The 57,671-nt window shown below is 55.4% G+C and carries 43 protein-coding genes (1 of these 43 running past the window's edge); 15 read left to right on the top strand and 28 right to left on the bottom strand.

The genetic code is table 11. From position 1 onward, the window contains the following. The 3 genes in view from Q0903_RS13320 to Q0903_RS13310 are tightly spaced (at most 12 nt apart) and all read left to right on the top strand, a layout consistent with a single transcriptional unit that may run on beyond the window. Nucleotides 1-1,791 carry the 3' end of a hypothetical protein gene (locus Q0903_RS13320; protein ID WP_299416195.1) on the top strand. Its footprint begins 2,748 nt before the window's first position, so 1,791 of the gene's 4,539 nt are visible here — the last part of the coding sequence; its start codon lies beyond the left edge, outside the window; its stop codon occupies nucleotides 1,789-1,791. Between the two features lie 12 nt (nucleotides 1,792-1,803). Then, entirely contained in the window at nucleotides 1,804-3,501 is a 1,698-nt protein-coding gene (locus Q0903_RS13315) for a hypothetical protein (RefSeq protein WP_299416193.1), read from the top strand. Beyond that, nucleotides 3,498-5,198 carry a hypothetical protein gene (locus Q0903_RS13310; protein ID WP_299416190.1) on the top strand — a complete coding sequence of 567 codons (1,701 nt, stop codon included), beginning with the start codon at nucleotides 3,498-3,500 and terminating at the stop codon, nucleotides 5,196-5,198. The genes Q0903_RS13315 and Q0903_RS13310 overlap by 4 nt, the downstream gene beginning before the upstream one ends. Nucleotides 5,199-5,551: 353 nt before the next feature. Here the strand turns inward: Q0903_RS13310 and Q0903_RS13305 are convergent, their stop codons facing one another. The 4 genes from Q0903_RS13305 to Q0903_RS13290 form a co-directional block, all read right to left on the bottom strand. Further along, nucleotides 5,552-6,691, bottom strand: a complete 1,140-nt coding sequence (locus Q0903_RS13305) for a hypothetical protein (RefSeq protein WP_299416187.1) — start codon at nucleotides 6,689-6,691, stop codon at nucleotides 5,552-5,554. Between the two features lie 167 nt (nucleotides 6,692-6,858). After that, on the bottom strand, nucleotides 6,859-8,049 hold the full coding sequence (locus Q0903_RS13300; protein ID WP_299416184.1) for a hypothetical protein: 1,191 nt from the start codon (nucleotides 8,047-8,049) through the stop codon (nucleotides 6,859-6,861). 81 nt (nucleotides 8,050-8,130) lie between these two features. Continuing rightward, entirely contained in the window at nucleotides 8,131-8,523 is a 393-nt protein-coding gene (locus tag Q0903_RS13295; RefSeq protein ID WP_299416182.1) for a hypothetical protein, read from the bottom strand. Beyond that, nucleotides 8,520-9,170: a hypothetical protein gene (locus tag Q0903_RS13290; protein WP_299416179.1), complete on the bottom strand. Its 651-nt coding sequence runs from the start codon at nucleotides 9,168-9,170 to the stop codon at nucleotides 8,520-8,522. Before Q0903_RS13290 ends, Q0903_RS13295 begins: the two co-directional genes overlap by 4 nt. A gap of 186 nt (nucleotides 9,171-9,356) precedes the next feature. Between Q0903_RS13290 and Q0903_RS13285 the strand changes: the two genes are divergently transcribed. Then, entirely contained in the window at nucleotides 9,357-13,292 is a 3,936-nt protein-coding gene (locus Q0903_RS13285) for a hypothetical protein (RefSeq protein WP_299416176.1), read from the top strand. Between the two features lie 399 nt (nucleotides 13,293-13,691). Here Q0903_RS13285 and Q0903_RS13280 read toward each other — a convergent pair whose 3' ends face one another. Continuing rightward, the gene (locus Q0903_RS13280; RefSeq protein WP_299416784.1) at nucleotides 13,692-14,810 is read right to left on the bottom strand and encodes a serine protease; all 1,119 of its coding nucleotides are present in this window, start codon (nucleotides 14,808-14,810) and stop codon (nucleotides 13,692-13,694) included. A 102-nt stretch (nucleotides 14,811-14,912) separates the two neighbouring features. On the opposite strand from Q0903_RS13280, the gene Q0903_RS13275 reads away from it, so the two are divergent. Genes Q0903_RS13275 through Q0903_RS13265 form a run of 3 tightly spaced genes read left to right on the top strand, consistent with a single transcriptional unit; the run spans nucleotide 14,913 to nucleotide 18,425 of the window. Continuing rightward, nucleotides 14,913-15,956 carry a hypothetical protein gene (locus tag Q0903_RS13275; protein ID WP_299416173.1) on the top strand — a complete coding sequence of 348 codons (1,044 nt, stop codon included), beginning with the start codon at nucleotides 14,913-14,915 and terminating at the stop codon, nucleotides 15,954-15,956. A 39-nt stretch (nucleotides 15,957-15,995) separates the two neighbouring features. Further along, entirely contained in the window at nucleotides 15,996-16,943 is a 948-nt protein-coding gene (locus tag Q0903_RS13270; protein ID WP_299416170.1) for a hypothetical protein, read from the top strand. 45 nt (nucleotides 16,944-16,988) lie between these two features. Beyond that, a complete protein-coding gene (locus tag Q0903_RS13265) occupies nucleotides 16,989-18,425 on the top strand; it encodes a hypothetical protein (protein ID WP_299416168.1) in 1,437 nt (478 codons plus the stop codon). A gap of 634 nt (nucleotides 18,426-19,059) precedes the next feature. On the opposite strand, the gene Q0903_RS13260 is transcribed toward Q0903_RS13265, so the two are convergent. From Q0903_RS13260 to Q0903_RS13240, 5 genes are all read right to left on the bottom strand, one after another. Further along, entirely contained in the window at nucleotides 19,060-19,731 is a 672-nt protein-coding gene (locus tag Q0903_RS13260; RefSeq protein ID WP_299023509.1) for a hypothetical protein, read from the bottom strand. Then, nucleotides 19,732-21,132, bottom strand: coding sequence for a selenium-binding protein SBP56-related protein (locus Q0903_RS13255; RefSeq protein WP_299416165.1), 1,401 nt, complete (start codon nucleotides 21,130-21,132; stop codon nucleotides 19,732-19,734). It lies immediately after the preceding gene. Nucleotides 21,133-21,475: 343 nt separating this feature from the next. Continuing rightward, nucleotides 21,476-22,780, bottom strand: a complete 1,305-nt coding sequence (locus Q0903_RS13250; RefSeq protein WP_299416162.1) for a TRAP transporter large permease — start codon at nucleotides 22,778-22,780, stop codon at nucleotides 21,476-21,478. Then, nucleotides 22,770-23,273, bottom strand: a complete 504-nt coding sequence (locus Q0903_RS13245) for a TRAP transporter small permease (RefSeq protein ID WP_299416159.1) — start codon at nucleotides 23,271-23,273, stop codon at nucleotides 22,770-22,772. The genes Q0903_RS13250 and Q0903_RS13245 overlap by 11 nt, the downstream gene beginning before the upstream one ends. 4 nt (nucleotides 23,274-23,277) lie before the next feature. Then, nucleotides 23,278-24,294 carry a TRAP transporter substrate-binding protein gene (locus tag Q0903_RS13240; protein WP_299416156.1) on the bottom strand — a complete coding sequence of 339 codons (1,017 nt, stop codon included), beginning with the start codon at nucleotides 24,292-24,294 and terminating at the stop codon, nucleotides 23,278-23,280. A gap of 179 nt (nucleotides 24,295-24,473) precedes the next feature. Between Q0903_RS13240 and Q0903_RS13235 the strand changes: the two genes are divergently transcribed. Genes Q0903_RS13235 through Q0903_RS13225 form a run of 3 tightly spaced genes read left to right on the top strand, consistent with a single transcriptional unit; the run spans nucleotide 24,474 to nucleotide 27,561 of the window. Next, nucleotides 24,474-25,142 (top strand): TetR/AcrR family transcriptional regulator, encoded by a 669-nt coding sequence (locus Q0903_RS13235; protein ID WP_299416154.1) that lies wholly within the window; start codon nucleotides 24,474-24,476, stop codon nucleotides 25,140-25,142. A gap of 3 nt (nucleotides 25,143-25,145) precedes the next feature. Then, on the top strand, nucleotides 25,146-26,627 hold the full coding sequence (locus Q0903_RS13230) for a sulfatase-like hydrolase/transferase (RefSeq protein WP_299416151.1): 1,482 nt from the start codon (nucleotides 25,146-25,148) through the stop codon (nucleotides 26,625-26,627). Continuing rightward, nucleotides 26,614-27,561: a formylglycine-generating enzyme family protein gene (locus Q0903_RS13225; protein WP_299416148.1), complete on the top strand. Its 948-nt coding sequence runs from the start codon at nucleotides 26,614-26,616 to the stop codon at nucleotides 27,559-27,561. The genes Q0903_RS13230 and Q0903_RS13225 overlap by 14 nt, the downstream gene beginning before the upstream one ends. A gap of 634 nt (nucleotides 27,562-28,195) precedes the next feature. Here Q0903_RS13225 and Q0903_RS13220 read toward each other — a convergent pair. Next, a complete protein-coding gene (locus tag Q0903_RS13220) occupies nucleotides 28,196-29,431 on the bottom strand; it encodes a urate hydroxylase PuuD (protein ID WP_299416145.1) in 1,236 nt (411 codons plus the stop codon). A 98-nt stretch (nucleotides 29,432-29,529) separates the two neighbouring features. On the opposite strand from Q0903_RS13220, the gene Q0903_RS13215 reads away from it, so the two are divergent. Continuing rightward, nucleotides 29,530-30,465 (top strand): LysR family transcriptional regulator, encoded by a 936-nt coding sequence (locus tag Q0903_RS13215; protein WP_299023496.1) that lies wholly within the window; start codon nucleotides 29,530-29,532, stop codon nucleotides 30,463-30,465. Here Q0903_RS13215 and uraH read toward each other — a convergent pair. Beyond that, nucleotides 30,450-30,803 carry a hydroxyisourate hydrolase gene (gene uraH, locus Q0903_RS13210; RefSeq protein WP_299023494.1) on the bottom strand — a complete coding sequence of 118 codons (354 nt, stop codon included), beginning with the start codon at nucleotides 30,801-30,803 and terminating at the stop codon, nucleotides 30,450-30,452. The genes Q0903_RS13215 and uraH overlap by 16 nt on opposite strands. A 139-nt stretch (nucleotides 30,804-30,942) precedes the next feature. Here uraH and puuE point away from each other — a divergent pair, with 139 nt between their 5' ends. From puuE to Q0903_RS13195, 3 genes are all read left to right on the top strand, one after another. Then, nucleotides 30,943-32,361: an allantoinase PuuE gene (gene puuE, locus Q0903_RS13205; protein WP_299416143.1), complete on the top strand. Its 1,419-nt coding sequence runs from the start codon at nucleotides 30,943-30,945 to the stop codon at nucleotides 32,359-32,361. Then, nucleotides 32,358-32,852 carry an ureidoglycolate lyase gene (locus tag Q0903_RS13200; protein WP_299416141.1) on the top strand — a complete coding sequence of 165 codons (495 nt, stop codon included), beginning with the start codon at nucleotides 32,358-32,360 and terminating at the stop codon, nucleotides 32,850-32,852. Before puuE ends, Q0903_RS13200 begins: the two co-directional genes overlap by 4 nt. A 67-nt stretch (nucleotides 32,853-32,919) precedes the next feature. Continuing rightward, nucleotides 32,920-34,353: a nucleobase:cation symporter-2 family protein gene (locus Q0903_RS13195; protein WP_299023488.1), complete on the top strand. Its 1,434-nt coding sequence runs from the start codon at nucleotides 32,920-32,922 to the stop codon at nucleotides 34,351-34,353. Between the two features lie 68 nt (nucleotides 34,354-34,421). Here Q0903_RS13195 and Q0903_RS13190 read toward each other — a convergent pair whose 3' ends face one another. From Q0903_RS13190 to Q0903_RS13180, 3 genes are all read right to left on the bottom strand, one after another. After that, nucleotides 34,422-35,408, bottom strand: a complete 987-nt coding sequence (locus tag Q0903_RS13190) for a glyceraldehyde 3-phosphate dehydrogenase NAD-binding domain-containing protein (protein ID WP_299416139.1) — start codon at nucleotides 35,406-35,408, stop codon at nucleotides 34,422-34,424. A gap of 116 nt (nucleotides 35,409-35,524) precedes the next feature. Then, complete coding sequence (locus Q0903_RS13185) at nucleotides 35,525-36,346, bottom strand: bifunctional allantoicase/(S)-ureidoglycine aminohydrolase (protein ID WP_299023486.1); 822 nt, start codon at nucleotides 36,344-36,346, stop codon at nucleotides 35,525-35,527. A 174-nt stretch (nucleotides 36,347-36,520) separates the two neighbouring features. After that, on the bottom strand, nucleotides 36,521-38,674 hold the full coding sequence (locus Q0903_RS13180) for a malate synthase G (RefSeq protein WP_299416136.1): 2,154 nt from the start codon (nucleotides 38,672-38,674) through the stop codon (nucleotides 36,521-36,523). A gap of 255 nt (nucleotides 38,675-38,929) precedes the next feature. Here Q0903_RS13180 and Q0903_RS13175 point away from each other — a divergent pair, with 255 nt between their 5' ends. Further along, nucleotides 38,930-41,326, top strand: coding sequence for a DUF4214 domain-containing protein (locus tag Q0903_RS13175; protein ID WP_299416134.1), 2,397 nt, complete (start codon nucleotides 38,930-38,932; stop codon nucleotides 41,324-41,326). 64 nt (nucleotides 41,327-41,390) lie between these two features. On the opposite strand, the gene Q0903_RS13170 is transcribed toward Q0903_RS13175, so the two are convergent. The 13 genes from Q0903_RS13170 to Q0903_RS13110 form a co-directional block, all read right to left on the bottom strand. Then, nucleotides 41,391-44,966: a hydantoinase B/oxoprolinase family protein gene (locus Q0903_RS13170; protein WP_299416131.1), complete on the bottom strand. Its 3,576-nt coding sequence runs from the start codon at nucleotides 44,964-44,966 to the stop codon at nucleotides 41,391-41,393. Between the two features lie 70 nt (nucleotides 44,967-45,036). Next, nucleotides 45,037-46,320, bottom strand: coding sequence for a TRAP transporter large permease (locus tag Q0903_RS13165; protein WP_299416129.1), 1,284 nt, complete (start codon nucleotides 46,318-46,320; stop codon nucleotides 45,037-45,039). Nucleotides 46,321-46,324: 4 nt separating this feature from the next. Next, nucleotides 46,325-46,888, bottom strand: coding sequence for a TRAP transporter small permease (locus Q0903_RS13160; RefSeq protein WP_299023478.1), 564 nt, complete (start codon nucleotides 46,886-46,888; stop codon nucleotides 46,325-46,327). Nucleotides 46,889-46,957: 69 nt separating this feature from the next. Then, complete coding sequence (locus tag Q0903_RS13155; RefSeq protein WP_299023475.1) at nucleotides 46,958-47,995, bottom strand: TRAP transporter substrate-binding protein; 1,038 nt, start codon at nucleotides 47,993-47,995, stop codon at nucleotides 46,958-46,960. Between the two features lie 28 nt (nucleotides 47,996-48,023). After that, nucleotides 48,024-48,848, bottom strand: a complete 825-nt coding sequence (locus tag Q0903_RS13150; RefSeq protein WP_299023474.1) for a putative hydro-lyase — start codon at nucleotides 48,846-48,848, stop codon at nucleotides 48,024-48,026. Between the two features lie 94 nt (nucleotides 48,849-48,942). Next, nucleotides 48,943-49,821: a LysR family transcriptional regulator gene (locus Q0903_RS13145; RefSeq protein WP_299023472.1), complete on the bottom strand. Its 879-nt coding sequence runs from the start codon at nucleotides 49,819-49,821 to the stop codon at nucleotides 48,943-48,945. Between the two features lie 81 nt (nucleotides 49,822-49,902). Then, nucleotides 49,903-50,307: a RidA family protein gene (locus Q0903_RS13140; protein ID WP_299416124.1), complete on the bottom strand. Its 405-nt coding sequence runs from the start codon at nucleotides 50,305-50,307 to the stop codon at nucleotides 49,903-49,905. Nucleotides 50,308-50,367: 60 nt separating this feature from the next. Next, entirely contained in the window at nucleotides 50,368-51,984 is a 1,617-nt protein-coding gene (locus Q0903_RS13135) for an AMP-binding protein (RefSeq protein ID WP_299416121.1), read from the bottom strand. 19 nt (nucleotides 51,985-52,003) lie between these two features. Next, nucleotides 52,004-53,167: an acyl-CoA dehydrogenase family protein gene (locus Q0903_RS13130; protein WP_299416118.1), complete on the bottom strand. Its 1,164-nt coding sequence runs from the start codon at nucleotides 53,165-53,167 to the stop codon at nucleotides 52,004-52,006. Next, nucleotides 53,167-53,973: an enoyl-CoA hydratase family protein gene (locus tag Q0903_RS13125; protein WP_299023466.1), complete on the bottom strand. Its 807-nt coding sequence runs from the start codon at nucleotides 53,971-53,973 to the stop codon at nucleotides 53,167-53,169. The genes Q0903_RS13130 and Q0903_RS13125 overlap by 1 nt, the downstream gene beginning before the upstream one ends. After that, the gene (locus tag Q0903_RS13120; protein ID WP_299023465.1) at nucleotides 53,970-54,446 is read right to left on the bottom strand and encodes a MarR family transcriptional regulator; all 477 of its coding nucleotides are present in this window, start codon (nucleotides 54,444-54,446) and stop codon (nucleotides 53,970-53,972) included. Before Q0903_RS13120 ends, Q0903_RS13125 begins: the two co-directional genes overlap by 4 nt. Then, entirely contained in the window at nucleotides 54,443-55,183 is a 741-nt protein-coding gene (locus tag Q0903_RS13115; RefSeq protein ID WP_299416114.1) for an SDR family NAD(P)-dependent oxidoreductase, read from the bottom strand. The genes Q0903_RS13120 and Q0903_RS13115 overlap by 4 nt, the downstream gene beginning before the upstream one ends. Beyond that, nucleotides 55,180-57,474: a bifunctional salicylyl-CoA 5-hydroxylase/oxidoreductase gene (locus Q0903_RS13110; RefSeq protein ID WP_299416111.1), complete on the bottom strand. Its 2,295-nt coding sequence runs from the start codon at nucleotides 57,472-57,474 to the stop codon at nucleotides 55,180-55,182. Before Q0903_RS13110 ends, Q0903_RS13115 begins: the two co-directional genes overlap by 4 nt. Nucleotides 57,475-57,671: the final 197 nt, after the last annotated feature.

Raw genomic sequence — 57,671 nt, 5'->3', positions numbered from 1 at the left:
ATGCCGCTTCGCCAGATTGCCTTGTGTGCGACGTCTCTCGCACCTCTATTGGACCGCAACGATGCCCTTGCTTTATCAAAGCGTCTGCAAGAGGAGCACCGGCTGGACACGCTGCCAGAGAACGATGTCGGAATCGTGAAACATTTCATGACAAAGTTCGCAATGCATCAACTGACTGGCGATGAGCAACTTGAACTCCTCACCTCGAAAAGCATCGCTGGAAATTATTCCGTCGACTGCATTCCAAGCTTTAAGAGGCCGTTAGAAGCGGCTGTTATTGCAGCATTAGATGCTGCGGAGATGACCGGTGATGAAAATGCTGCCTTCGGCGCGCTGTCCCTTTTAGCCCATACCTTTGAAGGTCTGAGCACCGAACTTGAGGAAAAGGTCGCGTTGTTTATCACAAGTGAGAACAAGCTTGTGCGGGCTGCTGCCTTTGAAGTCGGGCTTAATACGAAGAACAAATTTTTGAGGCAACACCACCTGTATGGATCATGGAGCGCTTCTGAAAATACTGGGTCGAAAGGCTATGAAAATGCTTGCGGATCAGCACTTCTAATTGATGCAGTGGTATGTGGCGAGGCCGAGTTCGATGACGTTCTTCCGCGCATTGCACCAGAGTCCTGGTATCTTGCTGAGCACCAGATCGGCAATGATATTAGCCCCGCGATCATCAAGATTTTCGATACCCGCTTAAGACAAGCTGCAGATCAATCTGGTGGTTTCGTGCCATTGCCAATCAAAGCCACAATTGAGCCAAATGACCATGTCTTGCATAGTTTTCGTTCAATCGACCCCAGCATTCCTGAAACCACTAATAACGACAAACCTTCATTTTTTTCGGGAGAGGAGACTAACGAGGAATTTCGAACCCGACAAAAACGCAACCACGATCTTTTCATAAAGATGGAAGAGATGCTGGCAGAGAAAGATGCTTTGATTGTTGCCGAGCAGATTGACTTTGACAGCTTTTGTCGGATGCTCAAAAACAGAAGGGAGCTTGGCTTACAGTGGGCACACCTCCTGCAAGACTTGTCCAGCCTTCAGTTCTACTGGTTCAAAGACTTCGCGTTCATGATTGCTGCTGCAACTTTTGATGCTGATGAAAATGCTGCCATTCGGTTGTTTGATAGAGCAATTGGTGCTGAATGCTTTGTCCAGCGCATGTATCCGGACGGACTATCAATGGAACACAAAGCCGTATGGAGCTGTCCAGCCACTCCCATTATGAAAGCCCTATGGAGGAAGCGACTCGAGGATTGTGTTTCCGATGACCTTTTGGCTTTGGAAATCCTCGCCGCAGAGCGATTTGGAGCAAAAATCTTCATCATTGATTTAGCCAACGAATTGGCCAGTTCCGAACGCCCTGTTGACAATGCGCTTGGAATAACAATTGCGGGCTTTTCAAGCCAGTTTGATCATTTCGAAAAGATATTAGATCACCTCGATCCTTCCACGGGATTTGTAGGTAGAGCAATGAAAGCTGCAAAGCATGCACACGTTAGGGCACGCTGGGCAGAGCATTGGATAAAAGAAATGTGGAGCGCCCGAACCCCAGACGATTTCTGGCTGAATTTAACGCTGGCTTCCAAAGTCGTAGATGCACGAAGCGATTACGACGAAAAAATCTACCATGTCGATAATAGATGGCATGCTTTTGCGAGCTTATTCACGGGGGCGCGCAAAGACCGTATAAAGAAGTGGGGCACTAAGCGAGCAAAAACGTTATACGGCAATGATACGCCTAATCAGGTATTTTTGCCAACCAAGCCCAGCCAATTATCAGTATAAAGTAGAGCTGAGATGATAAGCGAATCTGAACCTGAACAGATTGGACGAACCGAAGGCCTGATCGCAGGTGCGAAAGCGATTGGGCGTTCCGATCGCAAAAACCATGATCTGATTGCAGCCCTTGCACGCGGCGCATCTTCGCGGAATGTCCTGCTCGCTGATGATGAGTTGAGCATGATAGCGGAAATGGAGGGCGCGGAATTCTTCGAGGTGCAGATCATTTTGCGCGAGGTAATCCCGCACCTTACGGTGACTGCTTTCGAAGTCATGCGGTTGGTTAAGGCGCTTGTTGACAAGGGCGGGGATGATCTGGCGGCAAACCAGCCGAACGCAGCGTTTCGAGAGTGGTGTGCCGCCGATGAACGTCGCTCCGACGAAGTTATTGCCGCTGCGCGTGGTGGTGATGTGCTTTCGCAGGAGCACTTGGTTTTTGCCTTGCAAGCGAAAGATGATCCCGATGAAGCGTTTCGTTCCGCGGACGCGAGCGGCGCGGAGCAGACAGCCGGGGTCCTCGCCTTGTCTCGAATGACACTCGATGCTGGGCAGTCTGCGTGCGCGGTTGAATTGATCTTGGCTGCGGCGGAAAAGGTTGGAATTGATGAGTCTGCCTCGTTGGTGAAGGCTGCCCTTGATATCGCAAGCAAGGCTCCGGAAGTCGACCGAGCTGGATTTGCATCTGCGCTGGAAAGACTTGCCGCCTCTAAGGAACCGATTGCCGTTCACCTCATCGCAACGGCGATCTATTGGCACGGCGCTAAAATGACCGACACCGAAATTTCAATCTGCCTGAAGGGCCTGCTTGACGTGGACCCCAAAAATGGCGGGACAGTCAGACAGATAAACGATGCTCTTGAGGAGCTTTGGTCATCCCGCCCGATTGAAGTGTCTGAAACACTGTTCAATCTGTTGTCGGTGACAGAAGGAGAAATCGGGAACGAAGCCTTGGGTCGTATCCTGTCTCGACAGAAAAATGCTGGCGATGATCATCGCGCTCGAATAGTCACCGCATGGCTCTTGTCGGGCGATTTTCATGCGTGCTCTGCACTGGGTTCTCACATTTCCGAAATCAATCGTAAAACGCCGTGTTTAGAGGTCTCCCCGGACGTGCTTCCTGAAGATGCAGCTGATCAGGTCTTTGTATGTCGCAAAGCGATTGGTCATTTCTTTCTTTCGCCGATGACGGCAGCATCTTGGATCGTTGCTGTTCTGCGCCGTGAAGGTGCGGCTTGTGACGATGTTGCTGAACTTCTGTTTGACCCGCTTCTGCTAAACTATGGCGGAGCATTGCAGGACTGGCTTGAACAGCAGACAGAAACGGACGCCCCGGGAAATGACGCAATACGCACCGCATTGAGTAGGGCGCAGGTGGTGTGGGACGGTTTTGATGCAGCACGCGAGGTGGTCGAACTTCAGCCGTCATCTGGCCAGCGTGGGCTTGTTCGCTTTCAGGAGGCTCAGGATGCGGAACGGATGCATGAAGCAGCGCGAGAGAATTCAATTTTCGCAGACGTTTTCACAACGCAAACTTTGCTCTATGGTGATCGTTCGAGCTTCAGCATTATGGACGATAAAGGGAAGCGCCGTCCGCAGACCGTGAACATGGCTGAAATGTCTGTCAGCAGTGAATTGCCACGAGGGCTGATTTTCGATCCAGTCGGAACAGAGTGGCTGCTTGAAGTCTTTCGTCATGAGCAGAAGGTTTCAAAATGAAGCTTCTTGTCCGCCAGCATTTACAAGAAATGAAAGAACGGGGTGGCCTCGATGTTTTGCTACCGCAGCTTCTCAGCGAGCTTGGGTATGAGGTGATCCATCATCCACGCATCGGAGGACGGCAGGCTGGTGTCGATGTAGCAGCGGTCGGCCCCGATCCGGATGCGGACGGTGAAAAATCCTTGATGTTGTTCGTCATCAAGTCCGGTGATCTTGGTCGCGCGGATTGGGACGGCACCATTCAGGCCGTCCGTCCGTCGCTGGGTGAAGTGATGGACGATTACATTCCGAATAGGGTGCCCGAGCAGTATAAAAAGTTGCCTGTCGCAATTTGTGTTTGCATGGGTGGCGAGATTCAGGAGGGTATTAGATCCGCTTGGAGTGGGTTCGTCGCCAACAATACTGCCGACATGCTTCATTTTCGAGAATGGAACGGCGACAGGATGGCAAACCTGATCCTTTCTGGGATTTTAAAACAAGAGCTGCTTGATCCGGATCACCGGCTATACTTTCAGAAAGCCGTCGCACTGGTAAGCGAGCCGGAAGACGCATACTTAAATTTCCGTGCTTTGCTGGATGTACTGACGGACGACCTGGATCGGGGGAAAAAGGGAACGACACGCCTCCGGCAAATGCTGATCTGTCTTTGGATATTGGCAAGCAATGGTTTGGATGCAGGTAATCTGGATGCACCATATCGTGCATGTGAACTGGCATTGATGCACGCTTGGGATGCGGTCCGTCGCTGTCCGAAGAAAAAGAGAAAGCGGCGTGCTGAACGGATAGAGATTTTCGACAATATCGTTTCGCTCTACCTCACGATCAGTCAGAAACTTCTGATTGAAAAGATCGGTCCCCATGCGCGACAAATGCATGCTCTTTCAGCGTCTGTTCGGTCTCGGTCTGCCTTGGATGTTAACCTTTCAGTGTTTGAAGCACTTGGTCGCATGGCTTTGCTTGGACATTGGCATCATGCGATTGGTTGCCGCGCTGATGGGGAGGAACAGACGGCACATCTTGCCAAGCGTGATGAGGCCCTCGACCTTGTGATTTCGATGATAAACAACAATCATACTCTGCTTTCCCCTGTGAAAGATGATCACCAAATCGAAATTGGAATGGTGATGCTGCTGGCGCAGGCGTGCGGGCGTTTAGCAAGCGCTGATGGCTATCTGCGGGAAGTTGCCTCTCGGATGAGCTACAGATACATCCGCTGTTCTAACTGGGTCACTTGCATAAAGGATTACCGGCATCTGGCCCAACATCTGATTGATCGCGGCGATACCTATTTCAAGAAATCGACGACAGGCAGCGTGCTTGTGCCGTTTATCCTCGTTGGACTTGAAAGGCTTGGGGCTAAAGGCGAACTTGCGGAGCTTCAGACGGTTGTTGATGAAAATCTGGCGCATATGACCCTACAGGTTTGGGTCCCACACGAGGGCACCGATGATGCGATATGGCGGACCGGCCATAGCATCGGCACTGCGGTTCCAGTTCCTTCCCTTCGGCTTGATGAAGTGAAAGGTTCCCTGTCAACTGAGATTCAAGAGATCGCAAAGGAACATGGCGAGATACTTAATTTTGATGCCATTAAACGTGGCATGTTTCCGATGTTTTTAACAGCATGCCGACATCATCGTCTGCCACTGCCACCTCACTTTTGGTTTGATCAAGTAAAGGGTGACCATAAGGAATAGAGGTCGAAAGGCGATTTCCCAAAAACAGAGGCCGCTTGCGGTCGGGTCAATCTACTGACCGCTGCGAAGCGCGCTGCATCACTCGTCTATGTTTCCAGTTTCCATTCTTACTCCCCTTTCATAGCAAACATTGCTCGAAAGAGACCGTAATGAAACCTCGACACGATCAAGACCAAGTTGCATGCGATGAGTGAAGCTATTGGTCGTCCTACTCGGTTATTCATCACTGCAGGGTAGACCAGTGACTATGCCAAAACCATGCTTAATGTTGTGCAAAACAGGATGACGTAGAAATCTGACTGAGACGAGGTGGGGTAGATGGGCTGAGGTATATCCCAGCCCATTTGTGTGTTTCACTTGATGGCGAGAGAAAATAGCTGATCTTTGCGAAGCTTTGGGCTTTGATTTACGAAGCCATCTTCTGTGCGAATACCAAGTGTGACGCCCCCACCGCCGCCTTCGCTCACTGCGAGGATCTCGATACCCTTGGCGGTGGCAGGAACAGTATACCACACCTCTTTATGGGTGAGTTCAATCCGCAAATTGATCTGGTTAGGCCCTTGCCCGATGATGACATCAATCTGGTCACCATCTTCCTGCGCCGTGTCCCAAAAGGCCACACGCATTAGCTTTCCCTTGCCCTGAGTGACCAGGTCTTGCAGTTTGCGCGCCTGTGCCCCGTCAATATTGGGAATATCATCTACCTTAGGCTTTAAACCGCCGCCTCCGAATGGCGCTGAATTCGACGTGTGCGTGGGTTGAGAGGGTTGTATAGTGCGAGGGCCCCACATTTGGATGCTTCCCTTGTCCGGCGTGCGCGGCACCTCCGGCGCATTGTCGACAATGCCAGAGATGGCGCGGATGATGCAGCGATCCGTCAACATCATATAGCTTGCCACCTTGCCGTTGTAAGCATCGATCAAGCGAAGCCAGCTGTCCTGCACACCTTCACTGTGCGACACGCTGTCATAACCTTCCGCCATGTCACAAAAGTGGAAAACCACCCCATCCGGCAATAGTTCCACACCTTCGGCACCAAAAGGACTTTGGGCCGGTTCCAGCCGTGCGTTGCCCGCATCAGGGTAGGCATTCAAGGTTGAAAAACCAGGATATCGCCCATCATAAAACTGTGCTGATCCCATGAAGATGACCGTTTCGCCGCCTTTGACGAACATACCAAGATCAGCCATCATATCAGGCAGCGCAAGCTGGCCCTGTGCGGCGCTGTCGCCGTTCGCCTGCTTGGACATGGCACCTTTGAGGTGACGCGCCAGTTCTTTGAACATCGGCATCAGCACCTCCTGCATCCGTCTCGGATAGCTGCGCAAGAATTCCGCTTCTTTACCTACTGGCATGGTGAAGCTTGCAATTTCGCGCTGGCTTGGCCCATCCAGCACGCTGAATGATCCGCCATCCGGCAACTGGATAGCCACCATCTGGACATAGCGGATAACCTCGGTGGACTGCGCCTTGTCATAGCTGTCAGAGATCACAAGCAGTGTCTTGTCCGCTGCGGCGGCAGGCGTGCCTGCCAAAAACGAGGCAAAGCAGGCGGCCAGAAAAGCGGAATTTAGGGATGATAATTTCAACATTCTCTTGGTCCTTTACAGTAGGGGTATTGGTGCCTGCTCCCCTGTGGTGAAGGGCAGGACGGGTCCATTTAGTTGAACGAATGAGCCGATTTGCCTGTCGCAGAGTGCATAGTGGCATGAGTAGAGTTTGCATCAGGCGACTTGATCGTCACCATATCGGCCACGTCTTTGCCATCGGCAAAGAAGTTGTCCGCGATAGCCTCGGCAACAACGCGCATGCGGTTATTCTTGACGCGGAAGGCAGCAATGCGCTTGCTTGACAGGCTAACGAACTCTTCGGTTTTGGCGGCGATCTCCGCCGTGATACCGCCAAGCGCGGAGAGTTCCTCCTGCAGGGGATCAATGCGCGGCTGGATCATTGCAAGTTGGCTATAGCCATGACGCACTGAATCGTCAGCTTTCTCTACGGGGCTGCGGCTCTTTTTCCAGTCGTGGTCGACACCCGCCAGAATGGAACCCGCCAGAACCACATCGGCAATCAGGTGGATGATCACAGCAAGGGTGCCGATAACGCCATCTCCGAAAATCATGTCCATGACATCAAATACCTGACCGAGCCACGCAACCGGAGCGGCTGTAACAGTATCATCAAGCAGGTTGGAAAAATCTTCGGAAGCAGCCCCTGAAAGCCCGCCATTTGCTCCGAGGTATCCCGGCACCGCCAGCATTGTCCAGAGTGCGAAGATCATCAACCCGAAGCGGTACCAGCGCTGGATACGGCGGCCGCGCGCGGCATGTTCCTGCGGCATGCAGAGGTATTTATACACCACCTGCGAGGTGATCCATACGGGCGATACCGCAACGAGGCAGAGCCAAAGATTTTCCGAGTAGGCAAGCGAGATCCCCGCCTTGTTGATCAGATAAGCAAACAAAATTCCCCCGAAAGCGACGAATACAGAGGCCTTGAGCCAGCCCCAGATCATACCCATCCAGCCGAGCATACTCATGCGTGTCTCGTTCACACCACGGCGCGCAAGTTTGCGCTCTGGCGTCATGTCGATGCTGCTCTCTGCGGCCTCGCGGCGCGCCAGATCACCTTCGAGTTGTACCTGCTTGTCTGCGGTCATCTTCTGCGCTGTCACAAGCACACCCGCATTGACCGCCTTAGCTCTTGCACGCAAAACGGCCTCGACCTCTTCCTCTTTCAAGCCTGAAGATACCATTTCCCGCAATTCACTGTCGGTCATCGTGATATCACGCAGTTGGGCGCGAAGCTCATCTACGTTCGTCATTTTGAAAAGGCTATTCTGATACGTCATATTCTCACTCCCTTGTCTTCTTTTTTAGTTTGAGAAAAGCCGGTGCCCAACTGTTACAGGCACCGGAGTTTTTGTGTGGCGCTATATGCCTCCCGGGCGAAAAACAGGCAGCTTCGGAGTAGGGGTCGGGTTGCCATTACTTCCCTTCCCGCCGCCGCCCTTTCCCCCACCGCCACCATTCCCGCCGCCGCCACCTCCGGGATTTGCCGCAGGATTAAAGATGGGCGTGATCGGTTTGGTGTTTTTCAGCCCGCCCTTGACCTTGGGGGTCTTGGGCGCAGATTTGGTAAAGGTTTTGGGCGCCGTATGCGTGCGACCGGTCTGAGTCGCTTTGCCGAATGCACCGCTCAACTTCCCTCCGCCTTTTGCAAATGCCGCCAGACCTGATACTTCCCTCTGAAGCGACAACTCAACCGCACCCGTGCTAAGTACAGCAGCGATGGCAAGTACACTAAGCGCCTGCGCGCTGCTCACAGCTTCACCAGAAGGCGGTCGAGGCGCGCCATGAATTCTGCGGCGGCGTCCGGGTCGCTCATCGCCCAGCTTTGGATGTGGTAGCCATCATGGCGACCCATCATGCCCAGAACGATCGAGGGCTTGCCGTCAAGGCCCGCCTGACGCAGACCGCCTTTAATCGCACCGATCATGTTGGGCACATCCGCACGCTCAGTTGCCATTTGCCGCCAGACAGGACCAAGTGCTTTCTCCACCATCGATAGTTGGTCATGCAGGCTGATCAGCGCTGTTTCGGGATAGCGCAAGTTCGCCATTTGCAGATTGAACTGCAGCTTCGGCGGCAAGCTGGCCATGAAAGCCGGTCCTTGGGTGAAGAAGGTCGTATCACTGGTCATAGACGGAACGAGACCATTGGCCCAGAGCAGCAGATGCGCCTCCGCGCCCTTGAGGGATGCATGATCTTCGTTCCAGATGTGTTGCATGTGACCGGTACAGCCGGTCGCCTGAAAAAACGGCTCATCCGCCGGAGCTTCGCACTGCCCCATGCCGGTCAGCTCTGCTGGCAGGAACTGTTCTAGCGCATCGGTGATGCTGAATGCAGATGCGTGTAGAGGCATCAGGCCCAGCAGCACGGCATATGCTGTATTTTTGGTTGTTTTGATCATCGGGATTCTCCTCTCTGTCAGAGTAGAAAATCACTTGGACAATGACTTTGGGTCGCCAGTTCATGCACAATGGCAGAAAAATATGAAGATTATATTACAGGCGCGTGACTCAGAGAGTCATATATGCTCTAATGTGAATAAGAATGCACACACTACGTGACGCAAATATCTCTGGGTGTCACGGAAATGGCGTACCTCGACAAAGAAGTTCAGAGGATCGCACTCGCTGACACTTGGCGGGTTCTTAATGAAGAATCAGCTGAACTGCTGTTACACTATCGTCGGGATCGTACCATTGCAGATATTAGGCGGCACCTGTTTAAGCACCTCGAAAGTGTCATAAATGCACCGGATGGCGCGCTTGCAGGGAAAGTCGCGGGCCGCCCGGACAGTCTGGTCGATGTGGTCTCTCTGGCCAAGGGTGGCTATGGCCTCGCACTTGGCCAGACGATGAAGGCTTTTGCCTTGCTCTATTATGCGCCTCAACACTCTGTTCGGCAGTTCGCCGAAAGCTACCGCGTCGGAAACACGACACGGGTTGTCCGTGATCCGTATAAGAAAGTTGAGCGCCTGCTCAGCCTGAATGGTAGGCGCAGTAAGATACAAGCGGATAGCTTTAAAGAACTCTGGCGTCTGGCTGTTCCGGAACTCTTCAAACGCGAGCTTGAACGCACGAACGTGTCGATTGATGCCTTCTGCATGCAGGATATGGTCGGCCCGGGCGCCTTCACGACCCTACTTGCGCGATTGAAGTGCGAGCAGACATGGGACCAGCCCTTCGACACAGGGCGCCGTTTAAGATTTCAAAAGGGCGATGCCCGCAGCAAGTTGCTCGACCGTCTCAAAGACTGGGTCATGGACGATGGCGTACAGCCGCTGATCTATAACATTGTGGACCCCGATCAACCAAAAGGACTGTCTGCCTTGGGTCAGGAGTTTACGAGGGCGTTCACTGCTGCGGTAGAGCGCAATTCCCAAACGACAGAAACGCGCCGCCCGTTGTACCTGCCCTTGATGGGTGACCTGCGACCGGACTCACCTGCGGAAAGCCTCAAGCCAATGGGCATGTCCCAACTACTCGGCTATTTGCAGGCATTCTATAGTGGTGGCCTTGGTACGGTGCGTGATGCAGAGCCCTTGCCGCATACAGCGCCGATGGCAGATGTCATTCAGAATTTGCGCAAACATATGACCGAGCAACCTCAGATTTTGATCCTTGATGGTCTGTGCCAACACCGGCCATTAGACAAGTCCGGTCAATCGGCCTCTTTGCTGGAACGTGTTATTGCGGACAAACATGTGCTTCGACTGTTGAGCCAGCTTGTTGCCCCGCCGATGGGAGCGTTTGAAACCCAAGATGATTGGGAGAGGTGGTCTCGCAACCGAATACTTGTCCTGAGTGATTTCCCTTTGGAGGAAATTGGCGATACGGGCCGCTACATTCCGCCGAGCCAATTTAAGCACATTGAAAAGAAGGACCTGCCTGGCGAAAGCCTGCCTTACGAGGGACTGCCTCAACCTGCTTCCAGTGACTGGCCTTTCATTGTGCGCTCGCACGGGCTTCAAAATCACTCCGCTATTGCGAAGTTCAGCGATGTAACAAGCAACATATTCCGCGATGCGGATTATGCAGTGCTTGACGCAATCATCGCCCTGCAGGAGAGAGACGATTTCAAGCTCAGACGCCTTATTGAGGCGACCGTGCAGGAAAAAGGATCGGACCGGACAGGCCATCTGCTGGACGCACTGTTCAGAGATCTGGCTACCAGCAATAAGCTTGCTGCGCGCATAGTGTTTTTGATCGCCCAGTCACCAGACGGGATGCATCGCAAGACGCTGTTCCGGATCATGTGGCAGATGTTGGAAAGTGCATCGCCGGATGCGCTGTTCACAGCGCAAGATGCTGCAAATTGGGCAGTTGCGAAGGCCTACCCCGAAGACGAGGCTGATCGCGATGTGGAACCCTACCCGAAAGACGAGGCCGATCGCAAAGAAGTCTTCCGCAAACAGTTTCAGGAGGCTTTGGCATTTATTCTCACGCAGATGCCTGCAGTGATCTATGAAGGATATCAGGACGATCTGTTCGAGACGCCTTTGCATAAGCATGATCGTCCCCAAGGACCGCATCCCAGCGAATTGACACGAGAAGGTTGGTGCCCCGATTTGGAGGTAGAAATGGGAGGAGCCCTGCGCTCCGGTTCGCTCACGTTTACCTTGCCACTTTTTCACCGGATAGCACGCGATAAGCTGGACGAACAAGTGACGGTTGCGCAGTATTGCTATGCCAATCGCATGCTTGCGGACGAGGCATTCTGGCAGGCAGGGGCGGTTTTCAGGCATGAAGACCTGGCCAGCGCTAAATCCATTCGGCCTTGGCGCCGCTTTCTGTCAGGTATCTATTTTGGCCTGTTGTCCTTACCCGTGGTCGGATCGGAAGAACTCGATGTCTTGACCATCAGCAAGATCAAACCGGACGGTAGTCCCACCGTCGATTTACGCGACACGGCCAAGGTCGGGCCAAAAGGTGCGTGGGAATATTGGGCCTGGCTGTATTTCTTCTGCCATTTGCAGGTTTTTGAGGCGCCCCCCCTTTTCCGATTGTCGCGCAGATTCGGCTATGAATCCCTGAAAAGTGAGATTTTACAGCTGTTTGAGGCCCCCAATTTGCTCTGGAGTAGAGCTCGTTTAAACAAATTGGACCGGACCATCCGAATCTACTCTGAGGGGCTTTTTGCACCTGACAGTCCGGTCCTGAACGGACTTTACAAGAAAGACAGTGTGGAAGTGAGCCCAGAGAGCGAAGTATGGCCGCAAGATTCAGATATTGCAGCGGTCCTGCGCCGTCAGGTCACCCAAGCGAAATTTTTAACAAATTCATATATGGAGAAACAACGACATGCTAACGATACACTGCAATCCGCGCGCATCACGTCAACACAAAAGTCGCTTGCCGAAACAGTAAGCCCCCTTGGGGATGCAACTCAACACCGTCTCAAAATGGAAGCTCTGCGCACCAGTCTATGTGCCCTGCGGGATCTTCCTGGACCACACCCTGACCCTCGTTCAACAGAGGAGGTTCTTGAGTTTGCGATCGAGGATGCGGTCGATCTGGCCAATCTTAGGGATTTGATGACTGCGGATGCTACGGCTTGTATGGCGCTCACAAAGCCCGGATCATCGGACAAAAATCTCCCAGACCTTTCAGAGCAGCTGATTGAAGTCCTGCCCGACACAAAGCTTATGAGCCTATCGAAGGTAAACTGTTTGGCTGAAGCCTCGCGGGTCCTGAGACGGGTCGGAGAATATACTTTTTTGCTCGCTTCTGTTTTGCGTGACGATGACTCCGGCCAGTTCTTCTCGGACATGTCGCTCGAGAAACCAACCGAACTTCGCGAAACTGACCTCGGGCAAATCCACCGCTTGCCCTTCAGTGAGGTGATTGTCGGTACAAAGACGAACTTTCTGATCCTTCAATACTCCGCACTGGCATATCAGCGGCTTGCAGAAGCGCTCAGGCTGGCAGTCTTTGATGCGGCTCCGCTATCTCCGGCATATCTCGCCGAAGGACGTGGCGCGCGCAATCATTGCCGCACCTTGTTTTTACTGCACTCTCAGTTTGTAGCGAATGGTGGTGCCGTGACACGTTCACCATTCTTGGTCGAAACACGTGCGCTTATTGATAATACCAGTCGACATGTGTACGCCTTTCCTGCAGAGCGGGCGGCCATGCTGATTTTAGAAAGTAACTTCCTGCGAATAGCAGTTGAGGGCGTCCATAGGCTCGAAGCCCTGAACTTTGCGACAGCGCATTTGGCGCATGCGGAGAGTCTTATCTTAGAGCAGGGTCGAGACTATAAGAGCCGGTGGCCTTTGCATTTGGAAAGAGCCCGACTGTTGCGCGAGCGCGCCGAAGTCACGAAAGACTCCCAAAAAGCCAAATGGCTCAGGGACCTGTCGAATACAGATCTCGAGTGGCTTTCCAAGATCGTCGCCGCGCAAGAGCCAGTTAACGGAATGTACCAATCCACTTTACCGCTACAGGATACTAAAGATGCAAAGCACAGCGATAAACCTAATCTTTTTGCCCTGTTACTGAGACGTGAGTATGCGGCATCAAAGTAAACGATAGGTAAAGTGGTACTCTCTGTGAAGCCAACCTTATTTGGCTACAGACTGGTGTTGGCTTAATATCACTAGAAAACATCCAATTTTTTTGATGATGAGATCGAGTTGGCCGTCACACCGAGTACGTCAGCAAAAGTAGGCTATGACGGTTGCGCCCTTCTGCAGTCAAAATAATCAATAATTCTATTGTACCAAACGCTGCTTTTGGTGCTTCTTGCAAGGATCCAGAACGAAGGCTAATATCATTTAAATGGGGGTATACGCCCATACCCATTGACTGGAGAGGCCTTAAGCCGCCTCGATCCATTCAAAGATGTAACGGTTCTATCATTTAAGGTTGGCAATACGGTTACAGCGCGAAATGTAGACGTTCTGTTATAATTTCTCATCGGCTGTTCAGTGGCTACGGGCCCAGATTGCGAGCAGTTGCTGTCGAACTTTGTCCATGTCGGCGTCTTCCAGAACGCTGGAGGTCAATGCTTGTATGATCCGAGAGGTACGTGCGCCCTCGTTTGCGTAGACCGCGATCCTCTGGTCCTTCGCCAATTCATCCAGTGAACTGGCTGTTCCACCTTCGACCGTGATCGGTTGTCCGTCTGGTCCAAGGATTTCGCCCTTCTCGTTGGTTTCGGGAATGAAACGGCGATGTACCGCGACGATCTGCCATTGCGCATCAAAAACAGGCGACCCTGAACTGCCGCTTTCGGTGTCGCCAGTGTACCAACAAGTGAGATCCGCGAACTCACTTTCATCATTCGAAACGAAATGACTGTTGTGTACAACGATACGTTTGGGCTCTCCTTTGGGGTGCTGGATTATGGTCACCGCCGCCCCGGGTCGGATCGCGTTATCCGCATCGGTCAGCCGGAGCGTTCCAAAATCGGACAGCGCCGGATTGGCCGGATCTGTGGAAAAGGCGGCAACAATCGCAACGTCGAGGCTCTCGTCCTCCCAATAGAACCGGAATGGATCAAGGTCGTAGATGCGACCGGCCACCGGCGTTCCAATGAAATTCTCTTCGTCATCGAGGGCGAATTTCAAATCAGACGCTTCGGCGTCGCTGGGCAGGACATGTCGCGCAGTCATCAACAGGTCATTTCCCACCAGAAAACCGGTGCCGACCCCCTTTGTGCCTTTCATAAGTTTGCCGACAGGGCGTTTCGCAATCAGGCCGCGTTCGAGAAATTCGATCGAGTGGATGTCATTGGTAGCCCCCACCAGGCGTTGTTGAAAGAGGACTTCGGAAATATCGGCTGCCAGAACCGTGCGCCGGCGCGCGATTGTGGGCGCCCGCTCCGGCCCAGAGGCGCGCGGTGGAGCGGGAGAGGCGCCAGGTCGGGGTGCGCCGCCCTTCGTCAACCGGTCGCGCAGCGCCATAATCCGGTCGAACTCCGTCTCGGTTCGCTTCTTCGCCCGCTCGACCTTGCGTTCATGGGCAAGGAGCCTGTCCATGGAATCGTCCAGTCTGTGCAGGCTGTCGAAGGCTGTTTCGTCGTCAAGATCTGTCAATTTCACAGTTTTCAAGATGTGCTCCCCTTCGGAAAATATCGACAAATTAAACGATCTCGTTAAGATACACCTTAATGTAGAACTTCATTTTCCCCAAGGCCGAGCATTATGACCGATGAAATTACCTATCTGGAACTTGTAGCGAAAGTCCGTGATCCCGAAACCACGGACGAGGAACTGCTTGAGTATTTCACTTTGGAAAAGGGCGCAGGTGGGTTTGATATTCATGCCGTGATCAACACGGAGACGGTCAAGCAAACCGCAGCGGACGAAGAACTCGAAAATGCAATGCAAATCGGTAACGGGCTTGCCCGGTTGCGCCACCGCATCCGCTATTTTGACAGCGTCAAAAAGTTTCCGGATCGCCCTACTATTGTCGCAGAGGGAGACAGCTGGTTTCAATTCCCGCTCCTTATTCAGGAAACAGTGGATTACTTGTCTCAGGTGTATAACGTCTGGTCCCTCGGTGCGGCAGGCGACACGCTGGAGAATATGGTCCACGGGGCAGGGATTGGCCACGGTGCCGAGTTTCTGACAGAGTTGCGCCGGATGCGCAGCAAGGCGGACGTTTTTCTTTTCTCGGGGGCCGGTAACGATATCATCGGCGAAGACCCCGTGACCAAGCTGCCCATGCTGGAGTCGCTATTGCTGAGCTTCAACGGCGATGCTTCGGATGTGGAAGGCCATATCAATCATGCGGAACTCGACCGGCGGCTTGTCATGCTGGAGACGGGGTATCGCCGTGTCGTCGGCCTTGTCCGCGCCGAGAGAGGGCTGGAGACGCTGCCGATCGTCTTTCACGGGTATGATTATCCCTATCCCTATCCTTGGGGAACCAACGACCCGAGGAACCCGCGGTATGCCGACAAGGACCAGTGGCTTGGCCGTGCTTTTGCGGCCCGGAATATCCATGATGACGAATTGCGCCGCAATATCCTTATCCACATGATAGACCGTCTTTACGACATGCTGGCAGATGTTTCGGGAGACTCCTCCACAACTGGTATCTGGGTAGTGAATTGCCGCGGCACGCTCCGCGAACTGGGTGATTGGAACGACGAAATCCATGGTACGACACCGGGTTTCGCGGGTGTTGGCCGTGCTTTTCACGATGTAATTTCAAAGGCCATCGCCGCCCGCAAAGTAAGTTGATCAACGCGACACGGCCAAAAAATAGAACGGAGCGAATGAATGCCAGTCACCCCGCACCCGAATAACGGCAAAGCGCCTAAAGTCTCCTATCTGCGGCTCTTCATCGGTTTCGTTCTGTTGATCCCCGGAGTGGTTTTTTGGGTCGCCCCTGCCAAGCTGTTCAAGGACATCGGTGCAGACTCAATCAACTTGCAGTTTATAGGAATCGTGCTTGTCGCTATGGGCGTAACCCTACTGGTCACACATTTTGAAGATCCCGATGCGACGCTTTCAGGGGCATTGCCCGGCGCGGGAGAGAAGCTGGGCGTATTTATGAAAGGCTATGTCTTGCTGTTCATATGCCTGCTCGTGGGGGGGATCGTTTCTCTGTTCTTCGTTCTGGACCCCTTGAAGGCGGAGAGATCAAAACTTGAAAAGGACCGCACGGCACTTGCTACGAAGCAGAGTGAATTAAAAGCGCTTACCAAAGAAATCAGCGACAAGCTGACAAACCTCGACGGGGCGGGCGCTTTGCATACTGATCTGAAGAAGCAAATCAGGGAGGACGCCAAACTGGTTTCTGTGATGACGTCCTACTTGCAGAATACAAGCGTGCCCATAGAGGTGAGGTTGAAATGCCCCGACGACGGTAATTTGTCCGCAACCCGTGTACTTCAGGTGAGCAAGATTAATGCCAACAAGTTCGGGCTTGTCGTCGACCCGACCCAAACCAGATTGGATCAAAACCGCTCTCGGAACCAAATCAAGATCGTAGGAATGAGCCCTCACCAGATGGTGCTATATGCGCGGCCGGACCTGAAAGATAGCGACCGAATTCTCGCGTTGGAGATTACCCGCGAGAGCGCAGCCATGATCGCACAGATCGAGCTAAAGAACTTAAAGCTATTCAATGAGGTCTGCGAAAATACGCCAGAGGAAACCGTCGATGATCTCATCGTGAGCGGCGGTACCCAGAGTGATATTAAACAAAAAGTTTCAGGGCCATGAAGATGATGCCGATGCCGCTATGGGATTTGGACAAGGAGCCGTTGGATGAGGATTAAATTCACTGCATTTCTGACCGTCATTATGCTGCTTACCAGCAGTTCCGGCGCGTTAGCACAGGCAGAATCGGTCGAAGAGCTAATGGAACAGGACAATCCCGCGTCCGCACTCGATGCGCTCGGGACCGCAGAGCGCGGAGAAATGATCACACAGTTGGTCGATGCGCTTGCCGGCGCGCAATATGATCGGAAGCTCGAAATTGCCACTGCGCTGTGCAAATCCAACGCTTGGCTGACCGGCGATGACGACGCCGTTCAAAGCAGGATTTGGGCGCAAATGGTCAAGACGCCCGCTGCCCAGGATCCGCTTACCTATGCGCTCGATTGTGCTGCGGTCAATCGCGATGGGTATCTTCGGGCAAGGACCCTGACGCCGCTTTTCAACATGCAGCTGTCCTATTGCGCGGGTGAGCTGCTCGGCAAAGACCTGCTTGATGAATTGGAGCAATTCGAAAACGGCATGAAAGAATTTTCCGTTTTGGTCGATGCCGGGCTAACCCGTGCATTTGCGGAGATAGCCGAAGATCAGAAACTCTACAGTTTTTTCTCGCTTCGCACCGAACTGCGCCTTGCGACGGTACGCGCCGCACAGGCCGTTCAACTTGCCAAAGATGATTGGAAGGCGGCGCAGGCCGAATTCCGGCGCGCAGCCGAGGGGCTCCGCAAGAGAGAGCCGGAGATCTACCGTCTGACGTGGGGCGCATGGCGCTATCGCAACGACATTGCGTTCTACAGCAACTTCTACGCGTGGCTCGGGGGGGGAGAAGCCCTTGATATGGCGCAGTTTGAAATGTGGCCCGAGGTGATCGGCAACGATGAGCTTTATAGTGAAGTGCCGGACAATTTGTTGAACGAGATGACTGCACAAGTCGAGGAGCGCAAGAGCCACGGCCACAACGCCGATCCTTACGTCGACTGGATTTACATGGACCGGTTGCTTCCCGGCGCTTCTGTAAACTCAGGCGAGGAATGTGGGAACTGGCGTAAGCGGTTTTACAACACCCGCAAACTGGCCAAACAGATTTCGGCCTGCGCACCGGAAGGCGCGCCGATGAACTACGCTTCATTGCAGGAATTCGACGCCTGTGTTCACGAGTTTCAGGCTGACGACTGGAGCGTTCAGTATATGACGACCCGTAAAACAGATCTGGAGGCGGCAGAGAAGGTAATCAATAAATTCATAGATGATCTTTCGGACGAAAACCCTTTTGTGAAACTGGACCTCGATCAGAAGGAGCGGGCGTTCGACGTTCTGCGGTCGTTCAAAGCTTACGATGTCGAGGATGACGCCGATCTTGTCCGCATCGTTTCGGATCAGGGCCTTACCACAGACATGCGCAATGCCCTTGGGAAGTTGATTGATAGCGAGACCGTACAGCTCCCGTGGGACACACCGCCGCTGTTTCGCCGCCCGACACATTTCTGAAATCCGGCGTTTACCTAAAGGCGAACTCATAAATGCGGTGTGGGGCTTTCGAACACACTATTGCACGATCTCTGCAAGACATAAGATTGTGAAACAGTGTCCAACTCAAGCTCCCGAAACTAATAGTGCGAACAATTGGATTGCTACACATCGTGCTACACATTTTTGTGCAAGCTTTTAGTTAAGATGTTGATTTAAAATGGATATGTGTTCGACCGGTTCAGTCGGTGACTGACTGAGCCTCCGCCAGTTTATCCATTCCTACAGCAACATTGGACATGAGTGGATTTGATTGCGTAGTGCAGACTGAAACTCAAATGAGTTTGGAGGTATGGGCGCGATTGGGTCTTTGTTCAGGGGGCTGCATTCTGGCTACTTTGCTGTAGCCACGTTCCGGACCTTTGGCACCTTGTGCTTTTGGAAGTGCTATTCAAGATCCGCCTAGGGCATTTGAGGGGCAATACGTAAGCAGGGCTTACGTCCTTTGGTTGTGAATTGCTTTCACCCTCTGCATCAGGCCTGCGTTGGTCGGCCAGCAGTCGGCCCATTGCGCCACCGATCATATACACGTCTGTTGCGCACATTTAGATAAGGTGAGGTTCGCTTTTGAGGGAGTTCAGCTCAGAACACTTGCTCAGTGGGCCATGAACGCGGAGTAAATTCCGAAGGCGCCTACAAGAACCAAGCTCAGCGCCCAGACGATATCCAGATTAAACCAGGTTCGCGAAAGAAATTTGAGCCCGAGCCAGAAATAGATCACCACGGCGATCAGCCCGCCAGCAAGTGTCATCGAGAAAGTATGCACGGCAGCAACTGCAAATGCAGTTATGATGTTGTCGCCCATGAGATTTTGCGCAGCGAGGTGGCCTGTCTCATTCGCGCCTATTGCGCAAATCCCGAGATAGATGGGCACGAGCATAAGCCCCGCACCATGCGCCATCGCGGCGAGAAAAGACCATAGCGCCAACCGCGCGGGATGAACCCGTGCCAGAAATTTCGGGTGGCGTCTGTTGATCAGGAGGTAGACCCCCATTGCTATGACCAAGAGGCCAGCAGCAATACGAATTTCAGATTCCCATTGGACAAGTGCTATCATCACCGTGAAAGGCAGCAGAATACCGATCATCGCCAGAAAATGTCCCAGAGCGAGCATCGCCAATGCCTTGGGCATCGCCTTGTGATTTTGTTCCATCAAAGCTGCCGAGACGGCAAGCGGCCAGCCCATTCCAGGGTTGATGCCGTGGTAGAGGCCAGAAAAAATGACGGCCCCCCAAAGGGCCGTCACAGAAGTCAGACCGTCAATCATTTAGACAGACGGGTAACAAAAGCTGTCTGTAGAGCAATCGCCACCTTCAAGTCTGATTTGATGCGCGCGCAGGCCCTTCGGGAAATCGATGTAGAAGTCGTTGTTGAGTGTCAGCCCCCCGTTTTCGCCTACATCCGCCATGACCATTTGCCCGCCTTCATCGTCGGGATAGAACTGGTCATCCCACGTAGAATATAGCGAGTTGGTCCAATAAACCCGCTTTCCGTCACGGCTGATCTCGACCATCTGCGGCCCGTAGGCAAAACCTTTGCCGTTTGTGTGCTTGTGACCCTTTGCAATGCCGCCCAGTTCGACCTTGCCGGCCAGAACAGGGTTCATCGGGTCGCTGACGTCATATTGGTGCATCTCGCCCAAACCCCAGCATGCCACATACAGGTATTTGTCATCGAGGCTCAGGTCGATATCCGTAACCAAAGGCGGCACGGCCCCAAACCCTTGTAGAAGTGGCGGAAGGCTTGCAGGGTCTTCAGGACGCGGGTCAATGGTTATGGTCTTTTTTGACTGCCAAACACCATCATCATCGCGCCACCAAGTAAAGATGGCACCCTGAAGGTTGGTCGTGTCCACGACGACGCCGCAGAAACCGTAGGATTTTGTCGGATCATGTGCAGGGCGAATTTCGAGGGCCATCTGGTAGTTTTCACCAAAGTCCATCGTTTGAATGTTTTTGCGCGCCCGCAGATCCCAGAAGTGGATGGAGTGGCCGTATTTATTCGACAGCAAGTCTTCTGGCACAACGCCGTTTTCAAACTGCGGCGGCAGACCCCATTCGGAACTGACCATGTAATCCTGTGGCAGGTTCCACCAGAAATCATAGTGTTTGTCCTGTTTGCCACGATCCATCTCGTACTGTCCGATGATTTCGAAGGTTTCACAGTCCATTATGAAAATACCCGGAGGGCCGTCGGTCCCATCTGCGCCGCCGCCACCAAGACAGGAGACATAAATGCCTTCGGGGCCGCAATGGATTGTATGGGGGCGGGAATATCCGGTTTTTGCGAACAGCTCTTCCGGCTCGATCGTCTTGTGAATATTGGCGTTTAGCGGGTCTTTGACGTCGATGACATAGATGCGCGAAGAACGTATACCCGGCACAATTAGATACCGGCGTTCAAGAAAGGCGTGGCCCGACAAAGGTGAAAGAGAAGACGAACAGGCGTTCCAGCCAAAGTGGTGAAATTCGTCGCCTGTGTTGGGCACGATGACTTGATGCACAATCTGACCATAGGTTGATGAGCCAGGTTTGAGATCAATGACAGCGATGCCGTCGGATTGCGAACCATCAGGGCTCAGCATTACGGTAAATGCGTAGTTTTCAATTGGTGCTTCCATCGCGAGTTTCGGTGACGCATGGAATGTCGGGTCAGGTCTTAGGTTCATATCGTTCCTCCCAGTTTGAAATGAATGCCCTGTTGGGTCTGATTTTTTGCCTCTGTTTTAAATTTTTTGAAAAGTGATTGCTCGTCCAGAAGCAGTCGACATTAAAACGCTAGCACAGAAGGTGCCGAAACTCCGAATTATTATTTTACGCGTTCCTATGTGCTGATCTGGCAAGGGGATTTCTTCGGGAACACCGTCCGGAAAAACGCGTACTTTGGTCAGGCAAGGGGCGCTCGCACAACAGATCAGGGCGCAATCCGTATCTGGTAGGAAATTCCTGTACCCCCTTGATTGATGCGCGCATGAGAGCGATCTGCAACCGCAGTACTGAACGGCACAGAATTCATTTGCCTGCTAAATCCGGCAGGAATGTTGCGATGGAAGGGATTGCTATGACCAAGGCAATGAGCGCAACAAGTGCGATGCAGAATGGCAGAACGCCTTTGAAAATCTGGGTCAGCGGCACATGCGGCACCAAGCCTCGGATGATAAAGACATTGATCCCGAGTGGTGGCGTAATCAACGCAAGCTCGACCACCAGAACGACCAGCACACCGAACCATACCGGATCAAACCCCATGCCCATTACAATCGGAAAGAAGATGGGCACAGAGAGGATGATCATTGCCATCGTATCCAGAAACGCGCCAAGCACGATGTATATGCAGACGATAACGATGATTGTTCCCAGCGGTGACAGGTCCAGCCCCACGATCCAGCTGCCCAAAAGCCCTGGCGTGCTGCTGAGCGATAGAAAACCCGAAAACAGGATCGCACCAATCAGAATAAGAAAAATCATCGAGGTTGTCTGAACCGTATCAATCAGACATTCGCCGATCATGCGCGGGCTTAAACGACCCATGGCGACGCCCAGAAACAGGGCGCCAACTGCGCCAAAACCCGCGGCCTCGGTAGGGGTGAAGAACCCAGCGTAGATGCCGCCGATGACTGTAATGAACAAAACCAACGTGGCCCAGACCTGTTTAATTGCAGAGCCTTGCGGGGCCTCATCCGCATCTGCAACCTCTGGTGCCGACGAGGGGTCGATCCGGATCATTACCAGCACGGTGATCATGAAGAAAAAGGTCAACAGCAGTCCGGGGATAATCCCTGCAATGAACAGATCGCCGATGCTGGTTTCAGTGAGGATGCCGTAAATCAACATGATCACACTGGGCGGGATAAGGACCCCGATCGTGCCACCAGCGGCCAAAGCGCCGGTTGAGAGCCTGTCGCCGTACCCGTATCGCGCCATCTGGGGCAGGGCGACTTTCCCCATGGTCGCCGCCGTCGCGATAGAGGATCCGCAGACAGCGCCGAAAGCTGCACAGGCGGCGATACTGGCGTGGGCCAGTCCGCCTCTGCGCCGTCCGAGCCATGTGTTGAAAGCTGTGAACAGATCGGTCGATATCCCTGCGCGGGTTGCAAAGCTGCCCATGAGCACAAAGAGCGGAATGACGCTAAGTGAAAAGCTCTGCGCGCTTTCGTATACGGACAGGCCAGCCAACGCCAGTGCGCCGTCTTTGCCGATGATCATTGTGGTGCCAAACAGGGCGGCACCAGACATCGAGAGGCCCAGATTGGCCCCGAGAAACAAAACAAAAAACAGTAAAGCAAAGACCAATGGGACGAGAGTTTCAATCGGCATCAATCGGTCCTTCTTGCCCCGTAATCTCACGGATCAGACGCAAGACCAACAGCACAAAAAACAGGGCCAACCCCACGAGCATCAGAATGGACGCAGGCCAATAGGGCAGCTTGAGGATCATGGTGAATTCGCCCTCGGTAAATACACTCACTGTTTTGACGAACAACTGTTCGAGGAGCAGCCAGCTCACACCTACTGCGAGGGCCGAATTTGCGATGACGGATACGCGGCGGACAGGTTTCGGGAAGATGCCCTGAAACGTTTCAACGACGATATGGCGGCGGTGCAGTTCAGTTATGGCCAACCCACAAAACACCAGCGCCCCCATCATCAGCGAAACGGTTTCAACAGTGCCAAGCACTGAACGGCCAAAAAAATTGCGCCCGATGACATCGAAAAATGTGAGACCCATAATGGCCGCTAGCAATACAGCGGCGAGCCAGCCGAGCAGTAAAACCGCCCGCCTGACCAGCTTTTCTATGCTACGCAGCATCGGGCTATTTCAGCTCTGAAACGATGGCTTCATAGTTTTGCATCAATGCTTCACCGTCCAGTCCCGCCTCGGCTGCCTTTGCGATCCAGTCATCACGGAAAACGCGCGTCATATCGAACAGTGCCTTGGTATCTGCCTCCGATAGCGTGGTGATCGTATTGCCGCTGTCGTTCGCGGCGGCCATGCCAACAGCCTCTTGCTGGTCCCATTTTTGCGATATAAATCGGGAGCCGAATTCACCCGATACAGACATCACCGCCTCTTTCTGGGTATCGCTCAGCTTGTCCCACGTACGCGGGCTCATCGCTAACCAAAAGATGCCGGCATAAGTGCCGCCAGGGATTTCGAGATGGTGCGTCGAGACTTCATTTAGGCGCAAACCTTTGACAGATTCCCAAGGGAACTGAGAGACATCAATCGTGCCTTTGGACATGGCTTCGTTGGTTTGACCGGGGGGCATGCCTACGGGTACGGCGCCCAACATCTCTGCTATTTTCACACCGTTGCCGCCTGCACGAACTTTCAGCCCGTTGAAATCGGCAAGGGATTTTAGCGGAACGCGGCTGTGATAAAGGTGCGGCGCATGGGCAAAAAGGGCCAACAGCTTGGTGTCGGGGGTATCTTGTTGGATAAACCCGTTGCCGTCATACCAACGCCATGCAGCGACTGCGGCCGCTTCTGCACTTGGGGCGACAAAAGGGACTTCTACGGCATTGAGTTTCCAGAACCGCTGGGGCTGGAATGCGGCGACCGAATACGCGATGTCGACAATGCCGTTTTTGACAAGATCATATTGCCCATTCGGCCCCGCAAGAGGCGTGGTCATGATCTCAAGCGTGATTTCGCCATTCGATGCGTTTTCCACCTCATCGGCCCACGCCCGCAGTGTTGTCGTCATGTGGTGAACCGGTGGCAGCCAATTTGCGACACGCAATTTGACCTCTTGTGCCTGCGCCGCCAGTGGCAGTGTGAGTGCTACAGTCGCGGCGAGTGCCGAGGTTACAAATCCTCTTCGCTTCATAGTATTTCTCCCTTGTTCACAGTGTACGATCAGCCCGTTCGCGGGCCATAATTTTTCATCAGGCTACGAGAGCATTCGAGTTTCTGTCAACAAAAAGAATCCGAGTTCATATTCGGTTTCGTTTTGACAGATCGCAATCTTGCGGGTTTACTAAGCACAAAAGGAAGGCGGGTTTTTCAATGAGTTCAGTAGAGCCAATCCTACAGGACGGCATCCCTGGTGTCTTTGCAGCGCGGCAAAGCCGCAGCATCAGGAACCGCGACAGCTTTTTGAAAGCAGGCGTTGAAGCGCTTGGGACGATGCCATTTGACGAGATCAAGATTTCCGAGTTGGCGGCGGCCAGCGGAAACTCTGTAGGGAGCTTTTATACGCGATTTCAGGACAAGGAAGCCTTTCTGCGCGCCCTGCGGACCTACGCGGTAGAGGCCATTGATCGCGAGCATTGCGCCGAGTTCACAGCCGAGAAATTGCAGACCCTTCCGCCCGAAGACGTACTCGACGCGCTTGTCGACTTGATGGGCGATATCTTTGCCAGTCGATTTCGCGGGGTGCTGCGCGAAAACTATACGCGGATAATGCACGCGGATGATCCTTGGGCGCCGATCCGAACCCATGCTCAACAGGTTGTGCGCACCCTGCACGACAGCCTGAGCGATGCTTTCCCGCAATATGGCCCAGAGCAGACAAAGACCCGCCTGAGCTTTTGCTTCCAGATTGTCGTCGGGGTTTTGCAGAACGATCTGGTGAATAACTACCATGTATTCAAACTTGATGACGGGACTGTTCTGCCTGCTTTGAAAGAGGCCTTGCGCGCCTATATGGCGCTGCCTGTCCGCAACAAGGAATAACTGATGCCGAAGCAACCGAATATCATCCTGATCTTCACCGACAACCAGCAGGCTGCGACGTTGGGGTGCTATGGGAACACGGAAATTCATACGCCGCATCTGGATGCTTTGTCGGCGCGGGGCGTCACCTTTGATAATGCGTTTTGCCCTAACGGCTTTTGCTCGCCTTGCCGCGCGTCTGTGCTGACGGGCAAGCTGCCATCGCAACACGGGGTTCATTCGTGGATTGATGACCGCAAGAGCGATGAATGGCCGGCGGCGTGGCATGCGCTTGACGGATTGAACACATTGCCCAAGGCGCTGAAATCGAGGGGCTATGCGACTGCATTAGTGGGCAAGTACCATCTGGGCCAGCCCACATCGCCTGCCGAAGGGTTCGATACTTGGGTCACTTTGGAAGACGGCCATGTGCGTAGTTTTTATCGCAACAGGATTTTCGACAACGGCGAGGTGTATGACCAAAAGGGCCACTCGGTTGATTTCTTCACGGACAAGGGCGTGGCGTTTATCGAAGAGCAAACAGCCGCCGAGACGCCGTTCTTTCTCTACCTTCCGTATCCTGCGCCTTACGGCCATTGGCCTGCCACCAAAGAAACCGATGAAAACCGCCATACCGCGCGATATGCAGACTGCCCGATGAACTCGATCCCGCGCAGGGGGCTGAGCAAGGCAGCAGTGGACGGTTTCATGCTGCGCAGCAGTGATACGTCGGAGCATCTGGATTTTTCGATGCTTATGCGCGCGCCGAATGATCTGGGCACTTTGCGGAACTTCTATTCCCAGATTTCTATGGTCGATGACGGCGTTGGCAAGATTGTGGAGACGCTTGACCGTTTGGGGATTGCCGACGACACGCTGCTGATTTTCACAACCGATCACGGGTTGTCGACAGGCGAGCACGGGTTTTGGGGACATGGCGCTGCAACGCTGCCGTCAAACCTGCACCGTGCGGCGCATAACATTCCAATGATCATGCACCAAAACGGTGTGACGACAGAAGGGCTGAGGTCAAAGCTGATGGTGTCTGGAATGGATGTTTTTGCTACGATCCTTGACCATACCGGCGTTGCGCAGAGCGATGACAGCGTCCCAAGCCGGTCGTTACTGCCGATCCTTACAGGATCAGACCTGAGCGATTGGGGCGCGGATGCGGTGTTTTCCGAGCAGGAGGAAACCCGCGTGATCCGAACGCCGAAGTGGGCCTATTTCAAAAGGTTCAAGACGGGTAAAACGAGGTTTATCGACGAGTTGTTTGATGTCGAGCATGATGCAGGCGAGACGGTAAATCTTGCAGATGATCCCGCATATGCCGAGATCAAGACAGCCTTGGATACGCAATTGACTGCCTTCTTCAGGACCTATGCAGAAGAGCGCGCTGATTTGTGGAAAGGCGGTGTGCCAATCCAGCATAGCGAACGTAAGGCGCTTTGGGTTGAGGCATGGGGGGACAGTTGGAAACCCGTTTACAATTATGATCAAAGCTGAGGTCAAAGCCTGCTGCGTGCCGCAGCCGACGGCACGCGGGCAACCAGACATTCAGCGCAAGGATGCGGTGCCCTGTCAGGGGCTTCTTGATCATGGGTTGGTTGCATTGCAGGGCGGTACGTTCACCATGGGCGCGGACGACGGGCCTTATCCACACGATGGCGAGGGGCCGCAGCGACGGGTTAAACTGGATGCATTCTGGATTGCGCCACTGACTGTGACAAACAGTCAGTTTCAAGCCTTTGTGCAAGAAACCGGGTACACAACCCTTGCGGAACACAACGGGAAGTCTTTCGTGTTCAAAGAGCTTTTGCCAAAGGGGGCCAGCAGTGGATCTGTCGCAGTTCAAGCCCCTTGGTGGTATGAGATCCTTGGTGCCTGTTGGCATCTGCCAGAGGGGCCACAGGGCGCTGGCATTGATCAGCGAAGTGATCATCCTGTGGTGCATATCGCATTGCCTGACGCGCTGGCCTATTGCAATTGGGCAGGTGTTTGCCTGCCAAGTGAAGCGCAGTGGGAATATGCAGCGCGTGGCGGGTTGGAGATGCAACCCTATCCTTGGGGCAGGACGCTAGAGCCTGACGGGCAGCACATGTCCAATGTCTGGCAAGGAAGGTTTCCAAATGAAAATACAGCAGAAGACGGCTTTTTCGGAACGGCACCTGCGCGGTGTTATGCACCCAACGGCTATGGCCTATATGCTATGACCGGAAATATCTGGGAATGGACCAATGACCGTTTCACGGCGCTACACTCACCGCGCGCACAAACCAATCCTAAGGGCCCTTTGAACGGAGATCGAGCGGTGGCCAAGGGCGGGTCATACCTCTGCCATGCCTCGTATTGCTATCGCTACCGCACTTCATCGCGTCAGGCGCTTGACCCGTATACAACTGCGGGAAACCTCGGGTTTCGCGTTGCAGCTACGACATAAATCTCCGCATCAGCTATCCACAATCCCTGACTGTCGAAGGGATCGAGACAATCGCCCATGCCGTCTAAAACCGGTTGCGCGAAAAAGCGCCTGTTGCCTGCGTTCTCGCGCAGCACTTGGGCTTGATATACTTCTGAACGCGCCTTGGGGATATTTCGTTGGATGTGGACAAGCGGCATTCGTTCTAGGGGTGGGAATTCCGTGCGCCGAACTGGTTATGTGTAAAGGTGAAGAGACAAGGCAGCCCTGACACCAAAAATAGCTTGGCCTACGCAGTAGCTTTGCGTTGCACAACATGGCGTGCCGTCGATGCTTTGGGTTGTATTGTGTGGATGGACCTCTGTTTTGTTCATTAGCCAGCTTTCAAGCAACAGATCATATCCCGCAGAGCGGACACTAAGCGGCCACCTGCGACGGGTGCAAATAGCTAATAGCAGTATTGTCCCTTGAGCGGGGGGGGTCTCAGCGTTCTTTCGGGTAGGCGGCTACGAGAAATAGCGGTCTGGTCTGATCGAAGCCGATAGCATCCACGTTTTGAACCGAGACGACGACAAAATTTCACAATTGGAAATTCCAGAACCCTTCAACAAAGAGAAACCAACAGGACAAGCAGCCTTGCAGTCAGGTGCGGCGCTCAACTGCCTTTTGCAGCACGGACCCATGCAACGATTTTGCCACGTGCTTCGGGGGTCATGGTGGCGATGGCGTTGGGCGGCGGCATGGCATTGCTCAGGCCCGCGTGTAGCAAAATTTGCTCGGCGTTGCGTGCCACATCGCTGGGTGTTTCCAGCACCACGCCTTTGGGTGCCCAATGCATACCTTCCCACGCCGGTTCGCGCGCGTGGCACATAGAACAATTGCCCAAAACCACGTCATAGGCCTCCTCAAAACCTGCGGCAGAGGCATAGTGCTGCTCATAGGGTGTCAGATCGCGGGTCGAAGCGATCTCATAGCTGTCAGACCCGCGCTGGGTTGAAAGCCATGCAATCACGATCATCAGGATTACGGTCACGGCCCAAGTCCAGTGTGGGCCACTGCCTGTAGCGTGGAGGGTGTTGAAATAATGCCGGATGGTGACGCCCGTTAGAAAAATCAGGCTGGCAATGATCCATGCATATTCTGTGCCAAACGCCAGCGGATAGTGATTGGCCAGCATCAAGAACACGACAGGCAGCGTCAGGTAGTTGTTATGGGTCGAGCGCAGTTTGGCGATCTTACCGTATTTCGCATCGGGTTTGCGCCCCGCCTTGAGGTCCGCCACGACAATGCGCTGATTTGGCATGATCTGGAAAAACACGTTGCCCGTCATAATCGACGCGGTGAAAGCGCCCAGATGCAGCAGCGCCGCACGACCGGTGAATATCTGGTTATATCCCCATGACATCACCACCAGCAGCGCAAACAGCAGCAACATCAACAGCGTTGCATGCTCACCCAGTTTGGATTTGCACATATAATCATAGGCGATCCAACCGATGGTCAGCGACCCGCCCGAGATCAGGATGCCTTGCCACAGGGTAAGGTCCGCTTTGGTAGGATCGAGCAGGAAAATTTCGCCACCGACCCAGTAAACGATCATCAGCAGAGCCGCACCCGAGACCCATGTGATATAGCTCTGCCATTTGTGCCAGATCAGGTGTTCGGGCATGTTGTCAGGGGCCACAAGATATTTCTGGATGTGATAGAAACCGCCGCCATGCACCTGCCATTCCTCGCCGTGCACGCCGTGGGGCATGTCGGGCGCTTTGCGCAGGCCCAGATCAAGCGCGATAAAAAAGAACGAAGCACCGATCCATGCCATTGCCGTGATTACGTGCAGCCAGCGTACCGAAAAGGCGATCCAGTCCCATATTATTGCGAAATCATACATGGGCGGGCTCCTGATGCGGGGTTGGTAGGATACTAGGCGCGTGGTGATTGTTCTGCTATTGCTTGTATTCATCAAACAGCATCAAAAAAAACGAAATAATGTCATATCTCGATAACATACGCACTTTTGTGCGCGTCTATGAATTGGGCAGCATGTCTGCTGCAGGGCGTGATTTGCGGATATCTCCGGCGGTCACGTCCTCACGCATCAGCCAGCTTGAGGAACATCTGAGCGTGCGGTTGTTCCAGCGCACAACCCGCAGTCTGACGCCAACCGAACAGGGGCGCGCGTTTTATGGCGGGGCGGCCAGTATTCTGGATGCGGTTGAAAATGCCGAGGCGCAAGTGGTCAACATCACCGACAATCCCAAAGGGTCGCTCTATGTCGCGGCGCCTTTGGGTGTGGGGCGGCGTCTTATTGCGCCATTGGTGCCAGGGTTTCTGGCCGAGTATCCGCAGGTGAGCGTGCGGTTGCGCCTTTCGGATCGCAAGGTTGATCTGACCACTGAAGGCCTAGATCTGGCGTTCTTTTTAGGTCAACCAGAGGATAGCACCCTGCGTATTCGCAAGATTGCCGATGTGACGCGGATACTTTGTGCCAGCCCTGAATATGTAGCGGCGCGCGGGATGCCTCAGCGTGGAGAGGACTTGGTAAAAGGTGCGCACGAGTGTCTGAACCTGCGCTTTCCAGGGGCGACAGAATTTCGCTGGCGTTTGGGCACCCCTGACGGGGTCAAGCCGTTTCGGGTGACGGGCCGGTTTGAATCTGATGACGGGGACGTGCTGACCGATTGGGCGCTGTCGGGCAACGGGATCGCGATGAAGCCGGTTTTCGAAGTGGCCGAGCATGTGAACGCGGGGCGACTGGTGGTTGTCGCACCCGCATCACCGCCAGAGCCGATCCAGATGGCATGTTTGTTTACACATCGTCGGCGTCAGGATCCGAAAACGCGTTTGTTCATGGAATATGTGATCGAGCGGATCACCGATAATGTGCGCAGCAGCCTGTTGCTGGACGCTCAGCTGCCGCGATAGGTGGAATAACCGAAGGGCGAAAGCAACAGCGGCACGTGGTAGTGCGATGCCTGTGACATGCCAAAGCGCAGCGGGATCACATCAAGGAAGCGGGGGCTTTCAGGGGCCACACCGATGGCATCCAGATAATCGCCCGCGTGAAAAAGCAGCTCATACGTGCCGGTCTGAAACTCGGCGGCGGGCAAAATCTGCTCGTCCGTGCGCCCGTCACTGTTGGTGACAAGGGTTTTGAGCAATGCGCGCGAGGCACCATCAACTCTAAATAGCTCAATTTTCAGGCCCTGTGCGGGCAAACCGCGCGCTGTGTCCAGAACATGGGTCGTCAGATAGCCTGTCATCTTGCCTCTCCTTGGTGTTGGGCGCGTTATAGGCAGATAGCTGTGATTGCGGCAAATCACACGCTGCTAGAGGCTGTTTCGTGTTTTATTTGAAAAACAGAGTTATTATTTTGAAATACAAGGAGCCAAAGGTGGAGGAATGACTGTGCACAGATACCCGCGTGATATGACTGGATACGGGGCCGATGTGCCCGATGCGCAATGGCCGAATGGGGCAAAGATCGCTGTCCAGATCGTTTTGAATTATGAAGAGGGCGGCGAGAACAATATCCTGCATGGCGATGCGGCATCAGAGGCGTTTTTGTCCGAGATAACAGGGGCGGCACCTTGGGAAGGCCAACGCCACTGGAATATGGAAACGATCTATGAATACGGGGCGCGTGCAGGGTTCTGGCGGGTGCACAGATTGCTGGGTGACTTGCCAGTGACAGTCTATGGTGTGGCCACTGCACTTGCCCGCGCGCCTGAGCAAGTGGCCGCAATGCTGGCATCCGAGTGGGAGATTGCGAGCCATGGCCTGAAGTGGGTCGAGCACAAAGATATGTCCGAGGAAGAAGAGCGCGCGCAGATGCTTGAAGCGGTGCGCCTGCACACCGAAGTCACCGGAACACCGCCGCGTGGCTGGTACACGGGAAGGTGTTCCAATAACACCGTTCGATTGGCAGCGGAAATGCAGCAATTTGATTATGTTGCAGATAGTTACAGCGATGACTTGCCTTATTGGATGAAGTTTGGCGAGGTCGATCAGTTGATCGTGCCCTATACGATGGATTGCAACGATATGCGATTTGCCATTCAGGCGGGCTACACCAACGGCGACCAGTTCGAGAGCTATCTCAAAGACAGTTTCGACTACCTGTATGCCGAAGGGGCCGAAGGCGCACCAAAGATACTGTCGATCGGTCTGCATTGCCGTCTGATAGGCCGGCCGGGCCGCGCAGCTGCGTTCCGCCGTGCGCTGGAGCATTTCAAATCCCATGAGGGCGTATGGTTTGCCACGCGTTTGCAGATAGCCGAACACTGGGCAGCCATGCATCCAGCGCCACAAGGGCAGGCGCCGTCCGAGATGGACCGTGACACCTTCGTCGCTACCTTTGGCGGCGTGTTCGAGCATAGCGCATGGGTGGCGGAGAGTGCTTTCGAGATGGAGCTTGGACCAACTCATGACACAGCTGCTGGCATTCACCATATGATGGCACGCGTGTTCCGCAGTGCGACGGATGAGGCGCGTCTGGCGGTGCTGAACGCGCACCCCGATCTGGCTGGCAAGCTGGCAGCAGCCCAGCGGCTGAACGCCGAATCCACGGCCGAGCAAGCCTCGGTGGGGCTTGATCAGCTTACAGATGCAGAGCGGGACCAGTTTGTTGCGCTTAACACGGCCTACACGGAAAAGTTTGGCTTTCCCTTTATCATAGCGGTGCGGGACAATACCAAAGCATCCATTCTGGCAGCCTTCGAGCGGCGGATCGCGCAAACGCGTGAGGTCGAGTTTGCCGAGGCTTGTCGTCAGGTCGAACGGATCGCACAATTGCGCTTGACCGAGATGTTGCCGAGATGAGCGTTATACTGACGCCCCGCGCCCTGACGGCCGAAAGCTTTGCACCCTTTGGTGATGTGATGGAGGCGCAAGGTGCGCCCGACAAGATCATCAACCAAGGGCTTTGTGGCCGCTATCATGACCGCGCCAAGTTAGATTTTAGCGACGGGGAAGCGGGCATCAGCATCTTTCAGGGTGAGGCGCGGCGTTTTCCGCTCAAGCTGGAGATGGTGGAGCGCCATCCGATGGGCAGTCAGGCGTTTGTGCCAATGTCTGCCGATCCCTTTCTGGTGGTCGTTGCCGAGGACGCGCAGGGTGTGCCGATCAATCCCCAAGCGTTTATCACCACTGCCGGCCAAGCGATCAACTTCCACCGTGGCACATGGCACGGGGTACTGACGCCCCTGCATGCGCCAGGACTTTTTGCCGTAATCGACCGCATCGGGGCGGGCGACAACCTTGAGGAACACTGGTTCGAGACGGCCTACATCATCCAACACGACACTATTTGAGACGAGATAACAAAAAGCGACTGGCACGCAAGCAGGCTGGCGCTCAACACCAAAAGGGGAAACTACCATGACCGATAATTCACTGGGAACGCCAGCGCAGCTGGCGGATCCTAATTACATGCCTGCATTGCACCGTGCGGTGCCACTGGGCATACAACATGTACTGGCGATGTTCGTCTCGAACGTGACGCCTGCGATCATCATCTCCGGAGCGGCTGGCTTTGGCTTTGGCTCGGATGCGGGGGCGCAGGGGTTTCCTGACATGACCTATCTGATCCAGATGTCGATGTTGTTTGCTGGCATCGCGACACTGTTCCAGACCATCGGTCTGGGGCCTGTGGGTGCGCGTTTGCCGATTGTGCAGGGCACGTCTTTTGCCTTTATTCCAATCATGATCCCGCTGGTGGCCGGCAAAGGCGTTGAGGCGCTGCCTGCATTGTTTGGCGGTGTTTTGATCGGTGGTTTGTTCCATTGTCTCATTGGTACGTTCATCGGCAGAATACGTTTTGCGCTGCCGCCATTGGTAACTGGCCTTGTGGTGACAATGATTGGTCTGGCACTGGTCAAGGTGGGCATCCAGTATGCGGCGGGTGGCGTGCCTGCCATTAACAGCCCTGAATACGGCTCGCTGCTGAACTGGTCAGCCGCATTGGTTGTCATCTTTGTCACACTCGCGCTCAAGTTCTATGCACGCGGTATGTTGGCGGTATCCGCAGTCGTGATCGGCATCTTTGTCGGCTATTTCTATGCTATGGCCATGGGTATGGTCACGCTTGATGGCATCGCCACCAGCTGGAGCCGTGCGGCCCCCATCGCCTTCCCAAGTCCTTTCAAATACGGTTTCGAGCTGAGCTTTGCTGCGATCATCGGCTTTTGCCTGATGTCCTTTGTCTCGGCCGTTGAAACGGTGGGCGACGTGTCGGGCATCACCAAAGGCGGTGCAGGCCGTGAGGCCACCGAGGACGAGATCACAGGTGCCACCTATGCAGATGGTGTAGGTACCGCGATTGCGGGTGTCTTTGGCGGCTTTCCGAACACCAGCTTTTCGCAAAACGTGGGACTGATCGCCATGACAGGCGTGATGTCGCGTCATGTGGTGACCATCGGGGCGATTTTCCTGATTGTATGCGGTTTGATCCCCAAAGTGGGCGCCGTCATTCGCACCATCCCGATTGAAGTTCTGGGCGGTGGTGTGATTGTGATGTTCGGCATGGTGGTCGCGGCGGGTATTTCGATGCTGTCCGATGTAAACTGGAACCGCCGCAACATGGTGATCTTTGCGATCGCGCTGTCGGTCGGTTTGGGGCTGCAACTGGACCCCAAGGCGGTGCAGTATCTGCCCGACACCCTGCGCATATTGATGACTTCGGGCCTGCTGCCCGCTGCATTGATTGCAATCGTGCTGAACCTGATCCTGCCAGAGCATCTATCTGATGAGGCCACCGAGGAAGTTTCGGGCGGGTTACAAGGCCACGGTGACGGGTCGCTGAACGGCAAGTAACGACTCTACAGAAACGGCAACGCCCCGCGACCAGAAATGGCGCGGGGCGTTTGCGTTTTGGGGTAGGCTCAGGTGCGGGCCACCATCATGCGCGCCATATCCAGCATCCGCGCGGAAAAGCCCCATTCGTTATCGTACCAGCCAAACAGGCGCAGCTGTGTGTCCGCGATGGTCTGCGTTTCTGGCAGGGCAATGACCAGCGATTCAGGCCGCCCGCGCAGATCGCGTGACACGCAAGGGTCGGTGATGCCGCCCAGCACATCCGAGCTGTCGATGACCTGTTCCAGCAGGTTGAGGGCTGAAGCGCCAAAAGGCTTGGACAGCTGTACCGTTGCATCAATCGCCGATACGCTCAGGCTGGGCACCCGCACAGCGGCGACACTGGTGCGTGCGCCAAGTTCCGGCAGGATTTTGAGCAATTCACCTGCGGCACTGGTTGTGGTGGGCACAATAGATTCAGCGCCTGCGCGGCTACGCGCCAGATCGCCTCTGGGTGCGTCCACCATGGGCTGACTGCTGGTGTAGCAATGGATTGTGGTAATGTGCGCTTGGGCGATGCCGATGGCGTTGTCCAGCGCCCGCAGCAGCGGCCCGATTGCGTTGGTGGTGCATGATGCGTTGGAGACGATGCGCGCATCGCCCAGCGTTTCTTCATTTGCGCCCAGAACAACAGTGTTGTCAGCGTATTTCGACGGCCCCGAGATCAGGACTGCGCGCGCGCCTGCGGCAAGGCCACGTTCGGCCATCGCGCGGCTGTCCAGCTTGCCCGTACACTCCAACACCAGATCGGCGGCGGGCAGGTCGGTGCCTTGGGGCATGCTATGATGTGAAAACGGGATCAGCCGCGCACCGATGCGCAGCGCGGCACCTTCGACAGCTACCTCATAGGGCAGTGGGCCAAAGGTGCTATCGTATTTGAAAAGATAGGCACATGTCTCTAGCGGGGCGATGTCATTGATTGCGACAACCTTTATATCCGCGTGGCAGGGCAGGGTAAGGATCTGGCGCAATATTGTGCGCCCGATCCGGCCAAAGCCGTTGATGACGATCCGCATGTCTTGGTCCCCTTCGGGTGGTCAGGTACAGGGCAGCGCGCATAAATACGTGCCGCCTTGATCAGACATGGGGCATTTTGGAGCAACGCACAAGCGGCGCAAACGACAACTTGGCGCTATAGGCCAAGCGGCATGTGGCGGTTCACATCTTTGTAGAGCAGATAGCGAAATGGCCCAGGCCCACCAGCATAGCAAGCCTGCGGACAAAAGGCGCGCAGCCACATATAATCGCCAGCCTCGACTTCGACCCAATCGGTGTTCAGGCGGTAGGCCGCTTTGCCCTCCAGCACATAAAGGCCGTGTTCCATCACGTGGGTTTCCAGAAACGGGATTACGGCGCCCGGCTGGAAGGTTACGATTGTGACGTGCATGTCATGGCGCATATCTGATGGATCAACAAAGCGTGTGGTGCCCCATTTGCCCTCGGTATCCGGCATAATGGTAGGCGCAATGTCCTGTTCGTTCGTAACAATGACATCAGGCTGGTCGAGGCCGTCTACGGCGACATAGGCTTTTCTAATCCAGTGGAACCTCAGCATTTCGTCGCTGGTATTGTGCAAAGTCCAACCGCTGCGCGGCGGCAGATAGGCATAGCCGCCTTCGGTAAGGGTGTGTGTCTGGCCATTCACCCGCAGTGTGGCAGTGCCTTCGACAACAAACAGCACGCCTTGGGCGCTTGGGTCCGTCTCGGCGTGGTCAGAGCCCCCACCCGGGGCCACTTCCATGATGTATTGCGAAAACGTCTCGGCAAAGCCGGTAAGAGGGCGTGCGATCACCCAGAGGCGGGTCTTGTCCCAGAAGGGCAGAAAGCTGGTGGTAATGTCGCGCATGGTGCCTTTTGGCAGCACGGCATAGGCCTGTGTAAAGACGGCGCGGTCCGTCAAAAGCTGCTCTTGCCCGGGGTGGCCGCCGTGGGGCGCATAATATTTGGGGGGCATATGAGTTCCTTGCTACCGGTGTTAGGAGCCCATCATACGACGCGCATATTATTAAGCTACAGGGCCTAAAGCATCAAAAGTGTTCGGATATATTTGATAATACGCAGCGAGGTGCAGAATGCGAAATGCCCCGCCAGACTGGCAGGGCATTTGCTGTGGGTATAAGGCTTTTGCCTAGTTGCGTTGGGCCTTCAGCTCCAGACGGCGGGCGTGCAATGTAGGCTCGGTATAGCCTGACGGGTCTTTGGTGCCGCCAAAGACCAGATCACAGGCCGCCTGAAAGGCAATGCTGTTAAAATCAGGTGCCATAGGACGGTAGAGCGGATCGCCTGCGTTCTGGCTGTCAACAACTGTGGCCATCTGCTGCATGATCTCGTTCACCTCGTCCTTGCTGATCACATCGTGGTGCAACCAGTTGGCCACGTGCTGGGCCGAGATGCGGCAGGTGGCGCGGTCCTCCATGAGGCCCACGTTGTTCACGTCAGGCACTTTGGAACACCCGATGCCCTGATCTACCCAGCGCACCACATATCCGAGAATGCCTTGGGCGTTGTTCTCTACTTCGGCACGGATGTGCTCTTTGCTCCAGCGGCGATAGCTTGCAACGGGCGCTTCGAGAAGTGCCTCGACATAGGCGCGGCGTCCGCCTTTGGCGATCTGCTTTTGCACCGCGAAAACATCGACTTTGTGATAGTGCAAGGCGTGCAGTGTGGCGGCGGTAGGGCTGGGCACCCAAGCGCAGTTTGCCCCTGCTTTGGGATGTTCAATCTTGGTCTCCAGCATGGCGTACATGTTGTCGGGCACAGCCCACATGCCTTTGCCGATCTGCGCGCGGCCCGACAGGCCACACTCCAGTCCGATATCGACGTTCTGGTTCTCATATGCCGTGATCCAGCCTTTACGCTTGATAAAGTCTTTGCGACTGAACGGGCCTGCCTCCATCGAGGTGTGGATTTCGTCGCCTGTGCGGTCCAGAAAACCAGTGTTGATAAAGCAGACGCGGGATTTGGCCGCGCGGATACACTCTTTGAGGTTGGCGGAGGTGCGGCGCTCCTCGTCCATAATGCCCAGCTTGACCGTTTTGGCGGACAGGCCGAGAGCTTTTTCTACATGGGTAAAGATTTCGTCCGTAAAGGCGACCTCTTCGGGGCCGTGCATTTTGGGTTTCACGACATAGACAGAACCGCTGTGCGAATTGCGCATGCCGCCTGATTTGCGCAGGTCATGCATGGCGATCAGCGTGGTAACCATTGCATCCATCAGGCCTTCGAAAATCTCGTTTCCGTCGCGATCGCGAATAGCGGGGTTGGTCATCAGGTGGCCGACATTGCGCACCAGCAACAGCGCGCGCCCCTTGAGTGTCAGGCTACTGCCATCAGGTGCGGTGTAGGCGCGGTCATCATGCAGCGCGCGGGTAACTTCCTTGCCGCCTTTCTGGAAGGTCTCGGACAGATCGCCCTTCATCAATCCCAGCCAGTTGCGATAGGCGACAACCTTGTCTTCGGCATCTACACAGGCAACGGAATCTTCCATATCTACAATTGCGGAAACCGCGGATTCCATAACGACATCCGCCAGACCGGATGGCGTGGTGCGCCCGATGGGGTGGTCGCGGTCAAAGACCAGCTCGACGTGCAGGCCGTTGTTGCGCAGCAAGACGGCACTGGGGCTTGCTGCATCACCGCGGTAGCCTACAAATTTCTCTGGTGCGATCAGGCTGCTACCGTCAACTAGCAGTGCGCCGTTTTCGACCGAGTATTGCGTCGCCTTGGCGTAGCTGGTGCCTGTGGCGGCAAATGCCTCGTCCAGAAAAACGGCTGCGCGGGCCACGACACGGGCGCCGCGTCCATCGTCAAATGCACCTGCGGGCGGCAGGCTGCCCATAGCATCGGTGCCGTAAAATCCGTCATAGAGGCTGCCCCAGCGGGCGTTGGCTGCGTTCAGCACAAAGCGTGCGTTGGTGCTGGGCACCACCAGTTGCGGGCCTGCGATGCTGGCGATCTCGGGGTCGACATTGTCGGTATCAATCTGGAAATCATCCCCCTCGGGCAGCAGATAACCGATCTCGCTTAGGAAGTCCTTGTAGACAGCGGCGTCGTGAGGCTGGCCGCGGCGGGCGATGTGCCATTCGTCAATCTGGGTCTGGATCGTGGCACGTTTGTCCAGCAATGCGCGGTTGCGGGGCGAAAACTCATGCACCAGCGTGGACAGGCCTGACCAGAATGTCTCGGCGCTGACACCCGTGTCTGCCAAGGCTTCTTGTTCGATAAACGTGGCAAGTTCGGATGAAACATCAAGTTCGGCGCGGGGGGTGCGTTGGTCTGTCATAAGAGCGGGTCCTGCTGGTTGTTTCCGATAGGCTACACATGTGTCAGATGCGATACAAAGCCCTTTTAACGGAACTCTCGGGGGATTGGAAAGCCACGAATTGCCGTCATGCAGCGAGATCGGGCAAGTTTCGCGCATGGTGCTGCGCGCGTCAAAAACCTTGACCGAAAGGAGCCGATCGCGAATGGTACTGCCATTAGCTGTTTTGCTACTTTTTAGTAATGACTATTTCAATATGCTTTCGGAGGCCCAATCATGCCTATTACACTCGGAAATACCCTTTCACTTGATGATCTGACTTCTGGCGTTCCCGCGCTGACGGCGGTCCATTCCCAGCAGTTGGGTGCGGATAAAATTGTATCTATGTGGTACGACAGCAGCCTGAAGGAGGCGCGTTTTTCGGTACACAGCGTCGATGGAACCACGCTGATTGCTGCGCGCAGTGTGGATGCGGCAACCGCACCCGATGGTGCGCTATCCTTGCAAACCGCATTTGCTGCGCGTGAAAATGCAGATGGTACGATTACGGTTCATTTTACGGTGGATGAAGAAACGCTGTTTCCGCTTACGGCGACGCATTATACGCGCAGCTTTTCGGCTGACGGCACGCCGACAGGTCCCTCGCAGGAGGTGAGCGGGGTAGAGGCGTATTTCCAGCCCGAAAACTCGGTCGCGATCCAGACATCGGGCAACAAGATTGCCATCGCCCACGATGGCGGTTTCACGGTTTTGAACGCCGACGGGACAATTGCAGGTGGCTCGGTCACGTCGCCCGGTTTCCGCTCTACCGATAATGGCTATGACGTGGCTGAGGCGGCGGATGGCAGGCTGCTGGTCGTGTCGACAGACAATCGTATTGATTTTAGCACTTTCCAATATGCAGGCCCGATTACCGCACAGTTCTATAAGGCTGACGGGACCGCGGATGGTGACCCCTTTGATGTTGCGCCGCGCACCAATTTTTCGCTGGAACGGTTGGGGAGCCAGTCCATCGTAAGTGTAGATATCCTGACAGATGAACGTATTGTGGTGGCCTACAGCGATGCCAACGCGGAAGCGATGGGCGAGACTGGGATCACCGTAAAGATTTTCAACCCTGACGGCACGCAGATCGGTGACAGCTTTTTGGGCAATCCAGACGCGACCGCTGAGTCGCAGTATTTTCCGCAAGTGAACGCACTTGATACGGGCGGGTTTGTCGTAAGTTATGAGACGAACGATCTGGTCAATGGCAGCGTCAGGCCGCTGTTCCGTTTGCAGGAGTTCTCATCCGACGGGACACCTGCGGGCGCGTCCGTCTTTCGGGGGCCGGATCCGTCAGCGGCAGTAACCGGCCAGATCTATACGGTTATCCTGCCGGATGGGCGCGGGATGGTAATAGACGAGACTGGTGGTGCTGTTTTGGTGGATATCGACGGGGTGACTGCCCCTGTCGATCCTCTGGCGGGGCCTGATACCATCACGGGTACTGTAGAGGCCGAAACGCTGGATGGCGGCGCGGGCGACGACAAGCTGACTGGCTTGGCAGGAGCCGACACGCTGTTGGGCGGCACGGGTGACGATTTGATCTATGGTGATAGCTTCAGCCTGAGCGCAAGTCCCTTCCCGATCCCGACAGAGACGGGCTCTGATATCTACCGTCTTTACCGTGCCACGCTGGACCGTGAACCTGACGCAGGCGGCCTGCTGGGGTGGACGCAGCAGCTATATGAAGGCAGCAGCACAGTTCGTGAAATTGCGAATGGATTTATCCTCAGCAAGGAGTTTCAGAACACGTACGGCGCGTTGGAGGACGGTGCATTCGTTGATTTGCTTTATCAGAACGTGTTGGGTCGTGCGGCCGATGCTGCGGGGCGGGCAGGCTGGCTTGAGCAGATCGCGGGCGGCACCGAGCGGCGTGATGTCGTGTTGGGCTTTTCACAAAGCGCCGAGTTCAAACAGGAAACGCTTGCTGCCGCCGGGGAATTTCAAAGCCCGCTTTATCTCGGTGATGTGCAGGATGACATTTACCGCATCTATCGCGCCACGCTGGACCGCGACCCCGATCTTGCGGGGTTCACAGGTTGGATGGACGCGCTGCAATCAGGCTCGACCGTGCTGGATGCTGTTGGCGGATTTGTGAACAGCGCAGAGTTTCAGGCGACCTATGGCGCACTGGATGATGCCGCGTTTGTTGGACTGTTATATCAAAACGTATTGAACCGCGCTGCGGATGCGGCAGGGCAGGCGGGTTGGTTGGACGCAATCGCGAACGGCTCTACCCGCGAAGATGTTGTTCTTGGTTTCTCAAACAGCCGCGAGTTCCAGCTTGGCACCGAAGCAGATCTTGAGGCATGGATGCGCAGCATTGGCGTGGATGACCGGATCGAAGGGGGTGCGGGAACAAATACGCTTGTTGGCGGTATATTGGCTGATACCTTTGTCTTTGACGCAGCCGACCAAGGCACGCACCGCATCCTTGATCTGGAGGATTGGGATACGCTGGAGTTTGTTGGCTTTGGTTTCACATCAACAGACGATATTTTCTCGCATTTTGTGCAGTCAACCTCGTCCAACGGGTTGATCGAAGGGTTCTCGTATCTGGGTACAACCATCGAATTTGATGATCGGGCGCTGTTTGACTCTGGTTCGGATATGCTAAGCCTCGGGTAGGGGACTGACACAGGGTAAACCTGTGCCAGTGTGGTGCTTTGGTATGGCCTGATGCGCGTATTTATCAGGCGGTGCCAAATCCACCGCCGCCCGGGGATTTGAGCACAAAGACGTCTCCCGCTGCCATCTGGGCGACGTCGTTGCCGTCCAACATTTCGGTTTGCCCCTTGGCGCGCTCGATGCTGTTCTCACCTGTCTGACCTGCGCCGCCGCCCTGCGCCCCATGGGGTGCGACGATACGGTGAGAAGACAGGACAGTAACAGTGGCAGGTTCCAAAAACCGCAACCGTCTGACAATGCCGCAGCCGCCGTTATATTTGCCCACACCCCCAGATCCATCGCGGATGGAAAACTCATCCAGCCGCACGGGAAAGCGTGTTTCCAGAACTTCGGGGTCGGTCATGCGGGTGTTTGTCATGTGACTGTGCACCGCACTGGTGCCGTGAAACCCGTCACCTGCGCCTGTACCGCCACAGATGGTCTCATAATTCTGATAGGCCTCATTGCCATAGACAAAATTGTTCATTGTGCCCTGACTGCCCGCGATAACACCCAAAGCCCCATAGAGGGTATCGGCGATGGCTTGGCTGACTTCGGTGTTGCCCGAAATGACGGCGGCGGGGGCATTGGGGTTTATCATGCTGCCTTCGGGCACAATGAGGGTCAGCGGTTTGAGGCAGCCTTCGTTCATGGGAATATCGGTGCCGACCAGCGTGCGAAACACATAGAGGACTACAGCGCGGCAGATCGCCAGCGGCGCATTATAGTTCAGCGTGTTTTGTGGCGAGGTACCAGTGAAATCTACCCTCGCTTCGCGCGCTGGTTTGTCAACCGTGATCGCAACACTGATTTGATCACCACTGTCGAGGGGATAGGTGAAGGTGCAATCGTGCAGGACGTCAAGCACGCGGCGCACGGATTCTTCGGCATTGGCCTGCACGTGTTTCATGTAGGCATGTACCGTCGTCTGGCCAAACTGTGTGGTGATCTTTTGCAGCTCTTTAACGCCCGTGGCATTGGCAGCGATCTGGGCCGAGAGGTCGGCCATGTTCTGATCTATATTGCGGCAGGGATAGCGACCGGAGGCGAGCAGGGCGCGTGTCTGTGTTTCACGCAGTCTGCCTTGGCTCACCAGCAGGAAATTGTCGATCAGGATACCTTCCTCTTCGATTGTGCGGCTGTCGGGCGGGGCAGAGCCTGGGGTTGTGCCGCCAATATCTGCGTGGTGGCCTCGGCTGGCCACAGTATAGATTATCTGCATGCCGCTGGCGTCAAAGACAGGGGTAATCACAGTAACATCGGGCAGATGGGTACCACCGTTAAACGGATCGTTCATCATGAACACATCACCGGGCCGGATATTGCCCGCGTTCTGGTCCAGAATGGTGCGCACGCTTTGCGACATGGAGCCGAGATGCACAGGCACATGGGGCGCGTTGGCTACCAGATCGCCCTGTGGATCAAAGATCGCGCAGGAAAAATCGTATCTTTCCTTGATGTTGACCGAATATGCCGTGTTTGCGAGGGTCGCACCCATCTGGTCTGCGATAGACATGAACAAGTTGTTGAACACCTCCAGCATCACCGGATCGACCTGCGTGCCGATAGCCTCGTTGCGGGCCAGTGGTGTCGGGCGCTCCAGCACCAGACAGCCACCATCGATGCAGCGGGCCTGCCAGCCGCTTTCTAGGATATTGGTGCCCGTCGGGTCGAGTAGAATAGCAGGGCCCTGCACGGTGTCGCCGGTGCGCATATGCATCCTGTCAATCACAGGCGTGTCGCGCACCGCGCCGTCCGACCACATCTGCGCATAGCGATGAGAGGGGGCGGTTTCGTTGCTTTCGGGCAGTAGCACCGTCTCTCCCGTTTGGCCAACCGCTTCTGCGGTCAGAACCTCGATCACCAGTGCCGCACCTTCGGGAACGAATCCGAACCGCTGTTTGTGGGCTTCCTCGAACGCGGTGGTCATGTCATGAGCTGTGCCAAACGGCACTTCGAGAGTTTGTTGCGCACCATCGGGGCGGATATGGGCGGTGCGGACAATCCGGATGTTTGCATCGTCAATGCTTTGCGCTTTCACTTCGTTGCTTGCATCTTTGGCCATACGCTCCAGCACTGCGTGGGCTTGGCTTAAGTGGGTGATGGGACGTCCGAACTGGTGTTCGCGCAAGGCGCGCACGTCGGCCAGCCCCATGCCAAAGGCTGACAAAACGCCCGCGAAAGGATGGATGAAAATCCGCTCCATCCCCAGTGTATCTGCGACAAGACAGGCATGTTGCCCACCCGCTCCGCCAAAACAGTTCATGGTGTATTTTGTCACGTCATAGCCGCGTTGCACGCTGATTTTCTTGATGGCGTTTGCCATGTTCTCGACTGCGATGCGCAGGTATCCGCGGGCGATTTCCTCAACCGACAGACCATTTCCAACCTCTTGCGCAAGAAGCGCGAATTTCTCGCGTACGATATCTACATCCAGCGGTTGGTCAGCGTTGGGGCCAAAGACGGCGGGGAACAGATCGGGTTGGAGTTTGCCCAGCAGTACGTTGCAATCGGTGACCGTCAGCGGCCCTCCGCGGCGGTACGCGGCAGGTCCTGGGTTTGCACCCGCACTTTCCGGACCGACCTGCATGCGGCCATCGCGGTAGGACAAGATAGAGCCGCCACCCGCCGCCACCGTATGGATCGACATCATGGGTGCGCGCATTCGCACCCCAGCAACTTCTGTCTCGAAACTGCGCTCGAACTCTCCTGCATAGTGGCATACGTCGGTCGATGTGCCGCCCATGTCAAAGCCGATCAGCCTGTCATACCCATGCTCTGTCGCGGTGCTGACCATGCCGACAACGCCGCCCGCGGGGCCGGAGAGGATTGCATCGCGTCCTTCGAACAGGCTGGCATCTGTCAGCCCGCCGTTCGAGCGCATGAACATGAGCCGCGCGCCATTGCGAATATCAGTGCCAAGTGCGCTGGAAACCTGACCGACATATCGTCGTAAAATGGGTGACAGGTAGGCATCCACTACGGCTGTGTCACCGCGCGACACCAGTTTGATCAGCGGGCTGGCCTGATGACTGAGTGAGATTTGGGGAAATCCGATGTTGTCAGCGATCTGGCCGATTTGTTGTTCGTGATCGTGAAAGCGGTAGCTGTGCATCAAGGCCACCGCGACCGAGCGGTAGCCATCGCTGTAGGCCTGTTCAAGTGCTGTACGCACTGTGTTCGGGTCAAGCGGTACGATCATTTCGCCAGCTGCCGAGACCCGTGCGTCAACCTCGATCACGTCCTCATAGAGCAATTCAGGCAATTGGATATCCAGATCAAACAGGTGCGGGCGGTTCTGAAACCCGATGCGCAGCAGATCGCCCATGCCTTTGGTGATCAGCAACAGTGTTCGCGCGCCCTTGCGCTCCAACAGCGCGTTGGTAGCGACCGTGGTGCCCATTTTGACCGCGCCGATCTGCCCGTCGGGGATCGGATCACTCGCGCCCAACCCCAGCAGCTGGCGGATCCCGTGCACGGCGGCATCTGCATAGGCTTCGGGGTTCTCGGACAACAGCTTGTGCGTCTGCAAAGTGCCTTGGGGGGTCTTTGCCACGATATCTGTGAACGTGCCCCCGCGATCTACCCAAAATTGCCACATGGCACAGCTCCTTTATATGCTGGCGGTGTCCCAGCAGTCAGTATTGTTGATGTTTAAGAATAGTGCGGCGTTAGTAGACCAAAGACGGCAACCAAAGCGCGAGGTTCGGGAAGGCCAGCAAGAGCCCCAGCATCACGAACATGGTGACTACAAAGGGCAGCGCGCCTTTGATTACGTCGATCATCGGGCCCGATTTGCGAATGCCCTGCACCACGTAAAGGTTGATGCCGATGGGCGGTGTGATCAGTGCTGTCTCCAGCAGGACCATAAGCAGAATACCGAACCAGACGGGATCAAACCCGAGAGCGACGACAATCGGCGTGATAAGCGGAGCCATCGTCAGCAGCATGGAGAGTGTCTCCATAAAGCAGCCGATCAGGACCAGCACGGCCACGATCAAGAGCATGGTTTGCATCGGCGACCAGCCAAGGCCGGTGACAAAGTCGGTTAGTGCTTGTGTCAGTCCGATGATGGAAAGGACAAAGTTCAGAAAGACTGCGGCGATGATGATCAGCATGATCATTGCGGTGGTGCGCATTGTGCCTTCAATGGCCTGACGCATCATGTCGATCGACATTTTACGATTCAGCGTAGCAAGCGCCATTGCGGCGACAACACCCAATGCGGCCGCTTCTGTCGGGGTGGCCAGACCTGCATAGATCGAGCCTACGACAACCACGAATATGCCCAAAGGCGGGACGAGGGCGGGCAGCGCGGCGAACCGCTCGGCCCAAGTATGGCGCAGGGCTTCGCCGCCCCATTCAGGCTTGACCATGCAGGCGACGACGATTGTGGCCATGAACAATACTGCTAACAGAAAACCGGGTAAAAAGCCCGCGAGGTACAGCTCTGGCACGGATGTATTGGTGAGCAGGCCGTAGAGGATCAGGTTGATTGACGGCGGGATCAGGATACCCAGCGTACCGCCTGCGGCAACTGTGCCCAGAAACAAGCTCTCGTTATAGCCGCGCTTTTCAATCTGGGGTACGGCCACAGTGCCGATGGTTGCAGCAGTCGCCACAGAAGAGCCCGAGGTGGCTGCGAACAGGGCCGATGAGCCGATGTTGGAGTGCATCAATCCGCCCGGCAGCCAGCCTAACCATTTGACGATACCGTCATACATCCGCTCGGTGATGCCAGCGCGCAGCAGTACCTCGCCCATCAGCACGAACATCGGGATCGCCACCAGCAGGAAATCGGTCGAGGTTTGCCATGCCATATCCGAAATCGCGCGGTGCAGCGGCATGGGGCTGTCAGTGAATTGCAAGATGAGACCCAGCCAGCCAAGGGATGCGGCGATGGGAACGGCCAGACCGATGAGACCCAGCAGGATAAGGAGCGTTTTGATTAACATCAGTTTATACCGTCTCGTCTGAGATTTGTTCGTCGAGGGATTTCACGCCGATCAGGTCTTGGGTGCCTGCGGTATCGCCTGCCAACATGCGTTTGATCGCGACAAGGCACAAAAGCACCCCTGAAAAGACAAAGAACATCCAACCCAGCAGCCAAGGGATTTGTGGCCATGCCAGTGGAACACGCATAGGTGTGATCGAGCGCGAGCCGTTTTCAAGCGTATCGGCGACCATGGACCAGACATTATAGACAACAACAGCCGCAAAACCGACGAGCATGATCATGCCAAAAAGATTGATCAGATTGTGCAAGGATTTGGGAAATGCGCCCAGCAAGGCATCCACGCGGATGTGGGCACGCTCAAACAGGGCATAAGACAGGGCAAGGGCGGTTGCGACGCCAAAGGCATAGCCCGAAATCTCGTCTGCGCCCCCCAGCGATATGTTGAAGAACTTGCGCAAGAACACTTCGGTAGTGACCAGAAATGCCGACAGAACGATCAACGAGCCGCCGAGCCATGTCAGCCACAGGCTGAAGGTGCGGGTTGAATGAAGTAGTTTCTCTAACATCCTGATTTCCTGTGCACAAAGTGTTCGGTGATGCGGCGGCAGATCACCGCCACATCGGGCCGTATTGCGTTACTTGGCTTGGGCAGTCAGGCCCAGAATGGAGCCTACAGTCTCGTTCCAGTTGGCAGCACATTCGGTCCCGCAACGTTCGGCCCAGCGGGCCAGAACAACATCTGTCGCGATGGTATCACGCAGCGCCAGATCAGCGGCCGATGGCTCGACCAGGGTCATGGCGCCTGCTTCGCCGATGGCACATTCACCGCCTGTGATGCAGGAGATTGCCACATCATCTTCTGTGGCGGTTTCGGCCCACATAGCATCATTGAGTGTGGCGATTTCGGTTTGCAACATTGTCTGTTGAGCGTCCGACAGGCTGTTCCATTTGTCCATGTTCATCGCGCCAAAGGCCAACCCCCAGCCCACGCGCAGCGTATAGGCGTGGGTCGCGACTTGGTTCCATTTGGCGGTATAGGCCGACATGGTGCCGGTGATTGCGCAGTCAACCACGCCTTTTTCCAGCGCAGGGATTACTTCGGAGAACGATACCGTCACGGAGGTGCCGCCCACGCCTTCAACAAAATCACCCAAAGTGGTTGAGTAAACGCGGATTTTTTTGCCTTTCAGGTCTGCAATGCCGTTCACCTCGCCATTGCACCACAGGGTCTGGCTGGGGAACGGGTATAGCATCAGCAGCTTGGCGTTGTAGATATCGGCAAAAGCTGTCTCGAGAGTTGGAAAATAGGCCTCGGAGACTTTGCGTTGTGTTTCGATGTCTTGGGTGAGCGACGATAGATCGGCGCCTTCGAAGATTGCGTTCTCGGCTGCCACATAGCCGGGCAGGCCGAAGGCAAAGTCAAAGACACCGTTTTTTACAAGACGCATAATCTCGAACCCTTTGAGGCCCAGACCGGATTGCGACTGGATTTTGCCGATCATCTGGCCACCCGATGCTTCGCTCAGTCGGGTGTTGAAAAACGGCTCTTCGTGTTTCTGGTAGTTGGTCAGGCTGGACCATGTGCCAACAGCGTTCAGCACTACAGGGCCATCGGCCATCGCCGCGCTGGCGGTCAGGGCAAGGGCCGCAATGGCAGTTGTCATCTTTTTCATGTTTCTCTCCTTGTTGGTCGTTTTTGATTTATTGCGGGGGTAGGATTGTTGTTTCGGCGTCCTCGGCCACATCGGCGATCAGCATGTGACCAGGGGAATGGGTGATGCACAGCGGCAGTTGCGCATCCAGCAGGACGTTCTGGGGGGTGACACCGCAGGCCCAATAGACGGGAACTTCGCCTTCCTTGACCTCGACCGCATCGCCCCAATCGGGCAGGGCCAGATCATCAATGCCAATTGTAGAGGGATCGCCAAAGCCGATAGGCGCACCGTGGGCATGGGGATAGCGTGCGCTGATCTTGCGGGCCTGTTCCACTTGGGCTTGCGGGATCGGGCGCATGGTCACGACCATTTTGCCTGCAAAAGGCCCCGCTGGCATCAGATCAATGTTCGAGCGGTACATGGGCACATTGCGCCCTGTTTCGATATGCCGGACCGGTATGTTGTTGCGCAGCAGTGCGTTCTCGAAGGTGAACGAACAACCAAGCGCGACAGTGACTAGATCATCGGCCCACAACGCTGTAATGTCCGCGACTTCCTCAATGAACACGCCATCTTTAAAGACGCGGTATTGCGAGACATCCGTGCGGATATCAATGTCGCGGCCAAGGGTGGGCAAGTTCGGATTGCCGCTGTCGCTTACGCCAACCACGGGGCAGGGTTTGGGATTGCGCTGGCAAAAGCGCAGGAAATCCAGCGCAAAGCGTTCTGGCAAAATAGCAAGGTTGCATTGCAGCTTTCCGGCGGCCAATCCGGCGGTGTGTCCATTGTAGGTACCGTGGCGAATTGCGCTGCGCACTTGTTCTGGTGCGGCTGCGATCAGCTCGGAATGGGAAAGGGTCTGTTTGGTCATGGCGGATGCCCCTGTGATGTTCAAAAAACATCCCACGAGACATGCAATCCATGCAAATTATCATTTTGTATCGGTTGTGATAGATTTTGCGAAACTACTTGGGGTGCGACGCATCCCAGTCTGTCGCGACCTGCTGCGCGATTTCTGCACTGTTTTCAACAAGAAAGCTGCGGGGTTCTGACAGATACGACGCCGTGAACTGGAGCGGCGAGGGTCTGAAGCCCGGATCGAATTCTACAATCTGGCCCGTGCGCAAAAAATCATCTGCCAAGGCGCGGGGGTATGGACCCACCGCGATTCCCGCCGCAATCATCTTGAGACTGGCGGACAAAGAGGCCGAAGCATAAACGCGCAATTGCGGGCCAACCCTGCGCGACAGCTCCGACATCAGCTCGCGGTAGGGGCGGGTTTTGCTGGAGTACGAAATGATGGGAATCGCGCCCAGATCGGTCTGGGGGTTCTGGGTCGAGCGGTACCAATGCAGATCGAACGGCGGCAGTGCCACGTTTTCGACCGTGAACTCGGAGACAGGTCCCATGAGAAATACCAGATCCAGCCGCCGCTCCAACAGAGCGGCGCGCAGGTTGAGAGAGATATCGACTGTCAGATCGACGTTGACGTTGGGATATTGCTGGCTGAACGCTTTGAGAAATTCGGGCAGCCATGCCTGAGCAATCGTCTCTGACGCACCTACACGAAACAGGCCTTTGGCTTCGGAGGGGTTGGCGACGCGCTGTTTGATTTCTTCTTCCACGAACAACATCTGCTCGGCATAGGAAATCAGCAAGGTGCCGTGTTTTGTCAAAACCAGATCACCGGGACCGCGCTCGAACAAGGGAACGCGGAGTTCGTCTTCAAGATTGGCGATGCGGGTCGAGACAGCAGGTTGGGAGAGATGCAGCCGCTCGGCTGCTTTGCGAAAGCCGCCCAGCCGTGCAACCCATAGAAAGGTTTTGATCTGATCGAATGTCATGGCTATTCATAATATTTATCAGATCCTTTGGCTATTGATTAACAAGGCTTGGAGCAAGATTTATATGTTGCTTTCGATGCCTCAGGCATCTGGCCCGAGATAGGCTGTCGCCTCTATCTCTAACAGCGCGTCATCTTCTACCAGACCTGCGACCACCAACATGGACATTGCGGGGAAATGGCGGCCCAAAACGCGGCGGTAAACCTCGCCAACCTCGCGTTGGCGCGCCACATATTCTGCCTTGTCGATCACAAACCACGTAAGCCGCGTAATATCTGTGATGCTGCCGCCTGCAGCTTCTACAATAGCGACAATGTTGTGCAATGCTTGCTCCATCTGCCCGATGAAATCATGGCTTTCAAAGATTTGGTCTGCATTCCAGCCAATTTGCCCACCGATATACAGCGTGCCATCTTGCGCCAGCATGCCGTTTGCGTAGCCTTTGGCGGGTGCCCAGTTGGTCGGCTGGATTGTTCTGGCTGTCATGGTCTTCTCCGAAAGTGGGCTGTTGAACAGGAATGGTCTTAAAATTAGGGTACGGGCCGTTTACGATGGCTGTTTCAGCATGAAACGCTGGATTTTGCCAGTTTGGGTCTTGGGCAGCTCCGCAACAAAAACGACGCTGCGAGGATATTTGTAAGGGGTGATGGTGGCTTTGACATGGTCTTGCAAGGTCTTCGCCGTCTCTGCTGTCGGGTGCGGGTCAGCCAATACAACATGGGCCTGCACGATCATTCCCCGTTCGGGATCGGCCACGCCAACTACTGCACATTCCAAAACAGATGGATGTGATAGCAGCGCTGCCTCTACCTCTGGTCCTGCAATGTTATAGCCTGAGCTGACGATCATATCATCATTGCGCGCGGCGAAATGCAGATAGCCTTCGGCGTCCATCACAAAGGCATCGCCTGTGATGTTCCAGCCGTCTTGGACATAGCCGATTTGCCGATCATCGCCCAAATAGCGACAACCGGTTGGCCCGCGCACGGCCAAGCGGCCCACAGTGCCCAAAGGCACTTCGTTACCGTCCGGCCCGATGATCTTGGCCTCATATCCGTCGACAACTCGGCCTGTGCAGGAGGGCTTATGATCGTCGAACCGATTGGAGATAAAGATATGCAACATCTCGGTTGCGCCGATGCCGTCCAGCATGGGTTTGCCGGTCTTTTTGATCCAGTCATGGTAGACGGGGGCGGGCAGTGTCTCTCCGGCCGACACGGCAGCGCGCAGACTGGACAGATCAGCGCCCTGATCCATCGCGGCCAGCATCGCACGATATGCTGTCGGTGCGGTAAAGCAGACTGTGGCCTTATACTTCTGGATAATTTCGATCATGTTCGGGGGGGAGGCCTGCTCCAGCAGGGTCGCTGTCGCGCCGAACCGCAGGGGAAAGATCGCCAGTCCGCCCAAACCGAATGTGAAGGCCAAGGGGGGCGAGCCGACAAAAACATCATCGGATGTAACCCCCAGAACCTCGCTGGCATAGCCATCCGCGATGATCATCAGATCTCGGTGAAAGTGCATCGTTGCTTTGGGTGCGCCTGTGGTGCCTGATGTAAATCCAAGCAGGGCGACATCGTCCAGCGCGGTGGCGACAGAGGTGAATTGCACTGGTTTTTCCAGCGCCAAACGGTCAAGTTCTGCGTCATGGTTCGATGTTCCGTCGAAACATATCACATGTTTCAAGTATTTGCTGTTGGCGGCGCAGGCGTCCATTTCCTCCATCAGGCGGGTATCGCAGAGCGCGTGTGTAATCTGTGCCTTATCCACGATCTGGCCCAATTCGCCTGCACGCAACATGGGCATTGTGTTGACAACAACGGCGCCCGCTTTGGTCGCAGCCAGCCAGCAAGCTACCATAGCAGGATTGTTGGCAGAGCGGATCAGCACGCGGTTGCCCGGCTGAAGCCCTAGATCATCCACCAGCGCATGGGCCAGACGGTTGGTCCAGTCCGTCAGCTCTTTGTAGGTCCGTCGCCTGCCATTGCCGACCAACGCGATGTTGTCGCCAAATCCTTTGGCCACCATCGCATCGGTAAGTTCAAACCCCGCGTTCAGGCGTTCGGGATAGTCGAACCGGTCCAGCAGAAAGTCCGGCATCTGCGCGGCAGGGGGCAGGTTATCGCGAGCAAAGGTATCGACGTGTGCGGATGCGGCAAACATGGGACCTCCCGAGGGGTGACTAAGGTTTGGAGTGGGCGCCCAGCGTCTGGCGCGCGATTATGACCCGCTGGACGTCAGAAGCACCTTCGTAGATGCGTAGCGCGCGGATTTCACGATAGAGCTTTTCGACAGTCTCGCCCGAGCGGACGCCGTCACCGCCATGCAGTTGTACGGCTTTGTCGATTACCTTTTGTGCCTGATCCGTCGAAAAGAGCTTTGCCATCGCGGCCTCACGCGTGATGCGGGTGGCGCCGCTGTCTTTGGTCCATGCTGCACGATAAATGAGCAGTGCACTTGCATCGACGTCCACAGCCATATCTGCGATATGGCCCTGTACCATCTGTAGTTCGAACAGCGGTGCGCCTTGGACGTGGCGCGAGGTGGTGCGGTTCAATGCCTCGTCCAGCGCACGGCGGGCAAAACCCAGAGCGGCCGCCGCTACGGTTGAACGGAACACATCCAGCACGCCCATTGCAATTTTGAAACCATCGCCGCTGCCCGCAAGCATGGCTGCCGCAGGCACGCGGCAATCGGTAAAGCGCAAGGTGGCGAGCGGGTGCGGCGCGATCGTATCAAGGCGTTCGGCGATCTCCAGCCCTTTCGTGTCTGCGGGAACAATAAAGGCCGATAGCCCCTTGGCACCCGCCGCATCGCCCGTGCGGGCGAATGTGGTATAAACATCGGCGATGCCGCCGTTCGATATCCACGTCTTTTCACCGTTCAGCACATAGTGGTCGCCATCGCGGGTGGCCGTCATGGTAGAATTGGCCACGTCCGAGCCTGACTGCGGTTCTGTCAGCGCAAAGGCCGAGATCGCCTCACCTGCGCGTATCTTCGGCAGCCAGTCGCGTTTCTGCGCATCGGTTCCGAACAGGGATATTGCACCTGTCCCAAGCCCCTGCATTGCAAAAGCAAAATCGGCCAACCCGTCATGGCGCGCCAGTGTCTCACGAATGAGGCACAGCGCGCGGACGTCCAGTGGTGCCTCGCTATCGGGATCGACGGCTGCGTGCTTTAGCCAACCGCCACGGCCCAAAGCAGCAACGAGTGATTTGCACGCAGTGTCTGTATCGCTGTGATCAATCGCTGCCAGCTCTTTGCTGGCCCAAGCGTCCAGACGCGCTGCAAGATCGCGGTGGCGGTCCTCGAAAAAGGGCCAATTCAGGAAGGTTTTATCAGCCATCAGTTGCCCTCGAATACTGGTTTTTCTTTTGCGACGAAGGCGTTGTAGGCGCGCTCGAAATCGGCGGTTTTCATGCAGATGGCCTGCGCCTGTGCCTCGGCCTCGATGGCCTGTTCGATCGACATGGACCATTCCTGCGCCAGCATGGTTTTGGTCATCATATTGGCAAAGTTCGGCCCCGCTGCGATGCGCGCCGCCAAGGCGGTGGCTTCGTCCTCAAGCGCGTCTGCCTCGACCACCTTGTTATAAAATCCCCAGGCAGCCCCTTCATCCGCGCTCATCGAGCGGCCAGTATAAAGAAGCTCTGCCGCGCGGCCTTGACCGATGATACGGGGCAGGATGGCACAAGCGCCCATATCGCAGCCCGCAAGGCCCACGCGGGTAAACAAAAACGCGCATTTTGCCTGCGGTGTCGCCACACGCAGATCGGAAGCCATGGCGATAATCGCACCTGCGCCCACACAGACACCATCAATGGCGGCAATCACGGGTTTGCCGCAGTTCACGATTGCTTTGACCAGATCGCCCGTCATGCGCGTAAATGTCAGCAGCTCTTTCATCGACATTTTCGTTAGCGGCCCGATAATGTCATGGACGTCTCCACCAGAGCTGAAGTTGCCGCCGTTGGATGCAAAGACCACAGCGTTTACATCGTCGGAATAGACCAGATCACGAAACCAGTCGCGCAGCTCGGCGTAGCTGTCAAAGGTCAGCGGGTTTTTACGCTCGGGGCGGTCCAGCCGCACGGTCGCGATGCCGTCTTTGATAGAGCAGTGAAAGTGGGTGACATCGGTGCGGGTGGTCATGGGGTCTTCTCCTGTAAACTTTTGTCGAGCTGCTCTAGCCGAAGGGCGATATCTGTTGCTTCGCTGCCCGAGAAATCAATGAGCATCTCGTTTATCCATGCTTCGTGTGCCGCGGCCTGACGCGCGAATTCCTCGCGTCCGCGGGTGGTCATGCGCACCAGCGTGGCGCGTCTGTCACCCGGAACGGGGACGCGCACAATCAGGCCGTCCTCGGCCAGACGGTCCACGATACCTGTGACATTGCCGTTGGATACTTTGAGAACACCTGACAGCTGGCTCATCTTGAGGCCGTCCTCAAAGCGGCTGAGGGCAGCCATCACGTCAAAGCGCGGCAGAGTTGACGCGAATTCAACCCGCAGGTTCTCTCGTAATTGTGCCTCGATAGCGCGACTGGCCTTGAGAAACCGGAGCCAGAGCCGCAGCCGCTCTTTCGACGCTGGATCGGCAATCGGGGTTTGGTGCGTCTGTGTCATATCTCTCCCCCTGACAGGCTTAGCGTGTGACCGTTGACCGAACGCGCCGCATCTGAGCAGAGCCAGAGTGCCGCGCTGGCGACTTCATCCGTTTGGATGAAGCGGCGCTGCGGGTTGCCCTTGGTCAGCGACGTCGCCGCATCATTGGCCGACATGCCCGTTTTCGCAACGATATTGTCGATGGAACGCTCCAGCATCGGTGTCTCGATGAAGCCAGGGCAAATTGCGTTGACTGTGATGCCAGTCTTGGCCAGTTCCAGAGACAGTGCGCGGGTCAGTCCGACAACACCGTGTTTGGCTGCGCAATAGCCCGACACATAAGGATAGCCTTTGAGACCAGCGGTTGAAGCAATCGCGATCATCCGCCCGCTGTCTGTGGCTTTCATATCGGGCAGGGCTGCCTGCCAGACATTGAACACACCAGCGAGGTTCACATCTGTCATGCGTTTGAGATCATCCACGGTCATCTTGGCAAAGGGGATGCTGGCCGCGTCTCCTGCATTTGCGATGACAATCGTGATCGGGCCTTGGGCGTCACGCGCTGCTGTAAATGCCGTGCGAACTGCATCGGGGTCGGTCACATCGCATAGCTGATAAGGCAGGTTCTGCAGTCTGAGTGGCTCTTCGGTCCGCCCCATTATGGTCACGGCCATGCCTGCACCCGCAAGAGCGTGCGCAATCTGTGCGCCGACTCCAGTCCCACCGCCTGTCACAACGGCATGTCGCGGCGTGCTCATACTTTCTCCGCCATTTCGGCAGCGCGTTCCGCCAGTCGCCATGCCTGATCGCGGCCAGCCTCATAGGGCAGGGGCCATTTTTCGTGGCGGTCGCCCAATTCGGTTGCAGCGTGCAGTGTCCAGTAGGGATCGGCCAGATGCGGACGCGCAAGGCAAACCAGATCTGCACGGCCCGCCATCAGGATCGAGTTGACGTGATCGGCCTCATAGATGTTGCCTACGGCCATAGTCTTGATCCCTGCCTCGTTGCGAATGCGGTCCGAGAAGGGCGTCTGGAACATGCGGCCATATACAGGTTGCCCTTGCGTCGAGGTCTGACCGGCCGAGACGTCGATAATGTCCGCACCTGCAGCCTCGAACATCTGCGCGATTTCGACAGCGTCTTGTGGTGTGACACCATCATCGCCTGCCCAGTCATTGGCCGAGATCCGCACGGCCATCGGTTTGCCCTCGGGCCAGACGGCGCGCATTGCGGCAAACACTTCCAGTGGATAGCGCATCCGGTTTTCCAGACTACCGCCATATTCATCCGTGCGGATGTTGGACAGCGGCGAGATAAAAGACGAGATCAGATAGCCGTGCGCGGCGTGCAGTTCGATCATGTCAAAACCAGCCCGCTGCGCCATCTCGGTTGCGCCTACAAACTCCGCCTTTACGGCGTCCATATCGTCACGTGTCATGGCCCGTGGTACCGCGTTGCTATCACTCCACGGAATGGCAGAGGCCGAAAGGAGCGGCCAGTTGCCTGACTTCAGCGGGGTGTCCATGCCCTCCCATCCGATCTTGGTTGAGCCTTTCCGCCCAGCATGACCGATCTGGCAGCAGACCATTGCTTCGGTTTCGGTATGGACGAAGTTCACCAGCCGCGCCCAAGCCGCCTCATGCTCTGGCTTATAAAGGCCGGGGCAGCCGGGCGTGATGCGGCCTTCGGCAGAGGTACAGGTCATTTCTGTATAGACAAGTCCTGCGCCGCCCTTGGCCCGCTCGCCGTAGTGGATAAGGTGCCAGTCGGTTGGCGTGCCGTCCACCGCCTTGTACTGCGCCATGGGGGACAGGACGATGCGGTTTTTCAATTGCATATCGCGCAGCTTGAAGGGGGCGAACATCGGCGCGCGGGCAGGGCCGTTGGTGTCTGCACCTGCCTGGTCGAGAAACCACTTTTCGGCAGAGGCCAGCCAGACCGGATCGCGGGCGCGCAGGTTCTCGTGGCTGATCCGCTGGCTGCGCGTCAACAAGGAGTAATTGACCTGAACAGGGTCGAGATGCAGATACCGCTCTACGTCCTCGAACCATTCAACCGAATTGCGCGCTGCCGATTGCAGGCGCAATACCTCAAGGCGGCGCATCTCCTCATAATTGGTAAACGCCTCGGGCAAGGTAGCACTCTGGTGGAGATGCTCGGCCAGTGATATCGCGCTCTCGAGTGCCAGCTTGGTGCCGGACCCGATCGAGAAATGCGCGGTTGCAGCCGCATCGCCCATCAGCACGACATTTTCGTGGCTCCATTTCTCGCATAGAACGCGGGGAAATTTGATCCAGGCAGAGCCACGAATGTGGTTGGCGTTTGTCATCAGGGAATGGCCGCCGAGGTGGTCTTTGAAGATTTCCTCACAGACTGCAATGCTTTGTTGTTGCGACATGTCGGCAAAGCCGTAGGCGTCATAGGTTTGCTGGCTACATTCGACGATGAATGTCGCTGTATCATCGTCAAACTGATAAGCATGCGCCCAGACCCAGCCTTTTTCTGTCTCTTCGAAGATAAAGGTAAAGGCATCATCGAATTTCTGATGTGTGCCCAGCCAGACAAAGGGACAAAGCCGCGTGTCGATGTCGGGCTTGAACGTCTCGGCAAATTCCATCCGCGTTTTCGAGTTCAACCCGTCGCACGCGACCACGACGTCAAAGTCGCTCATGTAGTCAGAGGCCGCACCCACCTCGGTCTCAAAGCGTAGATCAACGCCCAACTCTGCCGCCCGCGCCTGAAGGATCATCAGCAGACGTTTGCGCCCGATCCCGCAAAACCCGTGACCGGTCGAAAGCATCTTTTGCCCCTTATGGAGCGTTGCGACATCGTCCCAATATGCAAAATGATCGCGGATACTGGCAGCACTGACAGGGTCATTTGCAGCCAGATTACCCAGTGTTTCGTCCGAGAGAACGACGCCCCAGCCAAAAGTGTCGTCGGCGCGGTTGCGCTCGAATACAACCACATCACAGGCCGGATCGCGCAATTTCATCGAGATCGCAAAATATAGGCCCGCAGGCCCTCCGCCCAGACAAGCAATGCGCATATACAACAATCCCCTCGTTTTGATGTGGCAGTTTCTATCAGCCTAGAAGGGGGTCTTTTTAATTTCAAGGTCAAATATTTTATACTCAAAATATATGGGGTCAAAGCAATTGCCTATGGCGCACTTTTAGTATTTTTAGGTTTTATATTATCTGAATGTTTTTGCGGTTTCTGGCAGCCATAGTGCGATGTCTGGGA

It is taken from the genome of uncultured Sulfitobacter sp. (genome assembly GCF_947502895.1).
Taxonomy (GTDB): Bacteria; Pseudomonadota; Alphaproteobacteria; order Rhodobacterales; family Rhodobacteraceae; genus Sulfitobacter.
Note: the sequence above shows the minus strand (reverse complement) of the source record. Positions and strands in the feature narration are given on the sequence as shown.

What these genes read in the sequence shown, in the direction of transcription:
- Q0903_RS13125 (WP_299023466.1), bottom strand. Translation starts at nt 53,973, where the DNA reads ATGACCACCCGCACCGATGTCACCCACTTTCACTGCTCTATCAAAGAC.
- Q0903_RS13165 (WP_299416129.1), bottom strand. Translation starts at nt 46,320, where the DNA reads ATGTTAATCAAAACGCTCCTTATCCTGCTGGGTCTCATCGGTCTGGCC.
- Q0903_RS13195 (WP_299023488.1), top strand. Translation starts at nt 32,920, where the DNA reads ATGACCGATAATTCACTGGGAACGCCAGCGCAGCTGGCGGATCCTAAT.
- Q0903_RS13275 (WP_299416173.1), top strand. Translation starts at nt 14,913, where the DNA reads ATGACCGATGAAATTACCTATCTGGAACTTGTAGCGAAAGTCCGTGAT.
- Q0903_RS13265 (WP_299416168.1), top strand. Translation starts at nt 16,989, where the DNA reads ATGAGGATTAAATTCACTGCATTTCTGACCGTCATTATGCTGCTTACC.
- Q0903_RS13310 (WP_299416190.1), top strand. Translation starts at nt 3,498, where the DNA reads ATGAAGCTTCTTGTCCGCCAGCATTTACAAGAAATGAAAGAACGGGGT.
- Q0903_RS13150 (WP_299023474.1), bottom strand. Translation starts at nt 48,848, where the DNA reads ATGACCAAACAGACCCTTTCCCATTCCGAGCTGATCGCAGCCGCACCA.
- Q0903_RS13260 (WP_299023509.1), bottom strand. Translation starts at nt 19,731, where the DNA reads ATGATTGACGGTCTGACTTCTGTGACGGCCCTTTGGGGGGCCGTCATT.
- Q0903_RS13145 (WP_299023472.1), bottom strand. Translation starts at nt 49,821, where the DNA reads ATGACATTCGATCAGATCAAAACCTTTCTATGGGTTGCACGGCTGGGC.
- Q0903_RS13180 (WP_299416136.1), bottom strand. Translation starts at nt 38,674, where the DNA reads ATGACAGACCAACGCACCCCCCGCGCCGAACTTGATGTTTCATCCGAA.
- Q0903_RS13250 (WP_299416162.1), bottom strand. Translation starts at nt 22,780, where the DNA reads ATGCCGATTGAAACTCTCGTCCCATTGGTCTTTGCTTTACTGTTTTTT.
- Q0903_RS13235 (WP_299416154.1), top strand. Translation starts at nt 24,474, where the DNA reads ATGAGTTCAGTAGAGCCAATCCTACAGGACGGCATCCCTGGTGTCTTT.
- Q0903_RS13135 (WP_299416121.1), bottom strand. Translation starts at nt 51,984, where the DNA reads ATGTTTGCCGCATCCGCACACGTCGATACCTTTGCTCGCGATAACCTG.
- Q0903_RS13270 (WP_299416170.1), top strand. Translation starts at nt 15,996, where the DNA reads ATGCCAGTCACCCCGCACCCGAATAACGGCAAAGCGCCTAAAGTCTCC.
- Q0903_RS13240 (WP_299416156.1), bottom strand. Translation starts at nt 24,294, where the DNA reads ATGAAGCGAAGAGGATTTGTAACCTCGGCACTCGCCGCGACTGTAGCA.
- Q0903_RS13115 (WP_299416114.1), bottom strand. Translation starts at nt 55,183, where the DNA reads ATGAGCACGCCGCGACATGCCGTTGTGACAGGCGGTGGGACTGGAGTC.
- Q0903_RS13215 (WP_299023496.1), top strand. Translation starts at nt 29,530, where the DNA reads ATGTCATATCTCGATAACATACGCACTTTTGTGCGCGTCTATGAATTG.
- Q0903_RS13290 (WP_299416179.1), bottom strand. Translation starts at nt 9,170, where the DNA reads ATGATCAAAACAACCAAAAATACAGCATATGCCGTGCTGCTGGGCCTG.
- Q0903_RS13130 (WP_299416118.1), bottom strand. Translation starts at nt 53,167, where the DNA reads ATGGCTGATAAAACCTTCCTGAATTGGCCCTTTTTCGAGGACCGCCAC.
- Q0903_RS13190 (WP_299416139.1), bottom strand. Translation starts at nt 35,408, where the DNA reads ATGCGGATCGTCATCAACGGCTTTGGCCGGATCGGGCGCACAATATTG.
- Q0903_RS13185 (WP_299023486.1), bottom strand. Translation starts at nt 36,346, where the DNA reads ATGCCCCCCAAATATTATGCGCCCCACGGCGGCCACCCCGGGCAAGAG.
- Q0903_RS13175 (WP_299416134.1), top strand. Translation starts at nt 38,930, where the DNA reads ATGCCTATTACACTCGGAAATACCCTTTCACTTGATGATCTGACTTCT.
- Q0903_RS13255 (WP_299416165.1), bottom strand. Translation starts at nt 21,132, where the DNA reads ATGAACCTAAGACCTGACCCGACATTCCATGCGTCACCGAAACTCGCG.
- Q0903_RS13315 (WP_299416193.1), top strand. Translation starts at nt 1,804, where the DNA reads ATGATAAGCGAATCTGAACCTGAACAGATTGGACGAACCGAAGGCCTG.
- Q0903_RS13200 (WP_299416141.1), top strand. Translation starts at nt 32,358, where the DNA reads ATGAGCGTTATACTGACGCCCCGCGCCCTGACGGCCGAAAGCTTTGCA.
- Q0903_RS13245 (WP_299416159.1), bottom strand. Translation starts at nt 23,273, where the DNA reads ATGCTGCGTAGCATAGAAAAGCTGGTCAGGCGGGCGGTTTTACTGCTC.
- Q0903_RS13300 (WP_299416184.1), bottom strand. Translation starts at nt 8,049, where the DNA reads ATGACGTATCAGAATAGCCTTTTCAAAATGACGAACGTAGATGAGCTT.
- Q0903_RS13140 (WP_299416124.1), bottom strand. Translation starts at nt 50,307, where the DNA reads ATGACAGCCAGAACAATCCAGCCGACCAACTGGGCACCCGCCAAAGGC.
- Q0903_RS13225 (WP_299416148.1), top strand. Translation starts at nt 26,614, where the DNA reads ATGATCAAAGCTGAGGTCAAAGCCTGCTGCGTGCCGCAGCCGACGGCA.
- puuE (WP_299416143.1), top strand. Translation starts at nt 30,943, where the DNA reads ATGACTGTGCACAGATACCCGCGTGATATGACTGGATACGGGGCCGAT.
- Q0903_RS13155 (WP_299023475.1), bottom strand. Translation starts at nt 47,995, where the DNA reads ATGAAAAAGATGACAACTGCCATTGCGGCCCTTGCCCTGACCGCCAGC.
- Q0903_RS13160 (WP_299023478.1), bottom strand. Translation starts at nt 46,888, where the DNA reads ATGTTAGAGAAACTACTTCATTCAACCCGCACCTTCAGCCTGTGGCTG.
- Q0903_RS13285 (WP_299416176.1), top strand. Translation starts at nt 9,357, where the DNA reads ATGGCGTACCTCGACAAAGAAGTTCAGAGGATCGCACTCGCTGACACT.
- uraH (WP_299023494.1), bottom strand. Translation starts at nt 30,803, where the DNA reads ATGACAGGCTATCTGACGACCCATGTTCTGGACACAGCGCGCGGTTTG.
- Q0903_RS13220 (WP_299416145.1), bottom strand. Translation starts at nt 29,431, where the DNA reads ATGTATGATTTCGCAATAATATGGGACTGGATCGCCTTTTCGGTACGC.
- Q0903_RS13230 (WP_299416151.1), top strand. Translation starts at nt 25,146, where the DNA reads ATGCCGAAGCAACCGAATATCATCCTGATCTTCACCGACAACCAGCAG.
- Q0903_RS13120 (WP_299023465.1), bottom strand. Translation starts at nt 54,446, where the DNA reads ATGACACAGACGCACCAAACCCCGATTGCCGATCCAGCGTCGAAAGAG.
- Q0903_RS13170 (WP_299416131.1), bottom strand. Translation starts at nt 44,966, where the DNA reads ATGTGGCAATTTTGGGTAGATCGCGGGGGCACGTTCACAGATATCGTG.
- Q0903_RS13110 (WP_299416111.1), bottom strand. Translation starts at nt 57,474, where the DNA reads ATGCGCATTGCTTGTCTGGGCGGAGGGCCTGCGGGCCTATATTTTGCG.